Genomic DNA, 57,057 nt, shown 5'->3' with positions numbered 1-57,057 from the left:
GACGCTGGAGCGGATGCGGCAGGCGGGCTCCGGTGAGGGCGCGACCCTGATCGCGGACGCGGGCAACCCGGAGGACCACCAGAGGGCCGTGGACCTGGCCGCGGAGCGGTTCGGGGGCCTGTACGCCGCCTGCAACAACGCGGGGATCGGCGGCGAGTCGAACCCGGTGGCCGACCTCAGCCCCGAGGGCTTCCGCAAGGTGATCGAGGTCAACCTGCTGGGCGTCTTTTACGGGATGCACGCGCAGATTCCCGCCCTGCTGCGCGGCGAGGGCGGGGCCATCGTGAACATCGCCTCGATCCTGGGGCAGGTGGGCTGGGAGAACTCCTCACCCTACGTGTCCTCCAAGCACGGCGTGGTGGGCCTGACCCGCTCGGCGGCGCTGGAGTACGCGCGGCAGGGCGTGCGGGTCAACGCGGTCGGGCCCGGCTCTATCCAGACGCCGATTCTGGGCCAGGACCAGGCGGCGCTCGACCACCTGGCGTCGCTGCACCCGATGGGCCGGATGGGGCAGCCGGAGGAGATCGCCAACCTCGTCGTCTTCCTGTGCAGCCCGCGCGCCAGCCTGATGACGGGCGGCTACTCCCCGGCGGACGGCGGCTACCTGGCGAAGTAGGAAGCGGGGGGGGCGAGAGCGGCGGACTGTCCGCCCCTCACCAGGAGCCCGGTGCGGGGGCCCTGTGATGGCAGCCCACCCCGGTCTCGTGGCGGGGCATGGGGCCGCTACAGCGAGGCCCAGGGCGCCCCGTACCTGACCGCCGGGAGCGGGACAGCTCCGTCACCGTCCGCGCACGAGCGCCTCCCGAGCCGGCACGTTCGGCCACCCGACCTCGCCCCGAAAGGCCCCGACCCATGCAGAGACCGCCCTCCGTCCAGCCCCCCGTGCGGATCGTCAACCTGCTGCCCACCGCCCTGGTCGTCATCGGCCTGCTGCTGCTGCTGAACTTCTTCGGGCGGGTCAGCGCGTCGCTGCTCGCGGTCACGCTGGCCGTGCTGCTCGCCACCGCCCTGAACCCGGTGGTGGTCTTTTTCGAGCGGTGGATGTCGCGCGGGGTGGCCGCCGTGCTCACCGTGCTGGTGGTGCTGGGGGCGCTGGTGGGTCTGTTCTGGCTGGCCGTGCCGCCCATCGCCGCGCAGTTCGCCGACCTGCTTCAGGGGTTGCCCAGGGACGCCGCGCAACTGGAGGAGTACCTCAGGGAATGGCTGGACCGCACGCCCCAGCTCGCCGCCCTGGTGCAGCAGATCGACCTGGCCGCGCTGGCCCGGCGCGCGGCGTCCTGGCTGACCAACCTGTTTCCGGTGCTGCTGTCGGTCACGGGGTCGGTGGCGTCTTTCCTGTTTCTGGCGGTGGTCACCTTCATCACGCTGCTGTTCGCTCTGAGCAACCCCGTCCCCTTGATCAACGGGGTGCTGGGCGCCCTCCCGCAGCGGTACCGCCCCCAGGCCCGGGAGGCGCTGGCGAACGTGCTCAACCAGATGGGGGCCTGGGGCCGGGCCCAGGTGCTGGTCATGCTGATCATCGGTGTGGGCATGGCGGTCGGCCTGTATCTGCTGGGCGTCGAGAACTGGCTGGTCTTCGGGGTGATCAGCGCCCTCGGGGAACTGATCCCCAATATCGGCCCGATCCTCGCCGCCGTTCCGCCGGTCCTCTTCACGCTGCTGGGCGATCCGCAGCAGGCCCTGTACGTGGCGATCTACGCCGTCGTGCTGCAACAGGTCGAGGGAAACCTGATCGTGCCCTTCCTGATGGGCAGCGCCGCCAACCTGCACCCGTTCTCCATCACCGTGGGGGTGCTGCTCTTCGGCAGCGTCTTCGGGCTGATCGGCAGCGTCCTGACCGTGCCCTTCCTGATCATCATCAAGTCGGTCTACGAGACCTTTTACCTGGGCCGCCAGCCCGAGGTGTCCGAACAGAAGACCGAGGACCTGATCCACGGCGAGCTGGCGGACGCCTCCCCCGACGTGAAGGAAGGGAAGTGACGCCGCCCGCCCGGAGAGGTTCGTGCTCGCCCCTGCACGCCCCCAGCGCCGAAGCTCCCTCGCTCCCGGCGGGGGAGAGGGAACCCCGCCGAACGGGCCCCTGAGCTCAAGGTCCAGTGCTCGTCCGGTCCGGGGGCCCCGACCTGGCGGTCGTCGTCCACACCCCGCTGCCGGATGCTGCCGGAGCCGCGTCTTCAGCTCCTCGGTGATGAGTTCGCGGCGCAGGGTGCGGGGCGTCCACCGTCCGAGGCTGTCGGTGACGTTCAAGGTCCTCGGGCTGCCGCGCGTGACCCAGATGCGGCGGCCCGAGGCTCGGCAGGGACGTCACCTTGCCGCGCACGAACAGCTCCGGCACGGGTCCGTTCGGCATCAAACCTTCGCCCGGTCCACGGCTCCGGTCATTCCGGCCTCCTCGCGCCCCCGGTCGAACCATGAGGACCGGCCCTCGCGGGCCGTGGCATGATCGGCCCCATGAGACGCTCCCGCTGGCGGCTGTGGCGCCACGCTCGCGGCGCTGGGGGGAACGGCGCTCACGGCGCTGTTCGTGTGGCTGGCGGCGAGGGACCGGGCGAGACTCCCGCGCCGGACGCTGCTCTTCGCCTCGCTCGCGGCGCTGGCCGGGGTGGGGCTCACCGTCTGGCTGGTGTGGCGGGCCGCCGGGCCGGGGGTGCGGGTCCGTCATCCCCGCCGGGCGCTGCTCTTCGCCGCGCTCGTCGGGGTGGCGTTCACGGCGCTGGTCGCCTGGCTCCTGATCGGGCCGGTGGTGGAGGCGCCGCCGCAGGCCCAGGTCTTCCTGCGCGCCTACGTGGGGATGCTGGCGGCCAGCGTGAGCGTCACGGCGGGCTTCGCCCTGATGGGGGCGCTGAGTGCCCCCGCGCTGCCGCTCGCGTCCGTCGGCGTTCCGCCCCGCGCCGGGCCGTACCGGGTGGGCGTCACGCTGGGGGTCTCGGGCGGTCTGCTCCTGATCCCGGCCCTGCTGCTTCTGGTGGGGACGGCGGTGTACCGCGAGGGGGCGTTCGGCCCGGAGCTCCACCTCGGCGTGCTGCTCGCGGCGGTCTCGGGGCTGTACGGGCTGCTGTCGGGCGCCCTGCTGGGCCTGCTCACCGTGCGCGCCGGGCAGGTCTGGCGGCCCGCCGTGGCGGGGCTGCTCGGCGCGGGGCTGGGCGGGGCGATCTGCGGGCTGGTCTTCTCTCCCACCTCGGCCTGAGCGACGTGCTCCGGGGCGGCTGGGGCTTCTTGCTGCTCGTGGCGCTCCTCGTGGCGACCGTGCACCTGAGCTGGGGCATGGGCGTGCGCGCGGCGCTGGGGCGGTTGGTGACCCGGAGTCGGCGTCCCGGGGGGCGGGCGGTCCCTGTGCAGGCCGCCAGCCGCGTGCAGGTGAACGTGGTGGCGACCCTGGCCCTGCTGCTCCTGGGGGCGGGGGCGGGGCTGACCCGGACCCTGGGCGATTTCGTGACGACCCGCCCGGTGGACCCCGGCCCGCCGCGCGCCGCCCGCCCGCAGGAGGTCCCCGCCTGCCCCGAGCCCCGTGACCCGCTGGAGCACGCCGTCTGGCGCGTCACGGCGAGGGAGGGGGGACCGGACCTCTCGTGCCGCAACCGGCGTGCCGATCGGCCCCGGGGTGTGAACCTCTCCCCAAGCCCCCCGGCAGATTCCTCGCTTACGCTGGGCCATGACCTCACACCAGACGGAGCGCGGACGCGGCGCGGCCCTGGGCCGGACCCTCGGGCTGAGCGCCCTCCCCCTGGCCGCGTGGCTGGGCTGGACGGTTTACAGCCGCCTGCGTATTCCCCACGACCTGACGCCGCCGCCCGCCCTGGACGCCGAGCGGCGTACCCTCGGTGGCCGCGCGGGGCCCGTCAACGCCTACGTGGCCGGGTCCGGTGCCCCCCTGCTGCTCGTCCACAGCGTGAACGCCGCCGCCAGCGCCTACGAGGTCCGGCCCCTGTTCGAGCACTACCGCGCCTCCCGCCGGGTCTATGCCCTCGACCTGCCCGGTTTCGGCTTCTCCCGGCGGGGCGGCCGCGAGTACACCCCCCGCCTGATGACCGACGCCCTCCACGACGTGCTCGACGAGATCGCCCTGGAGAGCGGGGAGGAGCGGGTAGACGCCCTGGCCCTCTCGCTGGGCGGCGAATTCCTGGCCCGCGCCGCCTCCGAGCGCCCGGAGCGCTTCCGCTCGGTCACGCTGGTGACGCCCACCGGCTTCGGGAAAAGCGAGCAGTTCTACGGCGGCCTGGGCAGCACCCGGGGCAGCGCGGCGCTGAAGAGGGCCTACGAGCACCCGCTGCTGGGGCAACCCTTCTACGACCTGCTGGCGAGCGTGCCCAGCCTGCGTTTTTTCCTGGCGCTGACCTTCGGCTCGTTCGCGGCGGTCGACGAGGGGCTGTTGCGCTACGACTATCCCACCTCCCACGTGCCCGGCGCCCGCCACGCGCCTTTCGCCTTTATCAGCGGGACGCTCTTCAGCGCGGACATCGACCGGGTGTACGAGGCGCTGACCGTGCCGGTGTGGCTGGCCTACGGAACGCGCGACCGCTTCACCGACTTCGGGGACCTGAGCAACGTGGAGAGGCGGCCCAACTGGACGTTCGACCGCTTCGAGACGGGCGCCCTCGCGTACTTCGAGCAGCCCGGCCCCTTCATCTCCGCCTACGACGCTTTCCTCAGGCGGGCTGGGGCAAACTGACCCCCCGGGAGCCTTGCCCCATGAGCGCGCCCCCTCCACCCTTCGGTGGCCTCCACCACGTCAGCGCCCTCACCGCGCGGGCGGGGCGGGGCCACGCCTTCTCCACCCGCGTGCTGGGCCTGCCCCCGGTGAAAAGGACCGTCAACCAGGACGACCCGCACATGGACCACCTGTTCTCCGCGGACGGAGCGGGCAGCCCGGGCATGGAGGTGCCCCCCTTCGACTTTCCCCAGCCCTGAAGCTACGGGTGGATGCCGTCCACCTGGGCGCCCACCGCCTGCCGCAACCCCGCCCCGAGGGAGAGGAAGACCGTCAGACCCGCCGTGGCGACCCCCACGCTCAACCCCGTGAGAAGCGAGCGCGTGCGCCGGACGAGCAGCTCCCGCAGGGACAGCCTCACGAGTGGGCCGACGTGCCTCACGCCGGGCAGGATGGACGGTAGAACGCGTGGCCCGCCGACAACACCTCCACACCGGGGGCTGGGCCAGCTTAATTAATACAACGTGGGTTGCCTCGCCTCCCATCCACCTCCTTTTCCCGAGACAAGAGCATGTGGCCTTCCTCGAGGGAGGCGACCAGCATCACTGAGCTTCAGCCTGTGCCCATGCACCGTATAGGAACGTATACGGCTCGGTCTGGAATGGGACAACGTTTTGCGTCTTCCCAGTGCAGAGGCCTCCATAGGGCAAAGCCATATGGCTGTAGCAAAAGAGCAGGAGAGAGAGAGCAGGGAATGGAGTCCTTCCCATCGACTCTTCTCTATCCAAAAGTATGTATTAATTTATTCGGCGTCACACTTGGTTTTGCGCCCGGTCCCGGGTTCAGGTTGGCTCTTCCCAGCCTGCCACGGGGCATGATGGGGCGGGGAGACCTCGCAGGAGCACGTGGCGCTCCGGGTGCCCCGCGAGGGGGTCGCAGCGCATGAACAACCGACCGAGCACGGACCTGTGGGGTGTGGCTGAGGCGTACGAGGGGTACATGGGCCGCTGGAGCCGGGGGATCGCCCCGCTGTTCACCGCGTGGCTGGCGCCGGAGCCGGGCCGGAACTGGGTAGACCTCGGCTGCGGCACGGGCGCGCTCAGCGCCTGCGTCAGCCACACCTGCCGCCCGGGAAGCCTGCTCGGCCTGGACACGTCCGAGGGGTTCCTGGCCTACGCGGCGGGGCAGGTCCCGGGCGCCGCCTTCCGGGTGGGCGACGCCGCCGACACGCACCTGCCCTCCGGGGGGTTTGACTACGCGGTCAGCGGGCTGGTCCTGAACTTCGTTCCCGATCCGGCCCGCGCCCTGCGGGAGATGGCGCGCCTCGTGCGTCCCGGCGGGCGGGTGGCCCTCTACGTCTGGGACTACGCGGGCCAGATGCAGATCATGCGGCACTTCTTCGACGCGGCCCGCCCCATCGACCCGGGCTCGGTCGCGTTCGACGACGGCGTGAGGGCGCCCGTCTGCCGCCCGGGTCCGCTGCGGGCCGCCCTGACGGGCGCCGGGCTGGAGGACGTGGAGGTGACAGCCCTGGACCTCCCGGCGGCCTTCGACAGCTTCGAGGCGTACTGGGCCCCGTTTCTGGGGGGAACGGGGTCCGCGCCGAAGTACTGCGCGTCGCTCGACCCGCAGGTGCGTGAGCGCATCCGGCAGGCCGTTCGTGCGGCGCTCCCTACGGGGCCCGACGGGGAGATTTTGCTGGCGGTGCGCGCCTGGGCAGCGAAGGGCACCGTCCGCCCCTGAGCGCGGGGCCGGACCGGAAGCGGCGCCCCCCCACCCCCTCCTCAGGGGTCAGCGGCCCCGGGGGTCGGTGGCCTCGCGCAGGCCGTCCCCGACGAGGTTGAAGGCGAGCACGGTCAGGAAGATGGCGAGCCCGGGGAAAATCACCATCCAGGGCCCCTCGGCGAGAAAGCCGCGCCCGGCGTTGAGCATCGAGCCCCACGACGGCGCGGGGGGCTGCACCCCCAGCCCGAGGAAAGACAGGCTCGACTCGGCGAGCACGGCGTTGGCGATGGCGAGCGAGGTCTGCACGATCAGGGCGCCGCTGATGTTGGGCAGCAGGTGCCGGAAGACCAGCCGCCCGCCGCTGGCCCCCAGGGCGTGGGCCGCCTGCACGTACTCGCGCTCGCGCTGGGCGAGCACCTCGCCCCGGGTGATGCGGGCGAAGGCGGGGGCGGTGACGATGGCGATGGCGAGCATGGTGTTTTGCAGGCTGGGGCCCAGGATGGCCGCGAGCGCGATGGCGAGCACCAAAAAAGGCAGGGCGAGCATGGCGTCCACCAGGCGCATGATCACCTCGTCGAGCCAGCCCCGCGCGTACCCGGACACCAGGCCCAGCAGCGTCCCGACGAGAAGCGCCCCGGCCACGCTGAGCACCCCCGCGCTGAGCGACACCCGCGCCCCGTACAGCACCCGGCTGAGGATGTCGCGCCCCAGCTCGTCGGTGCCGAAGAGGTGCGAAGGGCCCGGGGCCGCGCGCAGGTCGGTGAAGAACACCTGCGTGGGGTCGTAGGGGCTGATCCAGGGGGCCAGCACGGCGAGCAGGATGAACAGGGCCAGGAGGAAGGCGCCGACGACGGCCAGGCGGTTTTTCAGGAAGCGCCGCGCGGGCTTGCCCAGCCGGAAGCGGCGGGCGGCGGGGGCGGGGACGGTCTGCTGCATCAGTGGTACCGGATGCGCGGATCGACCGCCGCGTACGCGAGATCGACAAGAAAGCTCACCAGAAACACGGCGACGGCAGACACGAGCACCACCCCCTGGATGACGGGCAGGTCGCGGGTGAACACCGCGTCCACGAGCAGGCGCCCGAAGCCCGGCACGCTGAAAATCTGCTCGGTGATCACGGCCCCGCCCAACAGCCCGCCGAGTTGCAGGCCGAACGCCGTGATCACGGGAATCAGGGCGTTGCGCAGCCCGTGCTTGAACATCACGCGGCCCCCCGTGACCCCCTTGGCGTGCGCGGTCCGCACGTAGTCCTGCGTCATGACCTCCAGCATGCTCGACCGCAGGTAGCGGGTCAGGACCGCCGCCGTCGGCACGCCGAGCGTCACGGCGGGGAGCAGCAGCAGCAGCAGGTTCCTCCCGGGGTCTTCCAGGAAGGGCACGTACCCGCTCGCCGGAATCCAGGCGAGCCGGATGCTGAAGAGGTAGATCAGGAGGATGCCCAGGAAGAAGCTCGGCAGGCTGATCCCGGACAGGGCGAGCAGCGTGAGCAGCCGGTCCACCCACGAGTTCTGCCGCATCGCGCTGAGAATCCCGGCGGGCAGGGAGATCAGCAGCGAGATCAGCATGGCGAAGACGGCGAGTTGCAGGGTGGTGGGCAGCTTGTCGGCGATGAGGCCCCCCACCGAGGTGTTGTCCTTCACGCTGGCGCCGAGGTCGAGCCGGGCCACGTCGCCCAGCCAGCGGAAGTACTGCTCGGGGACGGGGCGGTCGAGTCCCAGCGAGCGGCGCAGCTCCGCCACGGCGGCGGGGGTGGCCTCCTCACCGAGCAGCAGCCGGGCCGGGTCGCCGGGCAGGAGCTGCACCATGCCGAAGACCAGCACCGTCACGACGAGCAGGGTGGGCAGCGTGGAGAGCAGCCGCCTGATGGCGAATTGAAGCACGCGGGCTCCTTGAGAGGTCCCCGGGCCCCGGCCCGGGGAAGGAGGGTCACTTCAGGTCGGCGTCCTTGAAGCGGACGATCCCGTCCGGGACGGGCTTTAAGCCGCTCATCCCCTTCACCATGCCGACGAGGTTGTTGGGGTGGTAGACCCAGACGTAGGGCAGGTCGCTGTTGACCTGGTTGAGGGCCACGTTGTAGGTCGCGCTGCGGGCGTTCATGGAGTTCTGCGCCCGCGCCTTGGCGAGGAGCCCGTCCACCGTCTTGTTGCTGTACCCGGCCTGGTTGTTCGAGCCGTCCGTCACGAAGAAGTCGTAGATGTTGCCGTCCGGGTCGGGCCGCCCGCTCCAGCCCAGGATCAGCGCGTCGTAGTCCTGCTTGTCGGCGCGGTCGAGCAGCGTGCCGAACTCCACCTGCTGAATCCTGGCGTTGATCCCCGCCTGTGCGAACATCGCCTGGTAGAGCTGCGCGAGCTGGGTGGTCACGGTGCCGGGCGTGGTCAGCAGCGTGAAGGTCAGCGGCCTCCCCCCCAGCCGCTGCCGGGCGGCGTTCAGGTCCGGCGCGGGGATGCGGGTGTTCTTGTTGTAGACGGGCGTGCCGGGGGCGAAGGGACCCGCCGCGGGCTTGACCGTGTTGTAGAAGACCACTTTTGCCACCGCGTCGCGGTCGATGGTGGCCGCCACCGCCTGCCGGTTCGCCTTGTTGTTGAAAGGCGCGCGGGTGACATTGAACCAGATGCCCTGGAAGCCCAGGCCGGGGTAATTGAGCACCTCGAACTTCGGGTTTTGCTCCAGCCGGGAGATGTCCTTGGGGTCGATGGGCGTGATGACCTGCACGGCGCCCGACAGCAGGTTGGCCAGCCGCACGTCCCCGTCGGGGAAGGGGCGGTAGACCAGCCGGTCGATCTTCGGGGCCCCGTCCCAGTACCCCTTGTTGGCCTGGAGCGTCACGTTGTCCTGGCGCCTGCGGCTGACGAACTGGAAAGGACCGCTCCCCACCGGGCCGTTCTGGAAGTCCGCGCCCGCCTTCTGCGCCGCCGTGGGCGAGACGATCATGCCCGCGCGGTCGGTCAGGGTCGCGAGGAAGGGCCCGTACGGCTGCTTGAGCGTGACCTGGACGGTCTGGGGATTGATGACCTTGACCTCCTTCACGCTCGACAGCTCGTTCTTGCGGGCGCTGCCCTCCAGGGTCATGTTGCGGTCGAGCGAGTACTTGACCGCCGCGGCGTCCAGCGGCGTCCCGTCGTGGAACCGCACGCCCGGGCGCAGGGTGAAGGTGTATGTCAGGCCGCCGTTCGTGACCTTCCACGACCGCGCGATGCCCGGGACGATCTTGAGATTCTGGTCGAGGTCCACGAGCTTGTCGAAGATCTGGTTGAGCACCTGCCGGTCCACGAAAGCCGAGGAGAGCGCCGGGTCGAGCCGCGGCGGGTCGGCGTCGAGGCCGACGGTGACGGTCTGCGCCGAGGCGGCGCCGAGCGCGAGGAGGGTGAAGAGGGCCAGGGTGCGGGGAGCTGGGCGCATGGAAAACCTCCTGGCGGGACCTCAGTCCGGCCTGGGTGAAGGGGTGGTCGGGGGGCGACTTGACGGGCTGATCGGGGCGCTGGCCGGGGTGCTAGCCGGGGTGCTGGCCGACAGGGGCAGGGGCAACGAGGACGTCTCGACGACGGCGTTGAGGTGGTCGAGCATGGCCGCCCGGGCCCCGGCGGGGTCGCCCGCCAGGATGGCCCGGGCGATCCGCTCGTGCTGGGCGAGGGTGAGGGCGGGGAAGTGGCCGGGCAGCGCGGAGGTCCGCAGCTCGCTGAGCAGCGAACGGAGGGTGCCCAGCACCTGGAGGGTGACGAGGTTCCCGGCGGTCTGCGAGATGAGGGCGTGGAAGGCGAGGTCTTCCCTGGAGAGCCGCTCGCCCCGGCCCAGGGCCTCCCGCTGCCGCGCCAGCGACTCGGCGAAGGCGTGCGCGTGCTCGGGCCTGACCCGCACGGCGGCGAGGGCGGCCACCTCGGGTTCGAGCATCCGGCGAAATTCCAGGAGGTCGAGGGCCGCCTGGGGACGCCCGGTGAGCAGCCCGCGAAAGGGCAGGCTGAGCGTCTCCCCGTCGGGGGTGCGGACGTAGGTGCCGTCCCCCTGGCGAATCTCGACGTGCCCCAGCAGTTCGAGGTGCCGAAACGCGTCGCGCAGGCTGGCCCGGGAGATGTTGAAGCGGCGGCTGAGTTCCCGTTCGGGGGGAAGGCGGCTGCCCGCCGGGTAGGTGCCGCCCCGGATCAGCGCCAGAAGTTCGTCGGCGACCGTTTCCGAGAGCTTGGGCTTGCGTACCGGCTGAATCACGGACCCTCCTCGTCACGCTTCTCTGGAGGTACGATGGTCTGACCAATTGTGCCGTGTGCCCACCATAGACCCCGCCGCCCCCAGCCGCGGCGACGAGCCTAGACAAGCGCGCCCGGGGGTGCGGTGGCTGCGTGACGGAGGCCAGCTTCCGGCCTCAGGGGCCCGCGTCCTGCTCGTCGGTGACGTGCTTCAGCCGGTCCACCGCCCTGCCGTTCCGGGCCTCCTGAACGGCGATGTGCGTCATGGCCTTGGTGGGAGAGGCGCCGTGCCAATGTTTCTCGCCGGGTCGGCGGGGCCTGTGCCGGAGGGCTGCGTGCCCACCCGTCTGATCTCCATCGTCTCCACTCCTTTCTCTCCGGCGCGGCGGTCGCCCGTCCATCATGGTCTGGGAGACGGGCTGCCGTCATCCCTCACCCGGGAGGCCCGGCCACGGGGCCAGCCACCGGCCCCTTTGCCCGCTCGCCGGCTGTCCGTCGTCGCCTGGGTGGCCTCCTCGTCTCCGGGCACTTCGGGGGATGGGGGGGGGGAGCACCGCCCTGGGCCTCCCGGTCCGCCGGAAGACCGTGCGAGGCGAGTCCATGCCGGGCGGCGAGAAGGGCCCCCCGCCCCCCTGTACCATGTCCCTATGACGGACCCCGCGTTTCAGGCCATGAGCGTGGAGGAGTACCTGCGCTCGGAGGAGCAAAGCCCCTACAAGCGCGAGTACGTGGGCGGCTTCGTCTACCCGCTGCACGCGCACGCCGGGGTGAGCCAGCGGCACTCGCTGATCTGCGGGAACGTCTTTGCGACGCTGCATCCCCACGCCAGACGGCAGGGGTGCCGAATTCACCAGACCGACATGCGCCTTCAGGTCGGCTCGGCCCTGTTCTACCCCGACGTGATGCTCGTCTGCGGCCAGGACATGCCCCATCCGCTGTACGAGACGGCCCCCTGCCTGCTCGTGGAGGTTCTCTCGCCGAGCACCGCCGCGAACGACCGGGTGGGGAAGTACGCGCTGTACACCTCGCTGCCCACCTTGCAGACGTACCTGATCGTGGAGCAGACCCAGCGGCGCGTCTACGAGTACCAGCGGGCGGGGGACGAGTGGCGGCTGCGCGAGGTGGCGGAGGCGGGCGAGGTGGGCGTGCCCTGCCTGAGCCTGAGCCTGTCCCTCGACGACGTGTACGCCGGGGTGCTGGAGCCGCGGTAGCGTCGCGGGAACGTCAGGGGCTGACCAGATACGCTGGGGACGTGGCGTGCCCGGGTGCACTCGTGGCGGGTCGTCCGGGCATTCATCCGCGCGAAAGGCATAGACGGCGCTGAAATCCACGGGGCCGTCACGCTCCACGACCTCGGGGAAGAAATGGCCCTGCCGGAACTGGCCCGCGCCGCCCTGGTCGCGGAGCAGGTTCGGGCGGCGCAGGGTCCCCAGCTCCTTCCCAGGCAGCAGGAAGCGCACGCCGGTGTCGTCGAAGTTGCCGGAGACGCCGGGGAGGTCGGCGCTCTGGAGGTCGAGCGCCGCGACCGTCTCCCGCAGGTCGTCCGTGAAGGCGAGGTGGTGCACGCCCCTTGCCGGAGTCGGGCGGTCTGGTGGAGACCAACCTCGGCACCTTCCTCTCCCGGCGCCAGGGAGAACGTGACCCGGGCGATGGGCTGGGAGCGGGAGCGGGGAGGTCCCGGGGCCCTGGCCCTGTTCGAGAACTCGGCCCAGGGGGCGACAGAAGCGAACATGTCACGCGCCGTGGCGTCGCCGTGGTCTGCTGGAACGAGGTCAGCCTTCCCCCTGTCCGTCACGCGGGCATCCAGCCGGTCGCCAGTCCGAATGCCCATCCTGGAGCGAGAAGCCGCAGAAAGGAAGGTGCGCCGTTTTCCTCTCCCTTCAACGTGAATACCTCGATCGCACCCGTAGACCAAGCCTGACCCCCTGGCCGCCTCCAGCCACCCGCCCCCTACCTCTTGTTAACATGACTTAACGCGAGGTGGTAGGGTGGGGGCATGACGCTGGAGGTGTACCGGGGGGACCGGCTGGGGGCGGCGCAGCGCTGGGCGGAGCTGCCGGGAGACGAGCTGCGGCGGCGGGGGGTGACGGCGGCGCGGGAGCGGGACCGGGCGACCCTGTGGGACCTGACGGTAGCGCACCTGATGACGCTCGGGCGGGAGGGGGCGCAGGTGAGTCCCCGGACGCTGAGGACCTACCGGGTGGGGGCGGAACACTGGCTGGACTACGCGGGGGAACGGGCGGTGGCGATCTTGCGACCGGCGCGCAATGCCGGGCCGCTGTTCGTCCGGCGGCTGGAGGCCCGGGGGCTGAGCCCCTCGACGGTGCGCGCCTACCTCGCCGGGGCGCGGGCGCTGTACGCCGCGCTGCGCTGGGCGGGGGCGACCGACCTCGATCCCTTCTCGGACGCCCGGGCGGCCCGCGACAAGACGCCCGCCTGGGAGAAACGCCAGCCCTACGAGGAACACGAGGTGCAGGCCCTGCTCGGCGCGGGGGACGCCCGGACCCGCGCCCTCGTGCTGCTGGGCGCGCACGGCGGCTTGCGGGTGCAGGAGATCGTGGGCCTGCGGTGGAGGGACGTGAACCTGGAAGCCGGGACGGCGCGGGTGCTGGGCAAGGGCCGCAAGGTGCGGACGGTGAACCTCAGCCGCTCGCTGGTGACGGCGCTGGGGGTGCTGGGGGCGGACGTTCACCCCGAGCTGTTCGTGGTCGGGGCGACGGCGGACGCGGCCCGCAGGCGGCTGAGGCTGGTGTGTGCGCGGGCGGGGGTGCCCTACCGGGGCGTGCACGCGCTGCGGCACTACGCGGGGACGCGGATGGTGCGCGCGGGCCTGTCCCTCCACGACGCCGCCCGGCACCTCGGGCACAGCAGCATCGAGACCACCCAGACCTACGCCAAGTGGGCCGACGACTCGCTCAAGCGGGCGCTGGAGGGGTGGTAGGTCGGTGAAGCGTCGCCCGGTGAGAGGGAATGGGTCATAGGGATCTCACGGCGGCAGCCTGCTCGGCGTCCTCGTCATGAGCCTCAGCCGCCCCGAAAGACGGCTGCAACTCGGCGAGCTGCTGCGACGAGTTCACGAGCACCACGTTTCAATTCTCAGCCGCCCCGAAAGACGGCTGCAACCCGGCCCAGAGAGCGACGAGTTGCTGCGGCTGCTCGGGTTACAGCCTGCCTATGGGTGGGCTGAGGATTGAAACGGCGGCACCACCCACTATGGGTTGGCGATGTCCAGCGTTGCAGCCTGCCTTCGGGTGGGCCGAGGATCGCAACCCTACACCTTGGCAGGGGCACGCAAGGCGTCTATACCTCGTGCCTACTCAGGCGGGTGGGGGTGCTGCGTTCCTGAGCGCCCTCCCCAAAGCCTGCTCCACCTCAGGGCCGCTCGGGCAGGCACCACGTCACCTCCCCGCGCCCGGCTTCCCGCAGCGCCTCGTTCGCCCGGCTGAAGGGCCGACTTCCCAGAAAACGCGCCGTGCTCAGCGGGCTGGGATGTCCCGCCTCCAGCACCACGTGGTGGGGGGCGGTGACAAGGCGGGCCTTGCGGCGGGCGTGCGCGCCCCACAGCAGGAAGACGACCCGCTCGGGCCGGGCGTTCACCGCCCGGATCACCGCGTCCGTGAACGCCTCCCACCCCCGGTTCGCGTGGCTGCCCGGCTCCCCCTGCCGCACGGTCAGCACCGTGTTCAGCAGCAGCACGCCCTGCCGCGCCCACGCCCGCAGGTCGCCGTGCCGGGGCAGGGGGCATCCCAGGTCGCCCGCGAGTTCCCGGTGGACATTCGCCAGGCTGGGCGGCACCCGCAGCCCGGGCCGCACGCTGAAGGCCAGCCCCTGCGCCTGCCCGGGGCCGTGGTACGGGTCCTGACCCAGGATCACCACCCGCACGTCCCGCAGCGGCGTCAGGTGCAGGGCCGCGAAGACCTCCGGCTCGGGCGGGTAGACCGGCCCCCGCTCGCGCTCGGAGGCGACGAAGGCCCAGAGGTCGCGGAAGGCGGGGCGATCCAGCACCGGACCCAGGACCGCCTGCCAGTCCGCCGGGAGACGCGGCAACGTCACCGGGGCCACGTCCGGAGCCAGGGTGTCGAAGAGCAGGGGTTGGCCGTGGGAGAGGACCGGACGCGGCGGCGTGGAGGGCGCCGGGCTTGCCTGCACCGTCGCCCGCCGCTCTCTCCGGCTCGGGGCCATCCGCCCCTCGGCCCGGAGCACGGCCTTCTTGCGGCTGCCGTGCCGCTCGTAGACCTGGCGCGCGACCTCCCGCCCGGGGTCCCTCGCCTGGGCCTGGCGGTGGCGCTCCCTGGCCGTCCGCACCGCCTCGCGGTCGTCCACGATGGGCCACGGGTAGCTCTCCCCCACCCGGAAGCCCACCTCGGCCCCCACGAGCGGCGGGGTCAGGTGCGGCTCGTGGACGTACGCCGGGGGGAGGGGCCGCAGCTCGGGAAGCCAGGTTCGGAGGAAGACCCCGTGCGGGTCCTGGTCGCGCGCCTGCTTGGCCGGGTTGTAGATGCGCAGGGTGTTGATGCCGACCATTCCCGACTGCATCTGCATCTGGGACCAGTGGATGCCCGGCTCGTTGTCGAGCCAGTGCCGGGCGAGGTGCAGGCCCACCGCCCGCCACGGCAGCCAGAGCTGCTCGGTGGCGAAACTCACCAGCAGGGCGCGCATCCGGAAGGGGAGCCACCCGGTCGCGAGCAGCATCCGCATGCAGGCGTCCACCATCGGGTATCCGGTGTGCCCGCTCGCCCAGGCGCGAAAACGCGGCCCGGTCTCCTCGTCCAGCTCCTCCGGGCGCAAGTCGGCGAGGGTGGGATTCAGGCCCCGGAACTCCAGCTCGGGCTCGCTTTCCAGGCGCTGCATGAAGTGGCAGTGCCAGTGCAGGCGGCTTTCGAAGGAGCGCAGCGAGCGCACCCAGCGGGGGTCGGCCCCCGGGTCGCCCGTCACGGCGGCGAGGCGCTGGCGGGTGGCGTGCACCACCGTGCGCAGGCTGAGGGTGCCGAAGGCGAGGTGCACGCTCAGCCGCGAGCAGGCGTGCTCGGCGCTGAGGGGACTCGACATCTCGCGGGTGTAATTCACCCCGCGCCTCGTCAGGAAGCCGTGGAGGGTGTCGTGCGCGAGCCGTTCGCCGAAGGTGCCCGGCAGCCAGGGCAGCACCTTGTCGTTCTCCGGCAGGCCGAGGTCGCGGTGGGCGAGGAGCTCGCCCGGGGGAAGGTGCCCGGGACCGACGAGCCGTTCGGGAGCAGGCCTCGGCGCGCTCCCCAGGCGGGCCTCCCACTCCTCGGCCCAGGTGTCGCGGGAGCGCAGGCGCCGCACGACGCCGTTCTGGGGCGGCTCGTAGAAGGGCAGGCCCCGCCCCTTCGCCCAGGCGCGAACCCGCCGGTCTCGTTGGTAACTCACCCAGTTCCCGGTTTCCTGGTGCGCCCAGAGGGCCGAAAAGGGCAGCTCCTGCCAGAGGGCTTCGAGCACCTCCACCGCCTCGCCGTGCCGCAGGAGGAGCGGGATGCCCAGCTCGCCCAGCCGCCCGCGCAGCTCGGCCAGGGCGTCGCCCAGGACGCTGAGGTGGGCGGGGTGGAACTCCGGGTGGCGGTACTGCTCGGGCTCGTACACGTACAGGGCGAGCACCTCGCCACCCTCGGCGGCGCCGAGGAGCGCGGCGTGATCGTGAACCCGCAGGTCGCGCTTGAACCAGACGAGGTGGGGCACCCGGGAAGTATGCCGGGCGCACGGCGAGCACACCGTGGGAAACCCGGGACTCGACCGACGGGTCCGGGACAAAACCCGATGGCCTCCCTTGACTTCGTGTGGATTCGACGCTAAGGTGGGCAGATCAAGGGCGACCTGCGGGTCGCCTTTCGTCTGCTCGCGCGCCCCTGGCCGAGGCTGTGACAGACGCGTGACGAACGGAATCGCAGAATCAGGCGCTCGTGCAGGAGCATCTCCTCTCCTGGGAGAGCTTTTCCCTGGGCGGCACGCACGGGCAGCACCGTGCCCTCCCCGGGTGACGGGGGGTGGCCCCTGATTCGCCCCGAAGGGAGACGTCCACCTTCTCAAAACGGACGTGCGAGCGGGTCGTTGTCGGCCCCAGGCTGGTTCGAGGCCAGCCACCCGCATTCTCGGACGGCAGAGCGTTGACTGAGCGCTCTCCGTCTTCTTTTTGTCGCAGACGGCTGGGGCGGCGGCGAAACCCCCCGGGTCCGGGGTGCGGGCGCCCGTGCCACAGCCCACCAGCAGACCGAGGCCCAGGACCCGGCGGCGGGCGAGGTGCCTCCTGTGGGGCGGCGCGGTGTGGCCGCGTCCTCCCCGGCAAGGGAGGCGGGGTCTGTCGAAGCTGCCGTGAGGTGGGCCGTCACGGCGACCCGGACGCCCTTGCGGCACGCGGTGCCGGGGGGGTGCGGGAGGGCGGTCACCCGGGCGGCGCGGCCCCGCCCCCTGCGGTCGTGAACTCGATGCTCGCGCCGAGGGCCACGAGGGCGGAGGGCGTCAACCCGAACATCGCCCGGAAGGCCGCGCTGAGGTGGGCCGAACTCGCGAAGCCCGCCTCGAAGGCCGCCGCCGTGAGCGTGCCGCCCGCCGACACGACGCGCAAGACGACCGCCATCCGCCGCCACAGGCGGTAGCGCCGGAACGGCACCCCGACCGACCGCCGAAACCACTCGCCGAAGTGCGCCGGCGACAGTCCGGCGAGGTCCGCCGCGTCTCGCAGGTGGGGGAAGGTCTGCGGCCACCCGTCCACGCGCCGCACGACCCGGGCGATCCGCTCGTCCGGCGCGCCCCGGGCCGGAACCCCGAGGTGGGCGCACAGCTCATCGACGTTCCAGGCCCACCACGCGTCCCCCTGGCCGGACCGCAGGCGCGTGGCCGCGGCGCCCACGTCCAGGGCGCCCAGGCGCGCGAAGTCGTCGCTCAGGGGGTCGAGGTAGACGAACGCCAGCGGCCCGGCGGCCCGCAGGTGGTGCCGCGCGCCGGGCGGGATGAGCGCGGCACGCGACCTGGCGACGCGGGGCCCGGGCGCGTCCGGACCGAGGCGTTCGAGGTCGAACGGCTCCCGCGGCGAGAGGACCAGCGTCGCCGTGGCGTTGCGGTGGGGCGACAGGCGCAGCCCCGGGCCGAAGTACGCCGCGCGCGTGCCCGAGACGCAGATGCGCGCCCCGGACGCCAAGGGTTGGAGGTGGAGGTGCTGCTCGGGCATGACCGCTCCGCTCGCCGGGTGAGGGCCACCCTGACCCCGGACCAGCGTAGCGCGCCGGGGGAGCGGGCCGGGGGCCCACGCCTCACCCGGTGGGGCGTCCCCAGGCGGCGAGGACCACCAGCGCGAGCGGGACGAGGGCCACGGCGTCGACGAGCGCGACCGTGCGCAGCGGCCCCGCGGGAAGGCCCGCGCGAACGTAGACCGCCAGAAAGCCCACCACGCTGATGAGGACGACGAGACTCGCCGCGCGCCGGGCCCCCGGGTCGAACACGGCGAGGAGGCACGCGGCGAGGACCCCGAGGAACAGGGCCCCGCGGTGCGTGACGAGGACACCGAGCGACCCGTTCGCGTCGACGCCGTACAGGGCGCGGACGAGGCCCGGCCTGAGAAGCACGGCGGCGGGCGAGAGGTGAACGAGCGCGAGCAGCGCCCAGGCGACCTTGACGGGTGGTTCCATCCTGACCTCCTCCGGGGAACGGCAACGCAGTCTGGAGGCCCACGGGCCGCGAAGGCTTTCAAAATCGCAGGACGTCCCCGGGCCGAGGGCGACCGGGGTGAGGAGCACGGGGAAGGTGGGGGCCGTGCGTTAGGGTGGGGCATGGGGCATTCCCGCATCCCGAAACAACGGCTGCCCGCGCACCTCAGCCACCTGAGCCGGGGCCCGGAGGCCGGGTCCTCCAAGCCGCCCTCCGGTCGTCCCCGCCCGGAACCCGCCGCCGAGCCGGGAACCGCGGGGGCGCCCGACCGCCTGAGCGAACTGCTGCCGCTGGTGCTGCGGGCGATGGTGGCAGGGGGGGCGGCCCGGCCCGCGGGGCAGGCGCCCACGGTGGTCGGTCAGGCGGACGTGCTCGCGGCCCTCGCGCCGTACCACCGCCCACGGAGCCGCTTCGAGGGCCTGATGATCCGCAAGCTCGTCGGCGAGGGGTACCTGCGGCCCCGGGGCGCCCGCGACAAGCACGGCTTCAGCCCCGCCTACGAGCTGACCCCCAGGGGCGAGCGCCTGCTGGGAGGGCGGCGCGGCGGCTGAGGGAGCACCACTCGGCGACCTCCTGCATGGCAGGGCGCAACAATCAAAATGTTGTCATGCTAAATTACAGGGCTGCACAGCAGAGCGCCAGCGAAGCATCCCCAAACTTGAAGACCCTTCGCTCAGGGTGACAAGCCTTGTCAAGCCCCGCCCTGACGGCAGCGGGAAGCGGCCCCTCCCCTCGATCCCTCGGCGGCCCGGGGGCGCAGGGCTCAGCCCGGCCCGTGGTTGAAGGTGGCGGTGCAGCCCCCATCCACCGTGACGACCGAGCCCGTCATGAAGGAGCTGTCGTCCGAGGCGAGGAACAAGACGGCGCGGGCGATCTCGTCGGCGTGGGCCTGGCGGCCCAGGGGCTGCAACGCGGCGTTCGCCCCGCGACGGGCCTGGGCCGCCTCACGCTGGGCGGGGGGCAATCGGGCGCGGTGGCCCCCCATGTCGGTGTCCACGTAGCCGGGGCACACGGCGTTCACACGCACGCCCCGCCCCCCGTAGTCCACCGCGAGCTGCCGGGTGAGGTTCACCACCCCTCCCTTGGAGGCGCAGTACGCCGGGGCCAGCGGCGCCCCGACCAGCCCGTAGGTCGAGGCGACGTTCACGATCACCCCCGCCCCGCCCGCCATCAGGTGCGGCAGCGCGAAGTGCGCGCACAGGAAAGGGCCGCGCAGGTTCACCGCGATCACACGGTCCCAGTCGTCGGCGCTCAGTTCATGGGCCGGGAGGGCGTTCCCCGCGATTCCCGCATTGTTGACGAGCACGTCCAGGCGCCCGAAGTGGCGGACGGCCTCCTCCACCAGCCGCCCCACCTGCTCGGCGTCGGACACGTCGCAGCGCATGAAGAGGACCTCGCCCCCCTGCCCGGCGACCTCCCGCGCCAACTCCTCACCGCCTTCGGTGTTGACATCCGCCAGGACGAGGCGGGCACCCTCCTCTGCGGCGAGCCGCGCGATGGAGCGCCCGATGCCGGTGGACGCCCCGGTGACGAGCATGACCCGCCCGCCGAGGCGTGGACTGCTAGAAATTGACTCAGACCTATTCACGTCGCCCTCCCTGCCGGGCCGCTGTGCTTCCCATCCCGCCATGCTACGGGAGAGGCGCGGGGCCGGGCCGGGGGGCGGCTGGTACACTCGGCCACACCATCCCCGAGGAGGTCTCCATGCTGCGCCGCTTCCTGCTCCCCGCCCTGCTGCTCTCCGCGGGCACGCTGGCCCTCGCCCAGACGGTCACACCACCCTCCACCCCCTCCACCATGACCACACCCCTGACACCCATCAGCGACGCACCGATCTTCGTGGCCTACCCGCCGGACGGGCACACCGTCCCGTACGACCACGTGCTGCTGGAGGGCAGCGTGAAGCCCGGCGCGGCGCTGACCCTGAACGGCCAGCCCGTCGAGGTCGGGGACGACGGGCTCTTCATCGAGTGGGTGCCCCTGACGCCCGGCGAGAACGTGCTGGCGCTGGAGTCCCGGCAGGGCGCGGCGGCGGCCCGCCAGGAACTGCGGGTGACGAGCACGCCGCCGCAGGTCCTGACCGGCGAGGCGCGGATCGTGGCCGGGAGCCTGCTTCCCGCAGGGGACCGCCTCGCCTACCTCCCGCCCCCGAACCTGGAGACGCGGGCCGTGCCGCTGGCCTTCACGGGGACGGCGGGGGGGCGGGCCACCTTCCGGGTCGGGGACCTGGGCCCCTTCCCCATGACCGAGACCGCGCCGGGCCGCTACGAGGGGATCTTCCTGCTGCCCGAGCGGCTGACCCCCGCGCCCGTGACCTTCACCCTGACGGCGGGCGACGGCACCACGGCGACGGCGGAGAGTCCGGGCCGACTCGGCGTGACGGGGACGGGTCCGCGGGTGGCGGAGGTGACGGCCACCATTCCCGGGCGGGGCGTGCAGGCGGGCACCTTCGTGTGGCGCAACGGGGCGGGGCGCAATTACGTCGTCTTCCCCAGGCCGGGGGCGCTCGCGGTCGTCGTGGGGGAGGAAGGCAACACCTACGTGGTGCAGGCGTCGGGCACCTTGACCCTCAACGCCCCCAAGAGCACGCTGACCCTCAGGCCGGAGGGCACGCCGCTGCCCCGGGCGGTCTTCACCCGGATCGACGTGAAGGCGGGCGCGACCCACGCCGAGGTGCGCCTCGACCTCCCCGCGCGGGTGCCCTTCACGGTGGAGCAGGGGGTGGGTCCCGGCGTCTCCAGCCTCGACCTGCGGCTCTTTCACAGCGTGGCGGACGTGGACTACATCGTCTCCGACTTCCCGGGGGGCACGGTGCGCGACGTGCGCTGGACCCAGGAGGGTGACGGCGTGGCCCGGGTGCGGGTGGACCTGCGGGGTGCTCCCTGGGGCTACGACGCCACCTACGAGGGCACGACCCTGGTGCTGCGGGTCCGGAATGTCCCGGCCCTGGACGCCCGCGCGCCGCTGCGGGGCCGCGTCATCGTGATCGACCCGGGGCACGGGGGCGACGAGTTCGGCGGGGCGGGGCCGTTGCGGGTGCCAGAGAAGGGGCTGGTGCTCCCCATCGCCCTGCGGGTGGCCGAATTGCTGCGGGAGAAAGGCGCGACCGTCGTTCTGACCCGCGAGAGCGACGTGACGGTGCCGATCTACGACCGCCCGCTCCTCGCCGAGAGCGTGAACGCCGACCTGCTCGTCAGCATCCACGCCAACGCCCTGCCGGACGGGGTGGACCCCCGCACGAGGCGCGGCAGCGGCGTCTACTACTACCACCCCCAGGCCCGCGCGCTGGCGGACGCCTTGCAGGGCAGCCTCGTGGGCCTCCTGCCCGACGTGGGCAACGACGGGGTTCATTACCAGAACCTCGCGCTGACCCGGCCCACCACCCAACTCAGCGTGCTCGTCGAGACGGCGTTCCTGACGGATAAGGGCAACCTGCGCCTGTTGATGAGCGCCGCGGGCCGCGAACGCTTCGCGCAGGCGATTGCCCTGGGCATCGAGCGCTTCTACCGGGACGCGGCGCTGGGCCGTGAGGACGGGGGCGGCGGGCGACCGCGTTGACCGTGGCTGCCCTCTCCCGGTGATGAGTTCAGGGACCGAGGGCGAGGCCACCGGCCCGGCGGCTGAGGAAGAACACGGCGAGCGCCGCCCCCGCGACGACGAGCATGGACGCGACCCCGACCCTCGCGCCGTGCCTGCCCTGCCGGTCGAAGACCGCCGTGAGAAACGCCCGGACGATCACGAAGCTCAGGAAGAGCGCGTTGCCCGCCACGAACAGGAAGACGAGGAAGAGCACGGACCTCACGGCGCGGCCCGTGGGGAGAGGTTGACGACGCTGACGCCGAGGAGCCGCACCCGGTGTCCCTGGATCAGCTCCGGGGTCAGCACCTCGGCGGCGGCCTGCTCCAGCTCGTCAGCCTTCGAGAACGGCTCCTCCCGCGTGCGGTGTCGTGTCACCCGCGTCCCGTCCTCATACCGCAGCTTCAAGACGACCGTCCGCCCCAAGTACCCCCGTTTTGCCAGCCGCGCCTCCACCGCTGCCGTGATCTCGGGTAGGTGGGCCAGCACCTCCTCCCGCGTCGTGAGGTCCCGCTCGAAGGTCTGCTCCACCCCGATGGACTTCGCCTCCCGGTGCGCCTCCACGGGCCGCTCGTCCACCCCCCGCGCCAGCTCGTACAGCCGTGGCGCCAGTTTGCCACTGCCCAGGATGGCCCGCACGTCTTCCAGAGACCGCGCGCGCAAGTCCGCCCCCGTATGGATGCCCTGCGCCTGGAGCTTGCCCGCGATCACCGGCCCCACCCCGTAGAACTCCTCGACTGGGAGGCTGGCGAGCAGGGCGTCCACCGCCTCGGGAGCAATGACGGTCAAACCCGCAGGCTTCTTCATCCCGCTGGCGTGCTTGGCGAGGAACTTGTTCACCGATACCCCGGCGGAACAGGTCAGCCCCGTCTCGGCTAGGATGTCGCTCTGGATAGCGCGGGCGATTTCCTCGGCCTGGGCGAGCGTCCGGCCCTCCTGCGTCATGTCGAGGTAGGCCTCGTCCAGCGCCAGGGGTTCGATGATCTCGGTGTATCTGGAGAAGATGTCGTGAATCTGGGCGGAGACGGCGCGGTAGTGATCCATGCGCTGCGGAATCAGGACGATGCCGGGGCAGCGACGCCGGGCGAGGTGGACGGGCAGGGCGCTGTGGACGCCGAAGGACCGGGCGACGTAGTTGGCGGTCATCACCACGCCGCGACGACCAGGAACGATGACGGCGACGGGCTTCTCGGCTAACTCTGGTTGGTCGCGCACCTCGATGGAGGCGTAGAAGGCGTCCATGTCCACATGCACCACCAGGCGGCTCATGGGCGCAGTGTCCACCATCCGGGCAGGGCGGTCCGTCGGTTGTGCTGCGCTGTGGGTGAGAGACTCCCCAAATTACCCACGCGAACGAGCCTTCAGGTGTCCGAGCGGCGTTTCGTGTGCGCGCGTCTGGGCGCGGGCCGCAACTCGTCACGTCCTCCCACCGACATCCACAGGAGAGGCCCGTCCTCGGTGAGCCCGGCGTGGTAGCCGATGCGTGCCGAGATGTCGGCGCAGGCCCGCACGAGCGCGTCCCTCACCTGAGCCTCGCGGTCCGCGAACCGGGCGGCGGGGAGGCTGAACCCCAGGGCGGCGATCACCTCGCCGTTGTGGTTGCGGACGGGGGCGGCCAGCGCGCAGACTCCGGCGCGGCGTTCCTCCACCTCCCGGGCGTATCCGCACGCGCGCACCCCCTCCAGCTCGCGGTCGAGGGCTTCCGGGGTGTCGAGGGTCCGCTCGGTGTGGCGCTCCAGGCCCGCGTCCTCCAGCACGGCGCGCACCACCTCCGGGGGACGGTGGGCGAGCAGCACCTTGCCGCAGGCGCTCGCGTGTGCCGGGAGGACGGCCCCCACCCGGGGCTCCCCGACGCTCTCCGGCAACCGACCCTCCAGCCGCGCCACGCTCACGACCTGCCCGCCGTCGAGGGCCGCGAGGCTCAGCGTCTCGCCGAAGGCCCGGGAGAGCCGCCCCATCTCCTCCTGCGCCACCTCGCGCCAGGGCGTGTTCGCCAGCAGAATCTGGCTGAGCGCGAGCAGCCCGAAGCCCAGGCGGTAGCGGCCCGCGGGCGTGCGGTGCAAGAGTCCCATCCCCGCGAGCGAGGCCAGCAGGGCGTGGGCGCTGGAGGTGGGCATCCCCAGCCGCCGGGCCACCTCGCTGACCCCCCACTCCGGGCGCTCGGTGCTGTACAGGTCGAGCACGGCCCTGGCTTTCTCGAACGTGCCGAGCATGGCCCTCCTCCCCGGGGACCGTCCCCTCCCCGCGCGGCTTCCAATATAGCCGGATACGTGGCTTGCGGGGCGGCGCCCGGGTCGCGCACAGTGGGGTCACCACCGCCGGAAGAACCCCACGCCCCCAGGCCCCCCGCCCCCCGCGCGGGCAAGGAGACCCATGTCCAAGGCACCCCACCGCACCCAGGTCGGCATCGTCGGCGCCGGTCCCGCCGGGCTGTTTCTCGCGCACCTGCTCCACCGCCACGGCATCGAGAGCGTCATCCTGGAAAGCCGCACGCGGGAGGACGTGGAGGGCACCATCCGCGCCGGGGTGCTGGAGCAGTGGACCGTGGACCTGATGGAAGACCTCGGCCTCGGGGAGCGGATGGCGCGCGAGGCCCACTTCCACCGCGGCATCACCCTGCGCTTCGCGGGGGAGAGCCACCACCTCGACTTCGAGGACCTCACGGGGGGCAAGCGCGTCACCGTCTACCCCCAGCACGAGGTCCTGAAGGACCTGATCGCCGCCCGCCTCGCCCAGTGTGGAGAGATTCAGTTCGGCGTGCGCGACGTGGCCCTGCACGACCTGACCTCGGAGCAGCCGCGCCTGACCTACACGACGGGTGAGGGCGAGCCCGCCGAGTTGCGCTGTGACTTCCTCGTCGGGTGCGACGGCTCGCAGGGCACGGCCCGGCGGCACATCGAGGGCCGCACCGAGTACGGGCACCTCTACCCCTTCGGCTGGCTGGGCATCCTGGTGGAGGCGCCGAGGTCGCACCACGAACTGATCTACGCCCGCCACGAGCGCGGTTTCGCGCTGCTGAGCACCCGCTCGCCCGAAATCCAGCGCCTCTACATCCAGTGCGGCCCCACCGACGACCCTGCCGATTACCCGGACGAGCTGATCTGGTCGGAATTGCACCGCAGGCTGGAGACGGTGGACGGCTGGACGCTGACGGAAGGCCGCATCTTCCAGAAGGGCGTGATCGGGATGCGCTCCTTCGTGTGCGACCGGATGCAGCACGGGCGGCTCTTCATCGCCGGGGACGCCGCCCACATCGTGCCGCCGACCGGGGCGAAGGGGCTCAACCTCGCGGTGGCGGACGCCGTGTACCTGTCGCGGGGCCTGGAGTGCTTCTACCGCACGGGCCAGGCGGGGGAGCTGGAGCGCTACACCGACACCTGCCTGCGCCGCATCTGGAAGGCCGAGCGCTTCTCCTGGTACATGACCACCCTGCTGCACACCAACCCCGCCGAGAGCGACTTCGAGCACCGCATCCGCCTCGCGGACCTCGACTACGTGGTGCACTCGCAGGCCGCCGCCACGGCGCTGGCGGAGAACTACGTGGGGCTGCCGCTGGACTGAGGCACGGCGGGGCATCCGGCCTGGGGCGGGGCCCATCAGAAAGAGTGAGCAACCCGGCTATGCCAAGGAAAAAGCCCGTACAAGACGGGCCTTTTGTGCAGCATGCTCGCTTCATTCCCTCAGCGGGCAGAGGGCAGCGGGGTGTCGAGGAAAGGTGTGACGGTCGCGGCGAGAAGGGGCGAGGAGAAGATGGTGTAGTGCGTGAGGCCGGGCAGGATGGCTAGACGTGCGTCCCCGTACCCCGAGCCGTCCCAGCCCGCGTCCTGCTGGCCGCCGCCGAGTCGCCCGAACATGTCGGTGGTATGGGCCGTACGCACGGCGTCCCCGTCCCCCGCCACGAGCAGGGTGGGCACCTTGACGTTCGTGAGTGCCTGCGACCAGTCGTAGTCCTGGGTCAGCAGGGCGCTCAATTTGGTCAGCAACACCGGCCAGTCCTGCGGCCTGGGCGCAAGGCTGGCGTACGTCTGGTACATCGGTGTCTGCTTCATCGGCTCAGCCGCGTGCGCCATCTGCGCCTGCCCGGCCAGAATCTCGGGGTACCAGCCGTCGCGCCGAAAGGGCGTGGAGACCAGCACCAGTTTCCGGACCACCCCAGGGTGCCGGATGGCCGTCTGAAGGGCGACACCACCACCCAGGGAGTAGCCCATCACATCCGCGTTCTTCAACCCGAGCTGCCTGATCAGGGTAGCCACGTCGTCGGCCATTGCCTCATAAGAGAGGGGACGGTCGATGTCGGCGGTGCGCCCGTGGGCTTGCAGATCGACCGCAATGACCTGATGCCCCCGCGCGAGGAGGGGCAGCACCTCGCCGAACATGCCGGTCGCGCCGAGGCCGCCGTGGAGGAGCACGACCGGCTGGCCCTGGCCGTAAACCTCGTGGTACAGGCTCAATCCGTTCACCTGCGCGTACCGACCGGGAGTGGTGTTCATGGGACTTCCTTTCATGGGGGTAGCAGGAACTCCCCCCTGGGCAAGTGCGTGCGACGGAGCGAGAAGGGACAGGGCGGCCGCGACGAATGCGGTGGCGAACGGAGGTCGGCGGCGCTGCACGGGGAGGACGGCGGAGGCATGGGCGCTGACCGTGCTCGGGATCATAGGAACCTCCACTTACTTGTTTTTACGAACTAAGCTTGTTATATACAATTACAATTTGCCTGTCAAGCTCGGACTACGCTGAGGCATGACCACGCGCTCCTACGGGCAGTACTGCGGCTTCAGCCGGGCCCTTGAACTCGTCGGTGAACGCTGGGCGCTCCTGATCATTCGAGACCTCCTGGTCGGTCCCAAACGATTCACTGAATTGCGCCAGGGCCTTCCCCGCATTCCTACCAACGTCCTGACCGACCGCCTCAAGGAGCTGGAAGCGGCGGGCCTGATCGAGCGCCGCCTTCTCCCGCGGCCCGAGAAGTCCTTCGTGTACGACCTCACCCCACGGGGCCGGGAACTCGACGACATCGTTCTCGCGCTTGGGCGGTGGGGCGCGCAGCACCTCGGGGAACCGCGTGAACACGAGATCGTGACGACCGACTCGGTGGCGATGGCGCTCCGCACGACCTTCCACCCACAGGCTGCACAGAAGCTACGCGCCAGCTACGAACTTCGTCTTGGGGACATAACCCTGCACGCCAAGATCGACTACGGCACCCTGGAGGTGGGGCGAGGACCGCTCCCGGACGCGGACCTGCTGATCGAGGCGGGACCGGAACTGAGGTCACTGATGGCCGGTGAACTCTCGCCAGCGGAGGCCCTCGACAAGGGAAGCGTGCGCGTGAAGGGTCCTGAGGAACTGCTGACACGCTTCACCGAACTGTTTCGTATCGCCGCTCCATCTACGGGGGCCTGACGGTCAGGCCCGGCACCCGGAGAGCTTCGCCCGAGCGCGAAAACACGAACTGTCTATGCGCAGTGCCGCGGAAGGAGGTCGTGAAAGGGCCTCCGTCGTCCCCTGCTGCGCGGTCGTCGAATGTTCCTAACAGGAATGAAAAACGCGGAAGCCCCAGCCTCCGCATCCTCTCCCCGCCCGGCTCTAGACCCCCGTGCTCTCGGTCAGCCGCTCGCGGAAACTGGCCCCGGTCGAGGCGCGCACCTCCTCCAGGGTCGCGCCCGGCATGAGTTCGGTCAGGGTGAGCCCACCGTCCAGGAACTCGAAGACGGCCTTGTCGGTGATCACCATGTCCACGCTGCCGCGCGACGTGAGGGGCAGCGTGCATTCGGGGACGATCTTCGGCGTGCCATCCGGGTCCGTGTGCGTCATGGTGACGATCAGGCGCCGCGCCCCGCTCGCCAGGTCCATCGCGCCGCCCACGCCGAGGAGGGGTTTGCCCGGAACTGCCCAGTTCGCCAGATTCCCGGCCTCGTCCACCTGAAGGCCGCCCATCACCGCCACGTCCACGTGCCCGCCGCGGATCATCCCGAAGGAGTCGGCGGAGTCGAAGTAGCTCGCGCCGGGCAGGGCCGTCACCGGAATCTTGCCCGCGTTCACCGGGTACTCCATCGCGCCGCCGTCCTCGGGGGCAGGGCCGACGCCCAGCATCCCGTTCTCGGTGTGGAGGTTGACCCCGTGCCCCGGCGTGATCAGGTCGGCGACGAGGGTGGGAATGCCGATGCCGAGGTTCACCACGTCGCCGGGGTGGAGTTCTTTCAACGCGCGGCGGGCCATGTGCATCCGCGCCTCGTCCACCTTCTTGGCGCCGCCCTTCACGTCCGCGCTGCTTCCGAGGTCGTCCAGGCTGAGCTTCGCTTCCACCAGATAATCCACGTACAGGCCCGGCGTGTGGACGTGCTCGGGGTCGATCTCCCCGACCTCCACGATCTCCTCGACCTCGGCGATCACGAGGTCGGCGGCGGTCGCCATCGCCCGGTTGAAGTTCTGCTCGGTGAGGCGGTACTGGAGGTTGCCTGCCGTGTCGGCCCGCCACGCCCGGATAAAGGCCACGTCGCCCCGGATACCGGGCACGAAGACCATCTCCCGCCCGTTCAGCACCCGCACGTCGGCCCCCTCGGCGATCACGGTTCCGGCGGCGGTGGGGGTGTAGAAGCCGCCCAGCCCCGCCCCGCCCGCCCGCACGGCCTCGGCCAGCGTTCCCTGCGGCAGGAGTTGGACTTCCAGCTTCCCGGCCTGGTACGCCTTGACCGCCTCCGGGTTGGAGGTGAAGTAGGAGCCGACGGCCTTCCTGAGTTGCCCGTTTCTGAGCAGCCGCCCACCCCCCAGTCCCGGCTCGGAGACGTTGTTGGCGACGTAGGTGAGGTCGTTCGTGGGGAGTTCGGCGAGCGCGTGGGTGAGGTGGACCGGGTTTCCGGTCATGCCGAAGCCGCCGACGAGGAGGGTCTGGCCGCTCCGCACCATCGCGGCGGCCTCCTGGGCCGTGATGACGGGAACGCGCTTCACGCCTCCACCCGCTCGATCAGCGCCGCCTCCCCCTGCCCGACGCCGACGCAGAGGGTGGCGAGCCCAGTCCTGGCCCCGCGCCGCGCGAGTTCGTGGGTGAGCGCCACGATGAGCCGCGCCCCGCTCATCCCCAGCGGGTGACCGAGGGCGATGGCGCCGCCGTTGACGTTCACCTTGCTCTGATCCAGCCCCAACTCGCGGATGCAGGCGAGGGACTGGGCAGCGAAGGCCTCGTTCAGCTCCACGAGGTCCACGTCCGCCACGTCCATGCCCAGCCGTTCCATCAGCTTGCGGGTGGCGGGGATCGGCCCCAGGCCCATCACGCGCGGGTCCACCCCCGCCGACGCCGCGCCCACCCAGCGGGCGAGGGGCGTCACGCCGAGTTCGCGGGCCTTCGCGGCGCTCATCAGGACGAGGGCCGCCGCGCCGTCGTTCAGGCCCGAGGCGTTCCCCGCCGTCACCGTGCCGCCCTTGCGGAAGGCGGGCTTGAGTCCGGCGAGCGTGGCCTCGTCCGTCGCCAGCGTGAAGGTGTCCCCCTCGCGCTTGTAACGCGGGTGCTCGTCCGTGTCGAAGAGGGTCGCGCCCTTGCGGCCCTTGATCTCGACGGGGACGATCTGGTCCCTGAAACGGCCCTCGCCCAGCGCGCAGACCGTCCGCCGCTGGCTCTCCAGCGCGAAGGCGTCCTGGTCCTCGCGGGTGATCTCGCCGCCCGCGTAGGTGCCCTCCCGGCTGCGCTCGACGATGTTCTCCGCGGTCTCGCCCATCGCTTCCAGGGGGAACATCGCCTCCATCGCGGGGTTGGGGTAGCGCCAGCCCAGCGTCGTGTCGTAGACGGTCACGTTGCCGTTGGCGAAGGGCTGGGCGCCCTTGGGCATGGTGAGGGGCGCGCGGGTCATGCTCTCGACCCCTCCGGCGATGTAGACGTCGCCGTCGCCGTTGCGGATGGCGCGGGCGGCGGTGTTGACCGCCGAGAGGCCGGAGGCGCACAGGCGGTTGACGGTCAGGCCTGCCACCGTCTCGGGCAGCCCGGCGAGGAGGGCGGCCATGCGCGCCACGTTACGGTTGTCCTCGCCCGCCTGGTTGGCGCAGCCGAGGATGACCTCCTCGACGTGTTCGGCGGGAACGCCCGCGCGGGCGACGGCCTCCCGGATCACCAGGGCGGCGAGGTCGTCGGGGCGGACGGCGGAGAGCGAGCCACGGATGGCGCCGACGGGCGTTCTCACGGCGGAGACGATCACCACGTCGCGGTCTTGGAGGGGAGTCTGGGTCATGGGGCGTCCTTTGGGGGCGGAGGGGGGGCTCCTCCGGCGGTGGGGGGTGGAAGACTTCTGGCCTCCTGATAATGCCCGATGGCCCGCTCGATCAGGGTCGGCGCGGCGCCCAGCGTCCGTTCCTCCGTCAGGGACGCCCAGTCCACCCCGTCGCCCCGCGGCCCCAGGCGCTCCCGGACGAGCCCGACGAGGTGCCCCTCCCCGGCGAGCGCCCGCGGCACGGCCTCCCGGATCAGGGCCCTGGCCTCCTCCTTCGGCAGGATGGGGACGAGGGCGAAGCTCAGCGCCTCGGCGAGCATCAGGCCGTGCGAGGCCGTGACGTTGCGGGCCATCCGCTCCACCTGCGCGTCCAGGCCGTCCAGCAGGCGCCGGGTGTGGGCGAGGGCGGCGCCGGTCAGGCCGAGCATCTGCGGGACGGTGAGCCACTCGACCTGCCAGCCGTGGGTGCCGCGCTCGTGCTCCTGCACGCCGCTCCGGGCGACGGCGGCGAGCAGCCCGGCGTTCGTGCTCGCCGCCGCCAGGATCGCCTCCGAGGTGATGGGATTCTGCTTCTGCGGCATGGTGCTCGACCCGCCGCCCCCGCCCCCCTCGCGCACCTCGCCGACCTCGCTCTGGGCGAGGAGGATCACGTCCTGGGCGAGCTTGCCCAGGCTGGTGGAGGCCCCCGCGAGCCACGCGGCGAGTTCGAGGACGGTATCCCGCGCCGTGTGCCAGGGCGTCGGGGGCACGGCCAGCCCGAGGTCGGCGGCGAGCGCCCCCTCCACCTCCAGGCCGCGCTCCCCCAGGGCGGCGAGGGTCCCGGCGGCGCCCCCGAGGCTGACAACGTAGAGCCGCCCCTCCAGCTCCCGCAGGCGGTGGAGGTGCCGCGCGAGGGGGGTCAGCCACCCGGCGGCCTTGAGCCCGAAGGTAATCGGCAGCGCCTGCTGCGAGTGGGTGCGGCCCGGCATCAGGGTCCCCGCGTGCTCCCGGGCGAGGTCCGCGAGGCGGTCGCCCACGGCGAGCAGGTCGCGGCGCAGCACGCCCAGCGCCTCCCGCGCGGCGAGCACGAAGGCCGTGTCCACGATGTCCTGGGTGGTCGCGCCGAAGTGCAGGTGGTCCCGCGCGGCGGGGGGCAGGGCCGGGCGAAGCTGGGCGAGCAAGGCGCTCACCGGCACACCGTCAGCGAGCAGCCCCTCCCGCAGCGCCCCCAGGTCCGGGGTGAAGGTCCGGGTCAGCGCCGCGATGGCCTGCGCCGAGTCCCCGGGGATGACGCCCAACCTGCCCTGCACGGTGGCGAGTGCCCCCTCTACCTCCAGCAGGCGCCGGACGTACGCCTCGTCGGTGAAGAGCGCGGCCACCTCCGGCTGCGAGAAGAGCGCGCCGAAGAGGGCCGAGTCAGCGGGGGTCAGGGGCACCTTACGGACCTCACGGGGCGAAGAAGACCGTCTCGCCCTCGCCCTGCATCCGGAAGTCGAGGCGGTACACGGGGCCGTCCGGCGTCTCCTCCCGCCGGGCGATCAGGGTGAGGCGGCGGTGCGCGGGCACGAGGGCGAGGAGGGGGTCGGAGGCGTTGTCCTCGTCCTCGAAGTAGACCACCGTGATCAGGTGGGTCAGCAACCCGCGCATCCCCAGCCACACGTTCAGGCGCGGGGCGAGGCCGGGACCCGCCGAGCCCGGCTTGACCGTGTGGATGCGGAGGATGTGGCCCGGGGTGCGGGTGTGGGCGCGGCTGTACCCGGTGAAGGGGGCGTCGGCGCGGTCGGCGTACTGGCCGCCTGCGTCCGCCTGCCAGACCTCGATCAGGGCGTCCTCGATGGGCTGGCCGTCGCCGTCGAGCACCCGGCCCGTGAGGGTGATGCGCTCGCCGGGAACGTCGCTGCCCGCCTCGACCGTCCGGTCGCCCAGAAGCCCCGTCAGGCCCTGGAAACTCACGAGGCCCTGGTGGAAGTACGGTCCGACCGTCTGGCTCGGCGAAGGACCGAACGCCTCCGCGGGGACGTTGGAGTCCTCCGGGAGGAGGGGCGCGCGCGGCTCAGTGGTCATGGTCGGGCTCCTCGAAGGGAGTCTGGGCGCTTCCGCCGAGCACGATGTCGAAGCGGTAGCCCAGCGCCCAGTTCGGCTGGGTGAGGTTCAGGTCGAAGCGGCTGATCAGCCGTTGCCGTCCCTTCTCGTCGGGGATGCTCCCGTAGATCGGGTCGTAGGCGAGGAGGGGATCGCCGGGGAAATACATCTGGCTCACCAGCCGCTGGGTGAAGCCCGTGCCGAACACGCTGAAGTGGATGTGTGCCGGGCGCCAGGCGTTGGGGTGGTTGCCCCAGGGGTACGCGCCGGGCTTGATGGAGATCAGCTCGTACTCGCCGCGCTCGTCGGTGAGCATCCGCGCCGTGCCCGTGAAGTTGGGGTCGAGCGGCGCGTCGTGCGTGTCCCGCGCGTGGACGTACCGCCCGGCGGCATTCGCCTGCCACGTCTCGATCAGGGCGCCGCGCACGGGCCGCCCGGAGGAGTCGAGAAGCCGCCCGCGCACGATGACGCGCTCCCCCAGCGGCTCGCCATTCACCCGCGCGTTCCGGGTGGTGTCGTGGTCGTCCGGGCGCAGGCGGCCAGAGCCGAAGACCGGGCCATGCAGGTTCTCCAGGGCGGCGGGGAGCGGGATCAGCAGTTCGTGGGGCGCCCGCTTCACGCTGCTCGTGTAGGGCGGGAACAGGTGGGGCGCGTGGACGCTGCCCGGCTGTTGAGGTTTCGGCGGCGATTGGGTCATGGGCCATTCCTTTCGGAGAGGACTCGTTTGGCGATTTGAAACGCGCGGTTGGCGACGGGCACCCCGGCATACACGGCGACGTGGAGAAAGACCTCGCGCAGGTCGTCCTCGGTCACGCCCGTGTTCCGCGTCGCGCGGACGTGCATCTCCAGCTCGTGCTCGCGGGGCAGGGCGGTCAGCACCGCAAGGGTGAGGAGGTGCCGGGTGCGGGTGTCGAGGTGACCGCGCGACCACGGCCCCCCCCAGGCGTACTCGGTGATGAAGCTTTGGAAGTCGCGGTCGAGGTCGGTGACGGCCTCCGTGGCCCGGTCCACGTGCGCGTCCCCCAGCACCCGGCGGCGAACGGCCATGCCCCGCTCATACCGGGTGGCGGCAGTCCCCTCGCCCAGGAAATCGCGCAGCAGCCGGGCGACCTCGGCGGGCCGCTCCACCATCGGGAGGTGCGCGGCGGCCTCAATGGCCTCGAAGCGGGCTCCTAGCCGCATGGCGAGCTTTCGGCACTCCTCCGGGGGGGTGCTCACGTCGTGCTCCCCGCACAGCACCAGGGTGGGGAGCCGCAGATGCCTAACCTCGTCCGTGAGGTCGGCGTCACGCAGGGCGGCGCAACTGCCGAGGTATCCGGCCTGGGGGCTGCGGGCGAGAAGCGTCGTGTACCCGCGCGCGGCGGCGGGCTGCGTCTCGAAGAAGGCGGGGGCGAACCAGCGCCGGATCAGGGTGGGGGCGAGCGCCGGGAGCCCTTGGGCCCGCACCCCCTCCATGCGCTCCTGCCAGCCCTCCGGGGTGCCGACGCGCGGCAGGGTGTCGAGCAGCGCGAGCCGCTCCACCCGCCCGGGGTGCCCGAGCGCGAACGCCTGCGCGACCAGCCCGCCGAGCGAACACCCCGCCAGCGAGACCCGCTCCAGCCCGAGCACGTCCAGCAGGGCGAGGAGGTCCGCGACGTGATCCTCCAGCCGGTACTCGCCCTCCGGGGCGTCCGAGAGCCCCTGCCCCCGCAGGTCATACTGGACCGTTCGGAACGAGCTGCCCAGCTCGCGGACCACCTCGTCCCACACGCGCAGATCGCTGCCGATGGGGTTGAGGAGGACGAGCGGGGGCGCGCCCTCGGTGCCGGAGACGTGCGCGTGCAGGGTGAGGGGACCAGCGGCGAGGAACGTCAAAGAGGAACTCCTGGCGGTGGGGCAAAGGGATTGGGGCGGTCCTCCCCAGCTTCCCGGGTCCGGGCCCCCACGGCAAGGGGGCTGTTCCATTATTCGGAATGCCTGGCCGGACGGCGGGGAGGGGTCGGCGGGCCGTCGTCCCCGATGCGGGCGCTGACGAGGGCGGCGGCCACCACCTCCCGGCGCAGGGTCTCCCCGTCGCGGGCGAACTGCGGGGCGGGGGCCGTCACGCTCAGGGCCGCGATGACCTCGCCCGTGTGGTTGCGGACGGGCGCGGCGACACTCCACCGCCCGCCACCGGACTCGCCCACGGCGGCGAAGCCCTGCTGACGCACTGCGCGGAGCGTGGCGGTGACCGTCTCGGCGGCAGGCCCCTCGTCCCCGGCGTGGGCGGCGAGCACGGCCCTCACGGTGCGGGCCGAGCGGTGGGCGAGCATGACCTGCCCCGCGGCGGTGTCCTGCGGGGCTGCCCCCTCCCGCGGCTCGCCCATGGGCACCTCGGCCACGACCACGAGGTCCACCCGGTCGAAGGCGGCCAGCCCCACCCGGCCCCCGACCCGGGAGGCCAGGACGCGCATTTCTGCCGTCGCCACCTCGCGCCACGGCGTGTGCCCGAGCAGCACCCGCGACAGAGCGAGGACGCGAAAGCCCAGGCGGTAGCGCCCGGTCTGCATCCGGTGCAACAGGCCGACGTGGGCGAGGCTGCTCAGCAGGGCGTGCGCGCGGGTCTTGCTCAGCCCCAGGGCGCATGCGACCTCGCTCACGCCCCACTCGGGCCGCTCCGGGCGTGAACAGGCCGAGCACCCGCCCCGCGCGGTCGATGGTGCCGAGCATGGGGGCAGTCTAGGCAAAAAGCGTCGTCTCCCCCGCCCGCAGGCCGCCTGGACGAGCTGCACCGCGCTTTCGCCGTGCCGGAACCCCGGCGCCTCCGCCTCCAGGGTGTGCAGGGGAGGAAACCGCCCGAAGACCGCCTCGGTGTGATCCATCGGCTGGTCCGTCACCAGGCTTGGGCGGTCCTCCCTGAACAGGTCACAGACCACGGAAACGCCCTGCCCCACCGACAGGTGGAGGGCAGGCAGCGTGAGCGTTCCCGTCGTGTCCAGGGTCGCGGCACGCCGGGCCGACTCCTGCACCCTTGCCCGGTCGGGCCGCAGCAGGGCCAGGCTCCGCACTCCCCCACCCTCCCCCATTTCCGAAACGTTGAGAGGTTTTACATAACACATTTCTGACCGGACCCTTACCTTACCCAAGGATGAAGTTCCGCCTCGCCCCTGTCCTCTCACCCGACCCGCTCCTCCCGCTGGAGGAGGCGTGGCCGCGTGGCCGGGGCCGGTATGAACGCCGCGCGGCCTGACCCTCGGACCGGCGCGCGCGGCGTTGTCGGCGGCCCCGCCGACCGAGAGGCCCGCAGCCTCGCCCCGCCGCTGAGCAGGCGCGGCCAGGACGGAGGGCTCGTCCTGAAGTGAGCACCGCTCCGGGGCGCCCAGCCCACCCACCGAAGACCTCTCACCCCACCTCGACCAAGGAGACCCCATGCCGCACCTTTTCCACACGTCCCGCCTCACCGCCGCGCCCGCCGCCCTCGGGCTGACCCTGCTGCTCGCGGCGTGTAACGGCCAGCAGGCCCCCGCCGCGCGGGCGGCCCCGGGGGACGCGGCGCCCGTGCTCGGCTCGCTCGCCCTGCCCGACTCCGGGCAGACCTACACGCTGACGAACGTCTGCTCGGGCAAGGCGCTTGACATCTCCGGCGCCTCTCAGCAGGACGGGGCCCTGGCGGTGCAGCGGACCCCCAGCGGAGCGATGAGTCAGCAATGGACCGTCACGGGCACCGACGCCGGGTACGTCCGGCTCACGGCGCGGCACAGCGGCAAGGCGCTCGACGTGCTGGGCGCGGGCAGCGCAAACAGCACGAACGCCGGGCAGTGGAGCTGGACCGGGAGCCTGAACCAGCACTGGCGGTTCGAGGACCAGGGCAACGGCACCTACGAGCTGATCCCGAGGCACGCCCAGGGGATGCGGCTCGACGTGCGCGGCGCGTCCAGCCTCGACGGGGCGCAGGTCCAGATCTACACCGACAACAACACCTGCGCGCAGCGCTGGCGCCTCACGACCGTCGGCACGACCGAGACGGCGCCAGTGGCCCCCGTGGCGGCGCCCGCCCCCACCGTCACCCGCCGCGTGATGCCGCTGGGCGACTCGATCACCGACGGGTACAACATCCCCGGGGGCTACCGGCCCGAGCTGTTCCAGAAGCTCACGGCGGCGGCTCTCTCCACCGACTTCGTGGGCTCGCTGCGAAACGGCAACCTCACCGACCGCGACCACGAGGGCCACTCGGGCTGGCGCATCGACGAGATCTCGGCGCGGGTGGACGGCTGGGTGGACGCCTACCAGCCGGAGGTCATCCTCCTGATGATCGGCACGAACGACATGATCCAGAACTACGACGTGGCCAGGGCCCCGGCCCGGTTGGGCGCCCTGCTCGACAAGATCAACGCCCGCCGCCCCGCCGCCACCGTCCTCGTCGCGTCCATCCCGCCCATGAGCGACGCGACCCGCAACAACCGGGCGCGGACCTACAACGCCGCGATCCCGAACCTGGTCCAGACCCGCGCCGCGGCGGGCAGGAAGGTCCGCTTCGTGGACGCGTACCCGCAGCTCACGCTCTCAGACCTCGCGGACGGCGTGCACCCCAACGCGGCGGGCTACAGCAAGCTGGCGAACGTCTGGATGAACGCCCTGCGCGGCCTCTGACCCTTTTCCCCGCGTGGGGTCGGCCCCCGCGCACCCCGCCGAGCGGGCTGGAGGGCGGCGTGGACATCGGTGAAAGCCGATGCCCGCGCCGCCCTCTTCGTGCCGTCCGGGCACCTGCTCCAGCGCTCCCCCGGGCCGGGTCTCCCCTGCCCCACCGCCCCGACTTGCTTCCGGCCCCGCTCTCCCGCATACTGGGCGGGCCGCGGGTGCGGCGTCCCGTTTGAGTGACGCCCCCGACGATAACTGGAGATTTCGGCGCTGCGAGGCAGCGGCCCCACCACCGCACCCGGGTCAGCCCGGCGCGGTTCTCCGGTGATCACGGCACTTCCCGAGGTGCAGATGTGCGTGGTCCCCACCCTCCCCTTCCCGTCTTCCCCGAGCACCCGCGCGTGGCGCTCGGAGGCCGGGCGGTCAGGGCGAGGTCACGCGCCCGTGGTACCTCCGTTCTCAGACCCACGCTGCCTGGCAGGCGTGCCCGCGCCGGAACACCGCCCGGACAGGAGGAAGGGGGCCGGACGTGCCCCGCCTCCCCCGCCCTTCCAAGGAGAGCCCCGATGCTGACCCCACCCCGTCTTCCGAGACCCAACCCCATGACCGTCGCCGCCGTCCTCACGCTGGGGCTGCTGTCCGCCGGGTGCGCCGAGCCCGGGGAGAGGACGGCGACCCTGGCGCAGGCGGCCCCCGGCCCTTCCGCCCCCGCCCGCGCGCCGAGGGTCATGCCGCTGGGCGACTCGATCACCGACGGGTACAACGTTCCGGGGGGCTACCGCATCGAGCTGCTGGGCCGACTCTCGGCGCGCGCACCCGGGGTGAATTTCGTCGGCTCGCTGCAAAACGGCCCCGGCACCCTGGCCGACCGCGACCACGAGGGCCACTCGGGCTGGCGCATCGACGAGCTTTCGGCGCGGATAGACGGCTGGCTCGACCGCGCCCAGCCCGACGTCATCCTCTTGATGATCGGCACGAACGACGTCATCCAGAACCGCGACCTGGGCCAGGCCCCGGCGCGGCTGGGCCGTCTGCTCGACCAGATCGGCGCCCGGCGCCCGAACACGCAGGTCCTGGTCTCCTCCCTGCCGCCCTTACAGAACTCCGAGGAAAACCGCCGGGTGAGGCAGTACAACGCGGCCATCCCCGGGCTGGTCAAAACGCGGGCCGATCAGGGCAGGCGGGTCACCTTTGTGAACGTGGGGGCGGCGCTGACCCTCGCCGACCTCGCCGACGGGGTGCACCCGAACGCCGGGGGGTATGCCAAGCTCGCCCGCGCGTGGGACGACGCCCTGCGCCGCGTCCCGGGACTCACTCAGGCGCCCACGTCCTCCGGCCAGGTCACCCTGGAGCCCACGGCGGGCGGAGGCGTCGTGAACGACTCCGGCGCCTCCCAGGGGCGGGCGGTGGGGCTGTGGTCGGCGAGCCACCGCGCCCGGTTCGTCCTGCCCGCCACCCTGCCCGCCGGGGCCTACACCCTGCGCCTGACCGCCCGCGGCGACGAGTACCAGGGCTGGCCCGTCGTCGCGCTCCACCGTCAGGGCACCCGGCTCGGCGGCGCCACCCTCGCCTCGAAGAGCTACGCCGCCTACGACCTCGGCACCGCCACCCTGGCTCCCGGGCAGACCCTGGAGGTCGAGTTCACCAACGACGCCCTCGGCAGCCGGGCGGGCGAGGACCGCAACGCCGTCATCGACCACCTCACCCTGATTCCGGCCCAGCCGCGCGCCGCCCAGGGCACGGCCCGCACGACCGCCGGGACCCGCCTGAGCGTGTCGGGAGACGGACGGCGCTTGCAGTCCGCCGACGGCCAGCCCTTCCTGTACTGGGCCGACACCGGCTGGGAACTCTTCCACCGCCTGAACCGCGACGACGCCCGCCACTACCTCCAGACCCGCGCCCGCCAGGGCTTCACCGTCATCCAGACCGTCGCCCTCGCCGAACTCGACGGCCTGACCAAGCCCAACGCCCAGGGTGACCTCCCCCTCGTCGGCAGGGACCCCTCGCGTCCGCTCACCACCCCTGGCAACAACCCCGGCTCGGCGGGCGAGTACGACTACTGGGATCATGTCGATTACGTGATCGACGAGGCCGCCTCGCTCGGCCTCACCGTCGCCCTGCTCCCCGCCTGGGGCAAGTACGTCAGCGAGGAGCCCATCTTCAGCCAGGCCAGCGCCCGCTCCTACGGCACCTGGCTCGCCCGGCGCTACCGGGGCAAGCCGATCATCTGGGTGCTCGGCGGCGACCGCAATCCGGAGACGGAAGAACAGCGGGCGGTCTGGCGCGCGATGGCCGCCGGGATCGAGGCCGGGGTGGGGGGACGCGGCCAGGCCCTGATCACCTACCATCCGCGCGGCGGCCAGACGTCGGCCAACTATTTCCACACCGAGGCGTGGCTCGACTTCAACCTGTGGCAGACCGGCCACTGCCGCGACCAGCAGGAAGCCCGCAAGCTGCTCGAAACCTACCAGCGCACGCCGATCAAGCCGGTGATCAACGCCGAGCCGGTCTACGAGCAGCACGCCATCTGCCACGACAAGAACAAAGGCTTCGCCGACGACGCCGACGTGCGCAACGTGGCGTACTGGAGCGTCTTCGCGGGTGCGGCGGGGCACAGCTACGGGCACCGGGTGATCTGGGGCTTCGACGTCTACGACGGCGAGAAGGCATGGCAAAAGGCGTTGCAGGCACCGGGGGCCGCCCAGCTCGGTCACCTCAAGGGGTTGCTGGAGTCGCGCCCTGCGGCAGGACGGGTGCCGGACGAGACGCTGGTGAAGGGGAGCTTTGCCGGGTCGCGCCCAGTGGTGGCGCTGCGGGGGCAGGACTACGCCTGGGTCTACCTCCCCGACGGCGGCACCGTCTCCGTCTCCTTAGGCCGGACGGGGGGCGAACGGGCCCGCGCGTCGTGGCTCGATCCCCGGACGGGGCGCAAGACCGTCATCGACACCCTGACGAACAGCGGCGAGCGGGCCCTCACCGCGCCGTCGAGCGGTCGGGGCAACGACTGGGTTCTGTTGATCGAGCGCGTCTGACGTCAGACCGTCAAGTCCCCTCCGGGCTGGTCCGGACGGGCCGGAGCGTCCCCGCCGAGGAGGTCGGTCTCACGCCCTTCCTCTGACGTTCCTCCCCCGGTGCCCACGGGGGCGGGGCAGCGGGTGCAGCCCGCGCGGCAACTGCTCCTTGAACCACGACGGGACGTGCGGCACCAGCGCGGCGCGGTCCACGACCTCCAATTCCACCACAGCACCCACCACACCCCCAACCCCGTCGCCACCAGGGACATCCCCCGCCTATGGTCGGCGAGCGACGTGACCTCCTCGGCCCCGGACGCCACCGGATGATCACACCGTGAGGGAATGGGCACGGGTGGGTGAACATCTGAAGACGCCAGAGAGTTCTGACGTCTTCATCGTCCGGGCTCGGCGGAGCCTGGAGCCGGGCATGACTTTCGGCACATGTGAGGAGGATGGCAAGGGTGATAACACTGGAACCCAGCCCCACCCCCTCCACCACCATTCGCCTCGCAAGGTCCGCTTGGGAGAAGGCGGGTCCACCCTGCCGAAGCCTGGGAAGAGGACGCAGGACGCGCGGATGGCGCGGGCGGTGAGGCGCCGAGGGAGGAATGATGGCCGTACCCTTACAACGCCTGGCCCTGCTCACACTGGTGCTGACCGCCTGCGGTGGGGGGCCTTCCGGCGGAGGCACCCCCACGCCGAGCCCCGACCCGACGCCCGCCCCGGGCCCGGCACCCAGCCCGTCACCCGCACCCAGCCCGGCGCCGACGCCCACGCCGGGAGCCTGTGCCAAGACGATCTCGCCCCTGAACGTGCCGGTCCCGACCCGCCTCGAGAACACGTCCGCCGCCTGCGACTACCTGATCCAGGGGTACATCAACGTGACCTCGGCGCTGAAGATCGACCCGGGCACCGTGATCCGGTTCGGGCAGGACGCCGAGATGTACATCTCCGACGGGGGAATGCTGGAGGCGGTGGGCACCCCGACCGCGCGCATCCGGCTGGAGGGCCTGAACAAGACCAAGGGGTACTGGGACGGCCTCTCCTTCAACGGCGCGCGCCCCAGCCGCATCGAGTACACCGACATCGAGAGCGCCGGGCAGACGGGCTACCTCAAGAACTACGCCGCCGTGAGCGGAATCGACGGCACGCTGGCCTTCCGGAACAACACCGTCTCCGGCAGCTACGCCAACGGCATGACGATCAGCGGCGTCAACCGGCTCTACATCAGCGAATTCGCGAACAACGTCTTTTACGACAACGTGGGCTTCGGCCTGCGGGTGAGTGCCCAGCAGACGAGCGTGCTCGACGCGGGCAGCGACTACCTGGGCCAGAGCCGAGGCCTACCCAACGGCGTGCCCTACGTGAAGGTCGACTGGGACGACGTGTACGACGACACGACCTGGCACAAGCTCAACATCCCCTACTACGTGAGCATCGCCCTGTACTTCAAGGGCGGCCTGCTCACGGTCGAGCCGGGCGTCGAGGTGGTGATGGAGGCGGGGGCCACCTTCAACGTCCACGGCGGGGCGCTGCGGGCGGTCGGCACCCCGCAGGCGCCCATCGTGTTCCGCGGCGAGCAGGCCGAGCGGGGCTCCTGGGACGGGATCGATTTCTTCTACTCGCGCTACGACGAGAATGTGATGAAGCATGTCCGCGTGCTCTCCGGCGGCGGGGGCAAGGGCGCCAACGTGTACGTCGGCAACGGCTCTTCTCTTAACATCTCCGACAGCCACCTCGCCGGGAGCAGCGGCTGGGGCGTGTGCCTGGACAGCATCGACTTCGGGAACGCCTACGCCACCGTGGACATCGGCCCCGGCATGACCTACGAGAACAACGCGCAGGGCAACGTCAACCTGGAGTGTGAGTGAGGGCCCGCGCCTCCCTCCTCGCCCTCTGCCTGCCCCTCGCCGCCCTCCTCGCCGGGTGCGGGTCGCCCACGCCCGGCGGCTCCACACCCTCCCAGCCCACACCGGACGGACCCCCGACGGGCGCGTACTCCTGCCTGCTCCTGACCCTGAACGGCGGCCTGCCCACCTACGTTCCCAGCGTCCTCGGCACCGTCACGCTGGGGGCGGGCAACACCTACGTGGCCGCCTCCTATCCGGGGGGCGGGTCGTACACCTACGCCGCCGCGAGCGGGCGGGTGAGGTTCCGGCAGGGTTCCCTCGACGGGGTACAGGCGGCCTTCGAGCGCCTGGAGGACGGCGCCCCCGTCCTGCGCTTCGGGGAAAACCTCGGCGACCCGGCCCCGGAGATGGAAATCGGGGAGTCGGTGTGTCAAGGTAACCGTTAAGAATCTCTCATTTCTGGTCCATGTCGCCGCTCCGTCCCGTTCCTCCCGAAAGGAAGTCCAGATGCGTGTGAATCTCAAGGCAGTCCCGGTACTTGGCCTGACCGTCCTTCTCTCGGCGTGCGGGGGTGGGGGCGGCGGGACGCCCAACCAGGCGGTCAGCTCGGTCTCGGGCATCATCTCGCCGCCGGGGGCCATCGGCTCGTCGGCGCGGACGGGGGCGGCCTCCGCGGCGGACTCCTCCGGGTGGGCCGACTCGCGCTCGTGGTGGACGGACCCGGCGGCGGTGCAGGCCAAGCGGGAGGCGCGCGGGGTGGCCGCCGACGGCTCCATTCCCGGGGAATTCATCGTGCGGCGGCGCGGGACCCTGAGCGCGCAGGCCCTCGCCACCCTGCGGGTGGGGGACACCTCGCTGCGGCTGGAGCGTTCGCTGGGGCTGCCCGGCCTGGGGCTGTACCGGGTGAGCGCGGGGGCGGGGGTGGACGCACAGGCCGTCCTCCGGGGGCTGGCGGCCCGCGCGGACGTGGAGTACGCGCAGCCCAACTACCACATGCACGCCCTGCGCACCCCCAACGACACCTACTTCCCGCTCCAGTGGGACGCGCAGGCGATGCGGCTCCCGGCGGCGTGGGATCAAACCACCGGCAAGGCGGTCACCGTGGCGGTGGTGGACACGGGAATTGTCAACCACCCCGACCTCGCGGGCCGCATCCTGCCGGGCCTCGACATGGTGCAGGACGTGCAGGACTCCGGGGACGGCGACGGGGCCGACCTCGACCCCACCGACGAGGGCGGGGACACCGGGTACCACGGCTCGCACGTGGCGGGGACCATCGCCGCCGCGAGCAACAACGGCGCCGGGATCTCGGGCGTGAGCTGGGGCGCGAAGATCTTGCCGATCCGCGTGCTGGGCACCTCGGGGGGCGGCACCCTCGACGACATCCTGATCGGCACCTACTGGGCGGCGGGCGGCCAGATCGAGGGCCTGCCCGCCAACCCCAACCCGGCGAAGGTCCTCAACCTCAGCCTGGGCGGCAAGCGCGCGTGCAGCCAGGCCGAGCAGGACGTGTTCGGGGCCATCGCGCAGGCGGGCGCCATCGTCGTGGTGGCGGCGGGCAACGACGACGTGGACGCGGGCGGCTTCGCCCCGGCGGCCTGCCCCGGCGTGATCACGGTGGGGGCGACGGGCCCCGACGGCAAACGGGCGCCCTACTCCAACTACGGCGCGCGCATCGACGTGATGGCGCCGGGCGGCAACACCGAGCTGCTGCTCGAGATCGGCGGGCGCAAGATCCCGGGCGGCATCCTCAGCACCGTCGCAGACACGGACGAGGGCGGGAACAAGGTGGCGACCTACGGCATCATGGAGGGAACCTCGATGGCCTCGCCCCACGTCGCCGGGCTGGTGGCGCTGATGAAGGGCGAGCAGCCCGGCCTGACGACGGCGCAGGCCCTGGCCCGCCTCAAGGCCACGAGCACGCCGCTGAGTAGCGCCGACTGCGGCGTCTCCGGCGGGTGCGGCGCGGGACTCGTGAACGCGGCGGCGGCCCTGGGCACCTCGGGCGGCACACCCACGCCCACCCCCACGCCGACCCCGGCGCCGACTCCCACCCCCGTGGGCCAGGTCCAGACCATCGTCGCGGCCCTCTACCGCCTGCCGAGCGGCTACGACGAGGGCCGCAGCCACCTCGCCCTGGTGGACCAGGAGACGTTGCGCAAGAGCTACACGCTCGACGGGCTGGAGCCGGGCCGCTACAACGTGGCCGCGTGGCAGGACCTCGACGGCGACGAGGAGGTCGACGAGGGCGAGCCCTTCGGCGTGTACTACGACGCGCTGAACAACACCGTCGACGTGACCGTCGACAACGTTTCGCGCAAGATCATCGGCATCGACATCGACCTCAAACCCTACCGGGCCTCTGGGCAGGCCGCCAAAGCCGCCCGCTCGTCCGGCCCGCTCGCCGCCCTGACCGCGGCGGCAGAGGGCCACACCGGGTCCCGCTGAGCCCGGGAACGCGCCGCCCCATAAACGCCCCTCGCCCCGAATGCGGGCGGGGGCGAATCTTTTCAGCCCCGTCCCCAAAGGTCTGTCACGTCTCCTTCCCTGCCCCTGTCCGGCGGTCCGCCCCATCCGGTGGGGTGGGTATGCTTCCGGGCCACGACCCACGCCCTGGGTCACGGCAGATGACTAAGAACCTCAGTCCCCGTCCGCCGTGGGGACCGGGCCCTCCCCCACCCAGAGCTTTTTGAGGTTGATGCGTCCATACGCGTCGGGGTGAACGTCCCGGATGAGCGGGTGCAGCGTCCGGCGCTTGACCCGGTGGTGGGTGAGGTTCACGTGCCCGCCCCCGAGGAGGAGCGCCTCCACCCGGTCGAGGACGGCCTCGTGTTCCTCGAACGATTGGGCGTGGCGGTAAGCGTCCAGCTCCGCGTCGACCTCCGACCGCACCGCGCGGGGCAGCAGGCGGCGGAAGAGCAGCTCGGGCTGCCGCATCGCCGTCCAGAAGGAGAGGTGCTCGTCGGCCCCGGCGACCTCACCCAGCATCACGAGGTCGGCGTCGTCGGAGTGGTCGGGGGTGGCGGTGAGCGGGTAGGGGCAGACCTCCACCGCGAGCCCGTGCCGCGCGGCGCGGTCCGCCAGCCAGCGCGCCTCCGCGAGGGCGCCGGGAAGGTCGATGGCCCAGAGCCTCAGGGGCGGCCCGTCGTGGGCGGCCTCGCGCAGCAGGCCAGCGGCGCGGTCCTCCGAACGGACACGCGGGGGCCGCCGGGCACTTCGGCGCGGGAAGAAGGAGGTGGCGGGCAGCAGGGGCTCCTCGCGGCCCGTCTCCCGCCAGAAGGCCGTTACGTCGTGCAGCTCGCACAGCCCCCGGCGCAGGGCCTCGTTCGCGGCGGCGGGGCGGTGCCCGTTCCAGATCAGGAACTGCACGCCGACCTCCGCCTGCCAGCCCGGCACCGAGGCGTGGGGCGCACCATCCACCCCGTAGTGGGGCTCGGCGCCCGCCACCCGGTACAGCTCCACCTCGTCGATCAGGGGCCGCCCCGCGAAGTGCGCGTCGAAGGCGGTGAGGCGAAAGCCGCCCTCCAGCGGCGTCCAGCGAAAGGCCCCCGTCCCCACCGGGCGGGCCTCGTCGAAGGGCACGTCGCGCGGGAGGATCAGCGCCTGGGTGTCCGCCAGCCGCCGGGGCAAGAAGGCGTCGGGCCGGGTCAGGTGCAGCCGCACGGTGAAGGGAGTAGCCGCCTCCACCCCGGCCAGGTCGGGCAGGAACCAGGGAGCCCCGCGCCTCAGCCGTTCGAGCGTGAACACCACGTCCCCGGCGTCCAGGGTGCGCCCGTGGTGGAAGGCCACGCCCTTGCGCAGGTGGAAGGTCCGCCGAGCCCGTCCGGCGAGGCGCTCCAGTGGTGGGCGAGGTGGGGTGCAGGGTCCACGTCTCCGGGTCGAAGCGGGTGAGGGGATCGAGGACCTGGGCGAGGAGGTGCGCCTCCGCCGTCGCGCTCGCGTGCAGGGGGTCGAGGCTGGTGAGGTCACGGGTGAGCACCGTGCGCAACCGGTCCACCCCGGCGGGCGTGCCGCTCAGCCCGAAGACGCTGCGGGTGGCGTCGGTGAGCACCCACGCGCGCGGAAAGGGCAGCCGGGAGAGGCGGGCGAGGCTCCCCGCGTCCCCGGTCCGGGCGAGGCGCTCCGTCAGGTCGGCGAGTTCCGCTTGCAGGTCACCCGGGAAGACGAGCCGCGAGGTGTTGCCCCGCCCACGGCCCGGCGTGTAGCCCAGCCGCCCCTCCCCCTGAAGCCGTGCGAGGTGCCGCTTGGCCGTCTTGGCGCTGCACGACCACCAGCGGGTCAGCTCCTCCAGGGTGACGGCGTGTCGGGCCCGCACCCCGTCGCGCCTGTGCAGGGCCGCCCGCACCTCCAGGTACGGCCAGTCGAGACCGGGAAAAGGGGTCATCTTCCCCCCCTTGTGGCTCTTTTTTCCCCTTTCGCCCTCCCCCAGACTGGCGGGCGATGTGGCGGCAACTGCACCCCAACGTCCGCGTCCGGATCGTCAACTCGTTTCTGGCCCGCATGGTGGGCGGGGCGGTGTTCCCGTTCATGGCGATCTACTTCACCGAACACCTCGGCCCGGCGCTCGCGGGCATCCTCCTCGCCGCGCTTGTCGGCGTGCAGTTCGTGGCGGGGCTCTGGGGCGGCGGGCTGGCGGACGCCTGGGGACGCCGCCGTACCCTTCTCGCCGGGGAGGGCCTCAAGCTCGCCGCCTTCCTCGTGCTTCTCGCGGCCAACGTGGTGACGCCGCTGCCGTGGGTCACTTTCGCCGCCCTCGCCCTGATCAACGTGTCGAGCGGGCTGATCAACCCGGCGGCGGAGGCGATGCTGGTGGACGTCAGCACGCCCGAGACGCGCACCTTCATGTACGCGGTGAACTACTGGGCGATCAACGCCAGCCTCCTGATCGGCACGCTGCTCGGCGGGTGGCTGTACCGCGACCATTTCCCGGCCCTCCTCGCGGGATTGTGTGCCATGTCGTGTCTCACCCTGTTCCTCGCCTGGTCGCGGATGACGGAGACGCTCGGCGGCCCGCGCCCCACCCGGGCGGAGGTTCGTCGGTAGATGGGCCTGGCGCCCCTCGCCCGCAGCTACGCGCAGGTCGTGGGGGACCGGGCCTTCCTGCTCTTCCTCGTCGGCTTCGTCTTGCTGATGACCATCGAGTTCGGGCGGGGCAACTTCATCCCGGTCCACCTCGCGCACCTCTTCCAACCACAGACGGCCCTCGGCGTGCGGCTGGACGGTGTGCAGGCGATGAGCGTCCTGACGGCGGTGAACACGGTGATGATCGTGGCCCTCACCGTGCCGGTCAGCACCTGGGTGAAGGGACGCGACCTGACGCGGCTGATGGCCGTGGGCTTCGCGCTGTTCGCCGCGGGCTTCGCGGTGCTGAATGCCAGCCTGAGCCTTCCGGTCCTGATCGCCGCGAGCGTTCTGCTCAGCCTCGGGGAGCTGCTCTACGTCCCGACCCGTCAGACTCTGCTCGCCGACATGGTGCCCGTGGACCGGCGAGGCGCCTACCTCGCGGTGAGCGGGCAGACCTTCACGGTAGGCAAGTAGCTCGCCGCGCTGGGCGTGCCGCTCGGGGCGGGCATCGGCGGCCCGGGCATGGCCCTCGTCACCCTGGCGCTCGGGGCCCTGAGCATTCTGCTGAGCCTCGCCGGGCTGCGGGGGCGGGGCGTGCAATTCGGGACGCAGACCCGCCCCCAGGCCAACGACTGACCCTACCTCGACACCGGACAGTCCCAGGCGAAGAGAGGGACGCCAGTCCAACCTGATGCCGCAAGATGGCAATCGGACACGCGCCCGATACAGCCCGTCACGAGGGAACGGCATGCAGTAACGCGGATGGCCGTTGTTCCCAGTGGCAGGAGCCTTTGCTCTGGTCCGCATAGAGCACGTCTGCTCTCCGGATATGAGCGTCTTTGCCGCCCGCCGTCTCCTCCCAACTTGCGGCCCGAGCTGGGGGAGGGCTCGGCTACCCTGAGCGCGTGGCAACGCCTCTCCGACCGCGAGGCCGCCCAGACACGCGACGCCTTCCTGCGTTCCCCGGACCCCCGCCGCTCCTCCCGCCGCGCCCTCGCCCTCACGCTCGCCGCCCTGATTCTCACGGGATACACCGGCATGACCCTTCTAAGTCTGTGGCTGGGTTGGCTCGCCCTCGCCCCACTGTTCGGCACCGCGCCGGAGAGCAGCCCCATCCTCCGCTTCTTCCAGGGGCTGGGCTCCCTGACCCTGCTGCTCTTCGCCGTGCAGGCCCGGCCCCGCTTCCCCCGGCTTCCCGGCTGGGAGGTCAAGGAGGCACAGGCGCCCGAGCTGCACCGCCTGATCCGGGAAGTCGCGGCGGCGCTGGACGTGCCACCCCCCGCCCGGGTGACGGTGGACGGCGAGGTGAACGCCTTCATGGGCCGCAGCGGCTTCCCGCCCCGGTCTACCCTCGGGCTCGGCCTGCCCCTGCTGTACGCGCTGCCGCCGCAGGAACGGGTCGCCATCATCGCCCACGAACTCGCCCACGAGCGCAACGGCGACCCCACGCGGGGCGGCGTGGTCGGGCTCGCCCTGAACGTGCTGGGCCACGCGGTCAGCGTGCTCACCCCTGACGGCCTGATGACGGCGAGCAGCGACCTCCTGCAAGCCTTCGCGCAGGGAACCATGCGGGTGTTCTCCCTGATTCCCCTCGGGCTCTACCACCTCCTGCTCTCGCTGGTGGGCGGGGACCAGCAGCGGGCCGAGTTCCGGGCGGACCTGCTCGCTTCCAGGGTCGCGGGAAGTGCGGCCACGACCAGCCTGCTCGACCACCTGCACCTCACCGACTCGCTGGAGAGTGCCCTGCACAAGCAGCGGCACCAGCCCGAGCGCCCCAACGCCTTCCTCGAACTGCGCCACATCTGGGCCACGATGCCCGAGACCCGCAGGCAGGGGCGCCGCGACGAGACCGCCGCCGAGAAGCACCCGGCTCGACGCCACCCATCCACCCACCGCCGAACGGATCGCCGTCGTCCAGGCCCACCCGACGCCCCCGGGGGTGACGCTGGACGCCATGCGGGCGGCACGGCTGGAAAAGGAACTCCTCCCCTTCGTCGGGCCCGTCGAGCAGGCGGCCTACGAGGCCTACCGTGCCCGGTACGCGGGCTGGTAACCGCCGAGGTCTGGCGCCCGCTCAGGCGACCCGTCCGGTCCGGGTCTGGAATACCGGTATTCCAGACCCTCAGGCCAGGAGCTGCTCGAGTTCGTCGAGCAGCGCGGTGACTCTGACGGCCTGCTCCCCGCGCAACTCCTTGTGATCGAGCGACCGGGCGAGCTGCTGGAGGCGGAGGCTGTCGGGCCGCCGGGCGGCGGGGGTCTGGTGCCCGGCCAGCCACGCCTTGAACTCCTCGCGCGAGCGCCAGCCGCCTCCCTCGTGCTCCAGGAAGGCCAGGGCCTGGCCCTGGAGGGCCGGGGTCAGCCGCCCGGTCGCCACGGCGAGCGAGTACGGCATTCCCCGGCGAACCTTCTCCTGAAGCGGCGCGGGCAGGCGGTAGACCGAGAGGCGGTTGGTCAGGAAGGACTCCCAGGACATGCCGGTCACGTCCTCGATGATTCTCGCCGCCCCGATGTGGCCGGGTTCCTGGAGGGCAAGCCCCGAACGTTTGACCGCGCGCATCTCTTCCAGCAGGCGGCGAACGGCGGCGACGGGCTCGCCGACGAGGCCGAGTTCGAGGCTCAGCAGGCGCACGACCCCTTCGGTCTGCTCGAAGAGGTTGACGTCGGCCCGCTTAAGGTTCTCGTCGAGCAGGGCGCGAATGGCCTCGGCGTCGCCGTACTCGCGGACGATGGCCGGGATCGCCCCCCGCCCCAGCCGCTTGAAGGCTTCCAGACGGCGGTGGCCGAGCACCACCTCGTAGACCCCGGCCTGGAGCGGGCGCACCGTGATGGGCTGGTACAGCTCACGCGCGGCGATGCTGCCCATCAGGGCCTGGAGGCGCCCCTCGTCGACGTGGTAGCGGTACTGGAAGGGGCTGGGGCGCACGTCATCCACCGGAATCCAGAAGGCGACCACATCCTCGGGGGCGTCGAGGACCGTCTGCGGCACGCGTTCGAGGTGCGCGGTGTCCACGGTGATCGGGGTGGCCGACTGACCGACGCTGCCGCGCCGCCCGGCGAGCTTGCCGCGTTTACTGGACACGCGCAGCCACCTCCTGAAGGACCCGTCGCAGCTCGTGTGCGCTGGAACTGTTCGGCTCGGCCAGGACGAGGGGCACGCCGAGCCGCGGCGCCTGATTGAAGCGCTCGGCCTCGCTGACGTACGCCTCCAGCAGGTACGGGGCGAGCGAGGCGCGGCCCTTGATGGTTTCGCGGATCTCGTTGTGCATGATGGTGCGCGGGTTGCCGTAGTTCATCACCAGCCCGGCGACGCGCAGGAAGGGGTTGAATTCGAGGTACTGCTCGACGAGGACCATCAGCCGCTCCAGGCCGTCGAGCCCGAGGTCCGACTTGGCGAAGGGCGAGACGACGTAGTGGGCCGCCATTAGAGCGTTCCGGGTAAGGGGCCCGAGGTTGGGCGGCGTGTCGATCCACACCTCGTCGATGTCCACGTTCAGCCCGGTCAGGGCGTCGAGCGCCTCGCGCAGGGTGTACTCGATGGGCTTGGAGCGGTGGAAGTTGGCGCGCTCCAGGTCGGCGAGGTCGTTGTGGGCGGGCACCAGGAAGAGGCGCGAGAGGGCCTCGTGCTCACCGCCGCCCGGCACCGGTTGGAGGAGGTCGGTCCAGAGGGTGTGCCAGCGGTCGCGGTGCCCGGGTGCCGTGCGGGGCAGGCGCAATTCCTCGTTCAGGAGCTGCACCGTCGTGCGGTCCGGATCGACGGGCATGTTGAGCAAGGTGGCGAGGTGGCCCTGGGGGTCGAGGTCGAGCAGCAGCACCCGCACGCCCTCGGCGGCCCGCAGCACGGCGAGGTTGGTGGTGAAGGTGGATTTTCCGGCCCCGCCCTTGGCATTCGCCACCACGAAGACGCGCGGCCCGCTGACCGCGCCCGTGTACTCCAGCCAGTCGCGCCCGCGCACCCGCCACTGGTTCCCCACCTTGTAGCCGCGCAGTTCGCCCACCTCGAGCTTACGCGTCAGCGTTCGCTCGCTGACGTTGAACCCGCCTGCCAGCTCCCGCAGCGTGTACATCTTCCCGACCTCGATCTCCACCCCGCCATCATGACACTCTCGCCAGCAGAAAGCCAAGGGGTGGCGAGCTTGTCAAGTTGTGTCGGGGAGACAGGGCTGGAGGTCGGCGAGGGTGTCGCCTGGACGGTCCCAGTGGTCGCGGTGGGCGCAGTGGTCGTCCGTCCCTGAGCAGCCCGCGCACCCGGGGCCGGGGTCGGGGAGACAAATCCGACCCCGGTGGCAGGGGAGAGACTGAAGTCCCCGCCCGGTTCCGTCTCTCTTCTCCCGCTGGAGCCGAACTCTACCTATCGCGGACTTGTGGAGTTGGTATTGCGGACTTGTGGAATTCGCACCGGGGGGTATTGCGGACTTGTGGAATTGCTATTGCGGACTTGTGGAATTGGTCAAACTCTACCTATCGCGGATTTGTGGAATTCGGGGGTAGGGGTATTGCGGACTTGTGGAGTTTGGAAAACTCTACCTATCGCGGACTTGTGGAGTTGGTATTGCGGACTTGTGGAATTCGCACCGGGGGGTATTGCGGACTTGTGGAGTTTGGGGGGTCAAAGTATTGCGGACTTGTGGAATTGGTATTGCGGACTTGTGGAATTCGCTTCGGAAACCGCGTCCTGGACGGTCTTTCCGCTCGGCCCTTGATGATGATCATCAATGTTTTTAAAACAATCTTTTATCAGTGAGGGAAAAGAATTTTGATCATCAACATCAGCGGGCCGCGCCGCGGCTTCGGCCTGGGGGGTGGGGGTAGGGGAGAGGCCCAGCCGTTAAGATGGGGCGTGCCACGCAAACCCGCGTCAGCGAAGCAGGTGAGTCAGGAGCTGTTGCTCTCGGGGAGCGAGGAGCGCAACCTGAACAGGCTTTCCCTGGTGCTGGCCGCCTCGCGGGTGCCCGACACGATGACGTTCTGGTCGCGGTCGTGGTCCTCTTCCGACCATCTGGGCGTCACGGTGCACGTGAGTTGTCTGGCGAGCGCGAACGACGTGGTGCCGCACGGCATCGACAACGACATCCTGTTCGGCCTGACGAACGCCTACCTCGGCGCGGGGATGCCGCCGGACAACACCTTCCGGGTGACGGCCTACCAGCTCCTCGTGTATGCGGCGCTGCCCATCGGCGGGCACAGCTACGCCGTGATCAAGCCCAGCCTGACGCGGCTGCGCAACAGCACCTTCACGATCACCGACAGTTGGTACGACCGCAAGGAGGAGAGCTACCAGTCGCTGAGCACCAGCCTCGTCCAGAACTGGAAGGTTATCGAGCGGCGCCGGATGCCGTCGAGCTTCGAGGACGAGTCGGTGAACGCCGACGCGCTCTTTCAGGTCACCCTCGACCCCGACCTCGCCCGCAGCATCCGGCTGGGGTACATCCGCCCGGTCGATCTCAATATCCTGCGCAGCCTCAACCAGCCCCTGACCCGCACCCTGTACCGGCGGCTGGAGGACGAGCGCAACCCGGTCGATCGTCCCGAGCAGCAGGTCTACCAGACGGCCCTGCTGCCCTGGGCGGAGCGGCTCGGTATCAACGGCAGGCCCGACACCGTTCGCCGGGCGCTGCAAACACCCCACCAGCAACTGCTCGAATGCGGCTTCCTGGCCGACGTGGGCTACCTGGGCCGCGGCAGGAATCAAGACGTCCAGTACGTGTTCGCGCGCGCCACCCAGCCCCCCGCCCGGCCCGAGGCGGTCGCGGCCCTCACCAGCCGCCGCATCACCCAGGGAGCCGCGCTCCGGTACGCCGCCGAGTACGGCCTGGAGGCGGTGCTGGCCGCGGTCGAGCGGTACGACGCTCTCCTGGCGGCGGGCTACCAGGCCAAGAGCATGAGCGGGCTCCTCGTCGATATCCTGCGCGACCCGCTGAAGTACCAGACGCTCGAAGACGTCCTGCCCGCGGACAGGGCACCCCGGCTCCTGACCCCTGCGCCGCCCCTGCCGGTCCCGCAGGACCCCGAGCCGGGAGAGGAGGAACGCTCCCTCCACACCGCCGCGTTCATCCTCCGGAAGCTCACCCTCCCCGACACCCTCAAGGACACGGCCACGGAACTCTACCTGCGGGGAGTCGTCACCGCCGCCGAACTCGCCAGCCTCAAGCACGAGGCGATGCCCGCGAAGACCGTCTTGCTCTGGAGCACCCGGAGCGCCGACCCCGGCGAGGAGTGAAAAGGGGAGACCCGGGGCAGGCGGTAACCGAACGATGGGGACCTGGAGACTGCCGTAGGATCGAATACGCGGGCCGAGAAGGGGCCTGCGAGGCCGTGAGTGGACCCGGAGTCCACATCGTTCCCCCGAGGCCCCTTCCTGGCCCTCTCACAGCATTCACCGGAAGACTTGAAAATTGGGGAGTGGTTTCGTGGAGGAAGGGTGTCCAACCACGTGACCACTTTTCCTGCCCAGCGTGCGTGGCGTCTACACCGTCGCAAACGGTCACGCTCACACAGGCAGGCAACGCGATCTGTGTCGGGCCTGTGGTCATCAGTTCACCTCGACCCGACCTGATGACGTCATGGGAGGCTTGAACGGTCCAAGATATGCGCCGTCGCTGGAGCGAAAACGGAGGCTGAGGCACCGCGGGGTGGGACCCGTTCACCCCTCGGTGTCTCCGACCCCCGTGCGCTTCCTGGCCCCAGCCTGACGGCGGCGTTTCACGGCGGGGATGCGGGTGTCCGTCTCCCATCCGCCTCCCCACGGGCCCCGTCGGTGACGGTACGGCTCAGCGCACGGCCCCGTCGAGGTGGGGCCTGCACCTGAGCCTCGCCCAGCTCCGCCAGGACCCGGGCCGACCCGTCGTCCCTCAGGCGCCAGGTCGGCCCACCGTGGCCGGTCTCCTCGGCCAGGGTTAAAGCCCTCAAGCTTGAGTTGGGTCGAATTGTCGCCGTTCCAACTGCCCTCACCGGGCAAGCTTGAGCAGCCTCATGAGATCGCCGGGCCTCTCCCCGCGCGCCTGGCACCTCTCGACGTAGGTTTCCAGAATCACGTCCCCGGTGGACTCCAGGGCACTCCTGGCGCTGGCGTACAGGCTCATCACCTCCACGCAGTCTTTCTCCTCCTCCACCATCTTCTGGAGCCCCCGAATCTGCCCCTCCAGGCGGCGCAGGCGGTTGAGAATCTTCGTCTTCTCGGCTTTGCGGTCGCTCACGGGCACGGTCACGGTCATGTCCGTAATATACCCCCCGGGGTATTTGACGAAATAGGGGTGGGGGTATACGCTTCGGGCATGTACTTCCAACGCTTCTACGACGACGACCTGGCGCAGGCGTCCTACCTGGTCGGCTGTCAGCAGACCGGCGGGTGCCTGGTGGTGGACCCGGTGCGGGGTATCGATTGTGTTTTTACATACTCAAGTCGTCTTTATATTCGCAGCGAATTTTGCCAAGCAATACCAGAATAGTATAACATCTTAGTACGGTCATACATTGCAGACCTCAATTATTACCCCGTGCTTATATGAATTTATCTCCCTAAATTCAGCGCTTCTGAAGCAACAGAGCGGCCCCAGGACCTGCGGCATGGCTCAGCACCGGAGACGAATTGTTGATCAGGCGAAAAAGTAGCCAGCTATAACACGTGTTGCTGCGGCGCGCTCTACCGATGGCCGGGACAGGCACACGCGTTGAGGGGCCATACGCTACGTTGCAGCCATGCCCCCAGAGACACCCGAGCCGGTGCTCACCGGCCTCCTGACCGTGGACGCCATCGAAGGCGGCCTCGCCCGCGTGGAACTCGAAGACGGCTCGGTCGAAGACTGGCCGCTGGCGAGCCTGCCCCGAGGCGTACAAGAAGGCGACGTGCTTCGGCTCCACGTCGAGGCCGGGGACCTGACGGTCGAGATCGACCACGCGGCCACCCGGGAACGTCGGCACACCGCACAGGCCCAGCTCGACGCCCTGAACGTGGTCCCGCCTGCCGGAGAGATCGATCTGTGAGGCCCCTTCTCGCCCTCGCCGCCCTGTCCTTCGGGCTGGCTTCCGCCCAGACTCCCGGTGTCCTCACCATCCGCTTCCTCGACGTGGGACAGGGGGACGCCGTGCTCGTGACCTCACCCGAGGGCAAGAGCCTGCTCTATGACGGGGGCCGCAGTGAGACCCGGATGCAAGTGCTCCTCAAGAAATACGGGGTGCAGAGCCTCGACCTCATCGTCGCCAGCCACGGCGACGCCGACCACATCACGGGTCTCATCCCGGCAGTCACGCTGTTCAAACCGAAATTTTTCCTCAACAACGGCATCGCCGCCACCACCCAGACCTGGAGCAGGCTCACCCAGGCCGCGCAGCAGGCTGGCACCCAGGGCCTGCTCGCCCGGAACCAGGTGATCAACCTCGGGAGCGTCAAAGTCACGGTCCTGCCGCCCCCACCCGGGATGCCCAGGGACGAGCAGAACGTCAACAGCGTCGGTCTGCTCGTTCAATACGGCACTTTCCGCCTGCTGATGACCGGAGACAGCGAGACCCCGGAGACCCAGGCCTGGTTGAAGACCTACCCCGCGAGCTTCCTCGGTCCGGTGGACGTGTACAAGAGCATTCACCACGGCGCAGCGAACGGTGACCACCTGGCGTGGTTGCAGGCCGTCCGCCCGAGGAACGTCGTCATCGGCGTGGGCGAGAACAACTACGGGCATCCCACGGCACAGGCGCTGGACCTGTACAAGCGGATGGGAGCGGCGATCTACCGCACCGACCTCAACGGAACGGTGACGGTGACCGTGCAGCCAGGCGGAAAGTACGCCATCGCGGTGGAGCGTGGACCGGCAGTTCCCAAGGCGGCAACCCCGGCGACACCACCTGTCTCCTCCCCAACTCGGCCCACACCGGCTACCCCGCTCTACCGCAGTTGCGCCGAGGCCCGGGCTGCCGGTGCAGCTCCGTTACGACGGGGGCAACCCGGATACAACCCAGCGCTGGACCGGGACGGAGACGGCACCGCCTGTGAGTGAGGCGGTCACTTGAGGAAGCTCCCAAATGCCAGCACAGGTCTTCTCCCAGGGTACGGGCTGGTCTCAAGAGGTCGATACGGAGGGTAAAGGGGACGAGCGGCAAGCCCACCTAAGTGGTCTTCTCTCTCCCCACCACCTCGCTGTCCTTCTGAGTGGACGCTCTGCGCACCACCCACCAGGCGATGAGGCCAGCCAGCAGGTAAGTCGCGGCGTCCACATTGATCACAAGGACGCCCACTCGCTCGCCCAGGACCCCCGAAACGCCTATCCCTATCAACATCGTCAACCCCATCAGGCCGGAACACGCACTGAACACCCGCCCGATGGTCTCCTGGGGTGCCGCCCGCTGAAGACCCAGGTTCTGGGCCGTCCCGAACACCGCGAACGGGACACCGGCGACGGCGGTGATGACCACCGCGGGCCACACCTCCCGGTACACCAGCGCGTAGTTGAAGTACAGGAGCAGCAGCAGGCCGCTCCCCCAGGCGCCGAGGGCCAGCAGGCGCAAGGCCGGGTGGTGGTCGGCCACCCGCGCCACCAGCCAGGCTCCGATGATCCCCCCGACCGCCTGGACCGACATGATGAATCCGAGGGTCTGTCCGTTCCCACCCAGAATGTCGCGGACGAACGGGGCCATCAGGGTGGAGATGAACCCCTCCCCGAACGCCACGACTGCGACGATCACGAAGAGGGCGCGCAACGTGGGGTCCTTCGCCACCACTGCCACACCCTCGCGCCACTCCCGCAGGAAAGCCACCCGCCTCGTCACGGGCTTGCGCACAGGCGGCGCGCTCACCACACCCGCGAGCAGCAGGGCGGCCACCAGAAACGTCAGCACGTCGAGCAGAATCACCGCCGCGAAGCCGAGCTGCGCCAGGATCAGCCCCCCCAGGGCGGGACCGATCAGGCGCGCGAGGTTGTTGTTCAGGGCGTTCAGGCTGTTGGCTTCCCCCAGCCGCTCGCGCCCGACCAGCGTGGGGAGCAGGGCGTTCTCAGCGGGACCGAGGAACTGTCCCACACTCGACGCGACGAAGCTGACCAGGGCCACGAGCCACCAGGAGGCGTGCGTGACGGCCAGGAACCCCAGGGTGACGGCGGCCATCCCCAGATTGGTCCAGACGAGCACCCGCCGGTAGTCCAGCCGGTCCACCAGCACGCCCGCGAACTGTCCCACGAGCACGGTGGGGAGCGCGCCCGCCATCACGACCAGGGCCGTGACGAGCGTGGAGCCGGTCTCGCCGTACACCTGCACGGGCAGGGCGATAAAGAGCGCGCCGTTCCCAATCCACGAGATCAGTCCGGCCCACCAGACGCGGGCGAAGTTGGCCTCCAGGAGCAGCGGTCGCGGCGGGGCAAGCGTCATGCCGCCAGGCTGGACCGTACGCTACTGCAAATGACACTGCCCGATTCGCCTAGCTTTCACCAGATCACGGACGCCCGTCAGGCGGCGCTCCTCACAGACCCGACCAGCAAGCGGTTCTTCGCGCCTTTCCTGGCGCAGGAC

Annotated in this window: 49 protein-coding genes and 2 pseudogenes (1 of these 51 only partly in view); 25 read left to right on the top strand and 26 right to left on the bottom strand. The window is 71.1% G+C overall.

Features of this window, described 5'->3' with window-relative positions:
• The 5 genes from A7B18_RS11370 to A7B18_RS11350 all read left to right on the top strand — a co-directional run.
• Window positions 1–616 carry the 3' portion of an SDR family NAD(P)-dependent oxidoreductase gene (locus A7B18_RS11370; protein WP_102126817.1) on the top strand. The gene continues 137 nt to the left of window position 1, outside the view, so the window shows 616 of its 753 coding nt (coding positions 138–753); its start codon lies off the left edge, out of view; it ends in the stop codon at window positions 614–616.
• A 236-nt stretch (window positions 617–852) separates the two neighbouring features.
• A complete protein-coding gene (locus A7B18_RS11365; RefSeq protein WP_180970121.1) occupies window positions 853–1,980 on the top strand; it encodes an AI-2E family transporter in 1,128 nt (375 codons plus the stop codon).
• A gap of 544 nt (window positions 1,981–2,524) precedes the next feature.
• Window positions 2,525–3,187, top strand: coding sequence for a hypothetical protein (locus A7B18_RS11360; RefSeq protein WP_102126815.1), 663 nt, complete (start codon window positions 2,525–2,527; stop codon window positions 3,185–3,187).
• A gap of 465 nt (window positions 3,188–3,652) precedes the next feature.
• A complete protein-coding gene (locus A7B18_RS11355) occupies window positions 3,653–4,669 on the top strand; it encodes an alpha/beta fold hydrolase (protein WP_102126814.1) in 1,017 nt (338 codons plus the stop codon).
• A 20-nt stretch (window positions 4,670–4,689) separates the two neighbouring features.
• Window positions 4,690–4,908 carry a VOC family protein gene (locus tag A7B18_RS11350; RefSeq protein ID WP_102126813.1) on the top strand — a complete coding sequence of 73 codons (219 nt, stop codon included), beginning with the start codon at window positions 4,690–4,692 and terminating at the stop codon, window positions 4,906–4,908.
• A gap of 2 nt (window positions 4,909–4,910) precedes the next feature.
• Here the strand turns inward: A7B18_RS11350 and A7B18_RS21445 are convergent, their stop codons facing one another.
• The gene (locus A7B18_RS21445; RefSeq protein ID WP_146009531.1) at window positions 4,911–5,090 is read right to left on the bottom strand and encodes a hypothetical protein; all 180 of its coding nucleotides are present in this window, start codon (window positions 5,088–5,090) and stop codon (window positions 4,911–4,913) included.
• Window positions 5,091–5,590: 500 nt separating this feature from the next.
• On the opposite strand from A7B18_RS21445, the gene A7B18_RS11345 reads away from it, so the two are divergent.
• The gene (locus tag A7B18_RS11345; protein ID WP_102126812.1) at window positions 5,591–6,391 is read left to right on the top strand and encodes a class I SAM-dependent methyltransferase; all 801 of its coding nucleotides are present in this window, start codon (window positions 5,591–5,593) and stop codon (window positions 6,389–6,391) included.
• 48 nt (window positions 6,392–6,439) lie between these two features.
• Here A7B18_RS11345 and A7B18_RS11340 read toward each other — a convergent pair whose 3' ends face one another.
• Genes A7B18_RS11340 through A7B18_RS11325 form a run of 4 tightly spaced genes read right to left on the bottom strand, consistent with a single transcriptional unit; the run spans window position 6,440 to window position 10,573 of the window.
• A complete protein-coding gene (locus A7B18_RS11340; RefSeq protein WP_102126811.1) occupies window positions 6,440–7,309 on the bottom strand; it encodes an ABC transporter permease in 870 nt (289 codons plus the stop codon).
• Window positions 7,309–8,253, bottom strand: a complete 945-nt coding sequence (locus tag A7B18_RS11335; protein ID WP_102126810.1) for an ABC transporter permease — start codon at window positions 8,251–8,253, stop codon at window positions 7,309–7,311. Before A7B18_RS11335 ends, A7B18_RS11340 begins: the two co-directional genes overlap by 1 nt.
• Before the next feature lie 46 nt (window positions 8,254–8,299).
• Complete coding sequence (locus A7B18_RS11330; RefSeq protein ID WP_102126809.1) at window positions 8,300–9,772, bottom strand: ABC transporter substrate-binding protein; 1,473 nt, start codon at window positions 9,770–9,772, stop codon at window positions 8,300–8,302.
• Window positions 9,773–9,793: 21 nt separating this feature from the next.
• Window positions 9,794–10,573 carry a FadR/GntR family transcriptional regulator gene (locus tag A7B18_RS11325; RefSeq protein ID WP_102126808.1) on the bottom strand — a complete coding sequence of 260 codons (780 nt, stop codon included), beginning with the start codon at window positions 10,571–10,573 and terminating at the stop codon, window positions 9,794–9,796.
• 625 nt (window positions 10,574–11,198) lie between these two features.
• Between A7B18_RS11325 and A7B18_RS11315 the strand changes: the two genes are divergently transcribed.
• A complete protein-coding gene (locus tag A7B18_RS11315; protein ID WP_102126807.1) occupies window positions 11,199–11,762 on the top strand; it encodes a Uma2 family endonuclease in 564 nt (187 codons plus the stop codon).
• Window positions 11,763–12,547: 785 nt separating this feature from the next.
• Window positions 12,548–13,492, top strand: a complete 945-nt coding sequence (locus tag A7B18_RS11310; RefSeq protein ID WP_281260159.1) for a tyrosine-type recombinase/integrase — start codon at window positions 12,548–12,550, stop codon at window positions 13,490–13,492.
• A 431-nt stretch (window positions 13,493–13,923) separates the two neighbouring features.
• Here the strand turns inward: A7B18_RS11310 and ung are convergent, their stop codons facing one another.
• The 3 genes from ung to A7B18_RS11295 form a co-directional block, all read right to left on the bottom strand.
• Window positions 13,924–16,245 (bottom strand): uracil-DNA glycosylase, encoded by a 2,322-nt coding sequence (gene ung / locus A7B18_RS11305; RefSeq protein ID WP_245872844.1) that lies wholly within the window; start codon window positions 16,243–16,245, stop codon window positions 13,924–13,926.
• Between the two features lie 700 nt (window positions 16,246–16,945).
• Window positions 16,946–17,731 carry a helix-turn-helix transcriptional regulator gene (locus tag A7B18_RS21440; RefSeq protein ID WP_146009530.1) on the bottom strand — a complete coding sequence of 262 codons (786 nt, stop codon included), beginning with the start codon at window positions 17,729–17,731 and terminating at the stop codon, window positions 16,946–16,948.
• 82 nt (window positions 17,732–17,813) lie between these two features.
• Complete coding sequence (locus tag A7B18_RS11295) at window positions 17,814–18,188, bottom strand: hypothetical protein (RefSeq protein ID WP_102126805.1); 375 nt, start codon at window positions 18,186–18,188, stop codon at window positions 17,814–17,816.
• Between the two features lie 141 nt (window positions 18,189–18,329).
• Here A7B18_RS11295 and A7B18_RS11290 point away from each other — a divergent pair, with 141 nt between their 5' ends.
• A complete protein-coding gene (locus tag A7B18_RS11290; RefSeq protein WP_102126804.1) occupies window positions 18,330–18,758 on the top strand; it encodes a hypothetical protein in 429 nt (142 codons plus the stop codon).
• A gap of 212 nt (window positions 18,759–18,970) precedes the next feature.
• Here the strand turns inward: A7B18_RS11290 and A7B18_RS11285 are convergent, their stop codons facing one another.
• Entirely contained in the window at window positions 18,971–19,795 is an 825-nt protein-coding gene (locus A7B18_RS11285) for an SDR family NAD(P)-dependent oxidoreductase (protein ID WP_245872843.1), read from the bottom strand.
• Window positions 19,796–19,911: 116 nt separating this feature from the next.
• On the opposite strand from A7B18_RS11285, the gene A7B18_RS21975 reads away from it, so the two are divergent.
• Window positions 19,912–21,765, top strand: coding sequence for an N-acetylmuramoyl-L-alanine amidase family protein (locus tag A7B18_RS21975; protein ID WP_180970120.1), 1,854 nt, complete (start codon window positions 19,912–19,914; stop codon window positions 21,763–21,765).
• A gap of 28 nt (window positions 21,766–21,793) precedes the next feature.
• Here A7B18_RS21975 and A7B18_RS11275 read toward each other — a convergent pair whose 3' ends face one another.
• From A7B18_RS11275 to A7B18_RS11265, 3 genes are all read right to left on the bottom strand, one after another.
• Entirely contained in the window at window positions 21,794–22,009 is a 216-nt protein-coding gene (locus A7B18_RS11275) for a hypothetical protein (protein WP_146009529.1), read from the bottom strand.
• Window positions 22,006–23,052, bottom strand: coding sequence for a DNA polymerase IV (gene dinB, locus A7B18_RS11270; RefSeq protein WP_102126802.1), 1,047 nt, complete (start codon window positions 23,050–23,052; stop codon window positions 22,006–22,008). The genes A7B18_RS11275 and dinB overlap by 4 nt, the downstream gene beginning before the upstream one ends.
• Window positions 23,053–23,144: 92 nt before the next feature.
• Window positions 23,145–23,996 carry an IclR family transcriptional regulator gene (locus A7B18_RS11265; protein ID WP_102126801.1) on the bottom strand — a complete coding sequence of 284 codons (852 nt, stop codon included), beginning with the start codon at window positions 23,994–23,996 and terminating at the stop codon, window positions 23,145–23,147.
• A 160-nt stretch (window positions 23,997–24,156) separates the two neighbouring features.
• Between A7B18_RS11265 and A7B18_RS11260 the strand changes: the two genes are divergently transcribed.
• The gene (locus A7B18_RS11260; RefSeq protein WP_102126800.1) at window positions 24,157–25,344 is read left to right on the top strand and encodes a 4-hydroxybenzoate 3-monooxygenase; all 1,188 of its coding nucleotides are present in this window, start codon (window positions 24,157–24,159) and stop codon (window positions 25,342–25,344) included.
• A 119-nt stretch (window positions 25,345–25,463) separates the two neighbouring features.
• On the opposite strand, the gene A7B18_RS11255 is transcribed toward A7B18_RS11260, so the two are convergent.
• Entirely contained in the window at window positions 25,464–26,273 is an 810-nt protein-coding gene (locus A7B18_RS11255; protein WP_219722122.1) for an alpha/beta fold hydrolase, read from the bottom strand.
• 250 nt (window positions 26,274–26,523) lie between these two features.
• On the opposite strand from A7B18_RS11255, the gene A7B18_RS11250 reads away from it, so the two are divergent.
• Window positions 26,524–27,186 carry a winged helix-turn-helix transcriptional regulator gene (locus tag A7B18_RS11250; RefSeq protein ID WP_102126798.1) on the top strand — a complete coding sequence of 221 codons (663 nt, stop codon included), beginning with the start codon at window positions 26,524–26,526 and terminating at the stop codon, window positions 27,184–27,186.
• 183 nt (window positions 27,187–27,369) lie between these two features.
• On the opposite strand, the gene A7B18_RS11245 is transcribed toward A7B18_RS11250, so the two are convergent.
• The 7 genes from A7B18_RS11245 to A7B18_RS11215 all read right to left on the bottom strand — a co-directional run bounded on the left by A7B18_RS11245 (window position 27,370) and on the right by A7B18_RS11215 (window position 35,068).
• Window positions 27,370–28,731 carry a 3-oxoacid CoA-transferase gene (locus A7B18_RS11245; RefSeq protein ID WP_180970119.1) on the bottom strand — a complete coding sequence of 454 codons (1,362 nt, stop codon included), beginning with the start codon at window positions 28,729–28,731 and terminating at the stop codon, window positions 27,370–27,372.
• Window positions 28,728–30,002 carry a thiolase family protein gene (locus A7B18_RS11240; RefSeq protein WP_102126797.1) on the bottom strand — a complete coding sequence of 425 codons (1,275 nt, stop codon included), beginning with the start codon at window positions 30,000–30,002 and terminating at the stop codon, window positions 28,728–28,730. The genes A7B18_RS11245 and A7B18_RS11240 overlap by 4 nt, the downstream gene beginning before the upstream one ends.
• Window positions 29,999–31,396, bottom strand: coding sequence for a 3-carboxy-cis,cis-muconate cycloisomerase (gene pcaB / locus A7B18_RS11235; RefSeq protein ID WP_102126796.1), 1,398 nt, complete (start codon window positions 31,394–31,396; stop codon window positions 29,999–30,001). The genes A7B18_RS11240 and pcaB overlap by 4 nt, the downstream gene beginning before the upstream one ends.
• A gap of 10 nt (window positions 31,397–31,406) precedes the next feature.
• Window positions 31,407–32,024 (bottom strand): protocatechuate 3,4-dioxygenase subunit alpha, encoded by a 618-nt coding sequence (gene pcaG / locus A7B18_RS11230; RefSeq protein WP_102126795.1) that lies wholly within the window; start codon window positions 32,022–32,024, stop codon window positions 31,407–31,409.
• Window positions 32,014–32,739 carry a protocatechuate 3,4-dioxygenase subunit beta gene (pcaH, locus tag A7B18_RS11225; protein WP_102126794.1) on the bottom strand — a complete coding sequence of 242 codons (726 nt, stop codon included), beginning with the start codon at window positions 32,737–32,739 and terminating at the stop codon, window positions 32,014–32,016. The genes pcaG and pcaH overlap by 11 nt, the downstream gene beginning before the upstream one ends.
• Window positions 32,736–33,896 (bottom strand): bifunctional 3-oxoadipate enol-lactonase/4-carboxymuconolactone decarboxylase PcaDC, encoded by a 1,161-nt coding sequence (pcaDC, locus tag A7B18_RS11220; protein ID WP_102126793.1) that lies wholly within the window; start codon window positions 33,894–33,896, stop codon window positions 32,736–32,738. The genes pcaH and pcaDC overlap by 4 nt, the downstream gene beginning before the upstream one ends.
• Before the next feature lie 89 nt (window positions 33,897–33,985).
• Entirely contained in the window at window positions 33,986–35,068 is a 1,083-nt protein-coding gene (locus A7B18_RS11215) for an IclR family transcriptional regulator (protein ID WP_180970118.1), read from the bottom strand.
• 361 nt (window positions 35,069–35,429) lie between these two features.
• On the opposite strand from A7B18_RS11215, the gene A7B18_RS11210 reads away from it, so the two are divergent.
• The 6 genes from A7B18_RS11210 (at window position 35,430) to A7B18_RS11190 (ending at window position 43,950) form a co-directional block, all read left to right on the top strand.
• Window positions 35,430–36,650: an RICIN domain-containing protein gene (locus A7B18_RS11210; RefSeq protein ID WP_102126791.1), complete on the top strand. Its 1,221-nt coding sequence runs from the start codon at window positions 35,430–35,432 to the stop codon at window positions 36,648–36,650.
• 554 nt (window positions 36,651–37,204) lie between these two features.
• The gene (locus A7B18_RS11205; protein WP_102126790.1) at window positions 37,205–39,670 is read left to right on the top strand and encodes an apiosidase-like domain-containing protein; all 2,466 of its coding nucleotides are present in this window, start codon (window positions 37,205–37,207) and stop codon (window positions 39,668–39,670) included.
• A gap of 99 nt (window positions 39,671–39,769) precedes the next feature.
• Window positions 39,770–39,979: a hypothetical protein gene (locus tag A7B18_RS21435; RefSeq protein WP_146009528.1), complete on the top strand. Its 210-nt coding sequence runs from the start codon at window positions 39,770–39,772 to the stop codon at window positions 39,977–39,979.
• A gap of 281 nt (window positions 39,980–40,260) precedes the next feature.
• On the top strand, window positions 40,261–41,523 hold the full coding sequence (locus A7B18_RS11200) for a right-handed parallel beta-helix repeat-containing protein (protein ID WP_180970117.1): 1,263 nt from the start codon (window positions 40,261–40,263) through the stop codon (window positions 41,521–41,523).
• Window positions 41,520–41,948, top strand: coding sequence for a hypothetical protein (locus tag A7B18_RS11195; RefSeq protein ID WP_102126788.1), 429 nt, complete (start codon window positions 41,520–41,522; stop codon window positions 41,946–41,948). Before A7B18_RS11200 ends, A7B18_RS11195 begins: the two co-directional genes overlap by 4 nt.
• Window positions 41,949–42,009: 61 nt before the next feature.
• A complete protein-coding gene (locus A7B18_RS11190) occupies window positions 42,010–43,950 on the top strand; it encodes a S8 family peptidase (protein ID WP_102126787.1) in 1,941 nt (646 codons plus the stop codon).
• A 192-nt stretch (window positions 43,951–44,142) separates the two neighbouring features.
• On the opposite strand, the gene A7B18_RS22630 is transcribed toward A7B18_RS11190, so the two are convergent.
• Both A7B18_RS22630 and A7B18_RS22625 read right to left on the bottom strand, forming a co-directional pair.
• Window positions 44,143–45,291 (bottom strand): ABC transporter substrate-binding protein, encoded by a 1,149-nt coding sequence (locus A7B18_RS22630; protein ID WP_245872842.1) that lies wholly within the window; start codon window positions 45,289–45,291, stop codon window positions 44,143–44,145.
• A gap of 364 nt (window positions 45,292–45,655) precedes the next feature.
• Window positions 45,656–45,886: pseudogene (locus A7B18_RS22625) on the bottom strand (SgrR family transcriptional regulator); the annotation flags it as partial.
• Between the two features lie 56 nt (window positions 45,887–45,942).
• On the opposite strand from A7B18_RS22625, the pseudogene A7B18_RS22980 reads away from it, so the two are divergent.
• The 3 genes and pseudogenes from A7B18_RS22980 to A7B18_RS11175 all read left to right on the top strand — a co-directional run bounded on the left by A7B18_RS22980 (window position 45,943) and on the right by A7B18_RS11175 (window position 48,729).
• Window positions 45,943–47,040: pseudogene (locus A7B18_RS22980) on the top strand (MDR family MFS transporter).
• Between the two features lie 15 nt (window positions 47,041–47,055).
• Entirely contained in the window at window positions 47,056–47,202 is a 147-nt protein-coding gene (locus A7B18_RS22610; protein ID WP_245872839.1) for a hypothetical protein, read from the top strand.
• A 228-nt stretch (window positions 47,203–47,430) separates the two neighbouring features.
• Complete coding sequence (locus tag A7B18_RS11175) at window positions 47,431–48,729, top strand: M48 family metallopeptidase (RefSeq protein ID WP_245872838.1); 1,299 nt, start codon at window positions 47,431–47,433, stop codon at window positions 48,727–48,729.
• On the opposite strand, the gene A7B18_RS11170 is transcribed toward A7B18_RS11175, so the two are convergent.
• Both A7B18_RS11170 and A7B18_RS11165 read right to left on the bottom strand, forming a co-directional pair.
• On the bottom strand, window positions 48,689–49,645 hold the full coding sequence (locus tag A7B18_RS11170) for a ParB/RepB/Spo0J family partition protein (RefSeq protein ID WP_180970116.1): 957 nt from the start codon (window positions 49,643–49,645) through the stop codon (window positions 48,689–48,691). The genes A7B18_RS11175 and A7B18_RS11170 overlap by 41 nt on opposite strands.
• Window positions 49,635–50,651, bottom strand: a complete 1,017-nt coding sequence (locus A7B18_RS11165) for an AAA family ATPase (RefSeq protein ID WP_102126785.1) — start codon at window positions 50,649–50,651, stop codon at window positions 49,635–49,637. The genes A7B18_RS11170 and A7B18_RS11165 overlap by 11 nt, the downstream gene beginning before the upstream one ends.
• A 752-nt stretch (window positions 50,652–51,403) precedes the next feature.
• On the opposite strand from A7B18_RS11165, the gene A7B18_RS11160 reads away from it, so the two are divergent.
• A complete protein-coding gene (locus A7B18_RS11160; protein ID WP_146009527.1) occupies window positions 51,404–52,783 on the top strand; it encodes a replication initiator protein A in 1,380 nt (459 codons plus the stop codon).
• Window positions 52,784–53,510: 727 nt separating this feature from the next.
• On the opposite strand, the gene A7B18_RS11155 is transcribed toward A7B18_RS11160, so the two are convergent.
• The gene (locus A7B18_RS11155; RefSeq protein ID WP_102126783.1) at window positions 53,511–53,777 is read right to left on the bottom strand and encodes a metal-sensitive transcriptional regulator; all 267 of its coding nucleotides are present in this window, start codon (window positions 53,775–53,777) and stop codon (window positions 53,511–53,513) included.
• Window positions 53,778–53,837: 60 nt separating this feature from the next.
• Between A7B18_RS11155 and A7B18_RS21970 the strand changes: the two genes are divergently transcribed.
• From A7B18_RS21970 to A7B18_RS11140, 3 genes are all read left to right on the top strand, one after another.
• Window positions 53,838–54,011, top strand: coding sequence for a hypothetical protein (locus A7B18_RS21970; protein ID WP_180970127.1), 174 nt, complete (start codon window positions 53,838–53,840; stop codon window positions 54,009–54,011).
• Window positions 54,012–54,261: 250 nt separating this feature from the next.
• Complete coding sequence (locus A7B18_RS11145) at window positions 54,262–54,546, top strand: DUF3006 domain-containing protein (protein ID WP_102126781.1); 285 nt, start codon at window positions 54,262–54,264, stop codon at window positions 54,544–54,546.
• On the top strand, window positions 54,543–55,553 hold the full coding sequence (locus A7B18_RS11140; RefSeq protein ID WP_102126780.1) for an excalibur calcium-binding domain-containing protein: 1,011 nt from the start codon (window positions 54,543–54,545) through the stop codon (window positions 55,551–55,553). The genes A7B18_RS11145 and A7B18_RS11140 overlap by 4 nt, the downstream gene beginning before the upstream one ends.
• A gap of 109 nt (window positions 55,554–55,662) precedes the next feature.
• Here A7B18_RS11140 and A7B18_RS11135 read toward each other — a convergent pair whose 3' ends face one another.
• Entirely contained in the window at window positions 55,663–56,916 is a 1,254-nt protein-coding gene (locus A7B18_RS11135; protein ID WP_102126779.1) for an MFS transporter, read from the bottom strand.
• Between the last annotated feature and the right edge of the window lie 141 nt (window positions 56,917–57,057).

Origin of the sequence: Deinococcus planocerae (assembly GCF_002869765.1) — a bacterium.
GTDB classification, from domain to species: domain Bacteria; phylum Deinococcota; class Deinococci; order Deinococcales; family Deinococcaceae; genus Deinococcus; species Deinococcus planocerae.
This window is presented reverse-complemented; position numbering and strand designations above follow the sequence as displayed.

Coding starts and splice junctions, on each gene's coding strand:
- A7B18_RS21440 (WP_146009530.1), bottom strand. CDS start 17,731: ATGCCCGAGCAGCACCTCCACCTCCAACCCTTGGCGTCCGGGGCGCGC.
- A7B18_RS11255 (WP_219722122.1), bottom strand. CDS start 26,273: ATGAACACCACTCCCGGTCGGTACGCGCAGGTGAACGGATTGAGCCTG.
- A7B18_RS11290 (WP_102126804.1), top strand. CDS start 18,330: ATGGGGCATTCCCGCATCCCGAAACAACGGCTGCCCGCGCACCTCAGC.
- A7B18_RS11250 (WP_102126798.1), top strand. CDS start 26,524: ATGACCACGCGCTCCTACGGGCAGTACTGCGGCTTCAGCCGGGCCCTT.
- A7B18_RS11260 (WP_102126800.1), top strand. CDS start 24,157: ATGTCCAAGGCACCCCACCGCACCCAGGTCGGCATCGTCGGCGCCGGT.
- dinB (WP_102126802.1), bottom strand. CDS start 23,052: ATGAGCCGCCTGGTGGTGCATGTGGACATGGACGCCTTCTACGCCTCC.
- A7B18_RS11240 (WP_102126797.1), bottom strand. CDS start 30,002: ATGACCCAGACTCCCCTCCAAGACCGCGACGTGGTGATCGTCTCCGCC.
- A7B18_RS11340 (WP_102126811.1), bottom strand. CDS start 7,309: ATGCAGCAGACCGTCCCCGCCCCCGCCGCCCGCCGCTTCCGGCTGGGC.
- A7B18_RS11365 (WP_180970121.1), top strand. CDS start 853: ATGCAGAGACCGCCCTCCGTCCAGCCCCCCGTGCGGATCGTCAACCTG.
- A7B18_RS21975 (WP_180970120.1), top strand. CDS start 19,912: ATGCTGCGCCGCTTCCTGCTCCCCGCCCTGCTGCTCTCCGCGGGCACG.
- A7B18_RS11355 (WP_102126814.1), top strand. CDS start 3,653: ATGACCTCACACCAGACGGAGCGCGGACGCGGCGCGGCCCTGGGCCGG.
- A7B18_RS11200 (WP_180970117.1), top strand. CDS start 40,261: ATGATGGCCGTACCCTTACAACGCCTGGCCCTGCTCACACTGGTGCTG.
- A7B18_RS11205 (WP_102126790.1), top strand. CDS start 37,205: ATGCTGACCCCACCCCGTCTTCCGAGACCCAACCCCATGACCGTCGCC.
- A7B18_RS11155 (WP_102126783.1), bottom strand. CDS start 53,777: ATGACCGTGACCGTGCCCGTGAGCGACCGCAAAGCCGAGAAGACGAAG.
- A7B18_RS11145 (WP_102126781.1), top strand. CDS start 54,262: ATGCCCCCAGAGACACCCGAGCCGGTGCTCACCGGCCTCCTGACCGTG.
- A7B18_RS11315 (WP_102126807.1), top strand. CDS start 11,199: ATGACGGACCCCGCGTTTCAGGCCATGAGCGTGGAGGAGTACCTGCGC.
- A7B18_RS21970 (WP_180970127.1), top strand. CDS start 53,838: ATGTACTTCCAACGCTTCTACGACGACGACCTGGCGCAGGCGTCCTAC.
- A7B18_RS11330 (WP_102126809.1), bottom strand. CDS start 9,772: ATGCGCCCAGCTCCCCGCACCCTGGCCCTCTTCACCCTCCTCGCGCTC.
- A7B18_RS11210 (WP_102126791.1), top strand. CDS start 35,430: ATGCCGCACCTTTTCCACACGTCCCGCCTCACCGCCGCGCCCGCCGCC.
- A7B18_RS11345 (WP_102126812.1), top strand. CDS start 5,591: ATGAACAACCGACCGAGCACGGACCTGTGGGGTGTGGCTGAGGCGTAC.
- pcaH (WP_102126794.1), bottom strand. CDS start 32,739: ATGACCCAATCGCCGCCGAAACCTCAACAGCCGGGCAGCGTCCACGCG.
- A7B18_RS11295 (WP_102126805.1), bottom strand. CDS start 18,188: ATGGAACCACCCGTCAAGGTCGCCTGGGCGCTGCTCGCGCTCGTTCAC.
- A7B18_RS11350 (WP_102126813.1), top strand. CDS start 4,690: ATGAGCGCGCCCCCTCCACCCTTCGGTGGCCTCCACCACGTCAGCGCC.
- pcaG (WP_102126795.1), bottom strand. CDS start 32,024: ATGACCACTGAGCCGCGCGCGCCCCTCCTCCCGGAGGACTCCAACGTC.
- A7B18_RS11310 (WP_281260159.1), top strand. CDS start 12,548: ATGACGCTGGAGGTGTACCGGGGGGACCGGCTGGGGGCGGCGCAGCGC.
- A7B18_RS11190 (WP_102126787.1), top strand. CDS start 42,010: ATGCGTGTGAATCTCAAGGCAGTCCCGGTACTTGGCCTGACCGTCCTT.
- A7B18_RS11135 (WP_102126779.1), bottom strand. CDS start 56,916: ATGACGCTTGCCCCGCCGCGACCGCTGCTCCTGGAGGCCAACTTCGCC.
- A7B18_RS11265 (WP_102126801.1), bottom strand. CDS start 23,996: ATGCTCGGCACGTTCGAGAAAGCCAGGGCCGTGCTCGACCTGTACAGC.